This is a genomic window from Actinomadura madurae (assembly GCF_047130825.1).
GTDB lineage: Bacteria > Actinomycetota > Actinomycetes > Streptosporangiales > Streptosporangiaceae > Spirillospora > Spirillospora madurae.
The window spans coordinates 6691101-6744780 of the sequence record NZ_CP083237.1 but is presented as its reverse complement, the minus strand read 5'-3'; the positions used below and the strand labels follow the sequence as shown (position 1 = coordinate 6744780).

General features: G+C 71.8%; 60 protein-coding genes, 2 tRNA genes, 1 other RNA gene and 1 pseudogene (2 of these 64 only partly in view). 32 read left to right on the top strand and 32 right to left on the bottom strand.

The genetic code is table 11. The features are described 5' to 3' along the window. Positions 1 to 1186: the 3' portion of a tetratricopeptide repeat protein gene (locus tag K8Z49_RS30945; RefSeq protein ID WP_412515867.1), read on the top strand. 674 nt of this gene lie to the left of the window's left edge; the window shows 1186 of its 1860 coding nt (coding positions 675-1860); its start codon lies beyond the left edge, outside the window; its stop codon occupies positions 1184 to 1186. A gap of 21 nt (positions 1187 to 1207) precedes the next feature. Here the strand turns inward: K8Z49_RS30945 and lanL are convergent, their stop codons facing one another. Together lanL and K8Z49_RS30935 are read right to left on the bottom strand one after the other, a co-directional pair. Then, positions 1208 to 3781, bottom strand: coding sequence for a class IV lanthionine synthetase LanL (gene lanL, locus K8Z49_RS30940; protein WP_412515866.1), 2574 nt, complete (start codon positions 3779 to 3781; stop codon positions 1208 to 1210). A 140-nt stretch (positions 3782 to 3921) separates the two neighbouring features. Further along, positions 3922 to 4092, bottom strand: a complete 171-nt coding sequence (locus tag K8Z49_RS30935) for an SflA family class IV lanthipeptide (protein ID WP_021591459.1) — start codon at positions 4090 to 4092, stop codon at positions 3922 to 3924. A gap of 288 nt (positions 4093 to 4380) precedes the next feature. Here K8Z49_RS30935 and K8Z49_RS30930 point away from each other — a divergent pair, with 288 nt between their 5' ends. Both K8Z49_RS30930 and K8Z49_RS30925 read left to right on the top strand, forming a co-directional pair. Beyond that, positions 4381 to 6318 carry an ABC transporter ATP-binding protein gene (locus K8Z49_RS30930; protein ID WP_412515865.1) on the top strand — a complete coding sequence of 646 codons (1938 nt, stop codon included), beginning with the start codon at positions 4381 to 4383 and terminating at the stop codon, positions 6316 to 6318. Next, complete coding sequence (locus K8Z49_RS30925) at positions 6315 to 7181, top strand: MauE/DoxX family redox-associated membrane protein (RefSeq protein ID WP_412515864.1); 867 nt, start codon at positions 6315 to 6317, stop codon at positions 7179 to 7181. Before K8Z49_RS30930 ends, K8Z49_RS30925 begins: the two co-directional genes overlap by 4 nt. Here K8Z49_RS30925 and K8Z49_RS30920 read toward each other — a convergent pair. Further along, positions 7171 to 7578 (bottom strand): hypothetical protein, encoded by a 408-nt coding sequence (locus K8Z49_RS30920; RefSeq protein WP_412515863.1) that lies wholly within the window; start codon positions 7576 to 7578, stop codon positions 7171 to 7173. The genes K8Z49_RS30925 and K8Z49_RS30920 overlap by 11 nt on opposite strands. Then, complete coding sequence (locus K8Z49_RS30915; RefSeq protein ID WP_412515862.1) at positions 7575 to 8165, bottom strand: TetR/AcrR family transcriptional regulator; 591 nt, start codon at positions 8163 to 8165, stop codon at positions 7575 to 7577. The genes K8Z49_RS30920 and K8Z49_RS30915 overlap by 4 nt, the downstream gene beginning before the upstream one ends. A gap of 265 nt (positions 8166 to 8430) precedes the next feature. Between K8Z49_RS30915 and K8Z49_RS30910 the strand changes: the two genes are divergently transcribed. From K8Z49_RS30910 to K8Z49_RS30895, 4 genes are all read left to right on the top strand, one after another. Beyond that, positions 8431 to 8925, top strand: coding sequence for a hypothetical protein (locus K8Z49_RS30910; RefSeq protein WP_021591453.1), 495 nt, complete (start codon positions 8431 to 8433; stop codon positions 8923 to 8925). Between the two features lie 97 nt (positions 8926 to 9022). After that, the gene (locus tag K8Z49_RS30905; RefSeq protein ID WP_412515861.1) at positions 9023 to 9694 is read left to right on the top strand and encodes an esterase/lipase family protein; all 672 of its coding nucleotides are present in this window, start codon (positions 9023 to 9025) and stop codon (positions 9692 to 9694) included. A gap of 170 nt (positions 9695 to 9864) precedes the next feature. Next, positions 9865 to 10641, top strand: coding sequence for an N-acetylmuramoyl-L-alanine amidase (locus K8Z49_RS30900; protein ID WP_412515860.1), 777 nt, complete (start codon positions 9865 to 9867; stop codon positions 10639 to 10641). Between the two features lie 15 nt (positions 10642 to 10656). Then, entirely contained in the window at positions 10657 to 10848 is a 192-nt protein-coding gene (locus tag K8Z49_RS30895; RefSeq protein WP_143118788.1) for a hypothetical protein, read from the top strand. A gap of 31 nt (positions 10849 to 10879) precedes the next feature. Here the strand turns inward: K8Z49_RS30895 and K8Z49_RS30890 are convergent, their stop codons facing one another. Then, complete coding sequence (locus tag K8Z49_RS30890; RefSeq protein WP_075024271.1) at positions 10880 to 11743, bottom strand: alpha/beta fold hydrolase; 864 nt, start codon at positions 11741 to 11743, stop codon at positions 10880 to 10882. A 56-nt stretch (positions 11744 to 11799) separates the two neighbouring features. On the opposite strand from K8Z49_RS30890, the gene K8Z49_RS30885 reads away from it, so the two are divergent. Next, on the top strand, positions 11800 to 13752 hold the full coding sequence (locus K8Z49_RS30885) for a BTAD domain-containing putative transcriptional regulator (protein WP_412515859.1): 1953 nt from the start codon (positions 11800 to 11802) through the stop codon (positions 13750 to 13752). Here K8Z49_RS30885 and K8Z49_RS30880 read toward each other — a convergent pair. Next, a complete protein-coding gene (locus tag K8Z49_RS30880; protein ID WP_250372813.1) occupies positions 13749 to 14033 on the bottom strand; it encodes a hypothetical protein in 285 nt (94 codons plus the stop codon). The genes K8Z49_RS30885 and K8Z49_RS30880 overlap by 4 nt on opposite strands. Before the next feature lie 206 nt (positions 14034 to 14239). Between K8Z49_RS30880 and K8Z49_RS30875 the strand changes: the two genes are divergently transcribed. Then, a complete protein-coding gene (locus tag K8Z49_RS30875; protein ID WP_412515858.1) occupies positions 14240 to 15733 on the top strand; it encodes a methionine--tRNA ligase in 1494 nt (497 codons plus the stop codon). Here K8Z49_RS30875 and K8Z49_RS30870 read toward each other — a convergent pair. After that, a complete protein-coding gene (locus K8Z49_RS30870) occupies positions 15720 to 16172 on the bottom strand; it encodes a hypothetical protein (RefSeq protein ID WP_412515857.1) in 453 nt (150 codons plus the stop codon). The genes K8Z49_RS30875 and K8Z49_RS30870 overlap by 14 nt on opposite strands. A gap of 434 nt (positions 16173 to 16606) precedes the next feature. Here K8Z49_RS30870 and K8Z49_RS30865 point away from each other — a divergent pair, with 434 nt between their 5' ends. From K8Z49_RS30865 to K8Z49_RS30855, 3 genes are all read left to right on the top strand, one after another. Then, positions 16607 to 16879: a hypothetical protein gene (locus tag K8Z49_RS30865; RefSeq protein WP_250359439.1), complete on the top strand. Its 273-nt coding sequence runs from the start codon at positions 16607 to 16609 to the stop codon at positions 16877 to 16879. A gap of 16 nt (positions 16880 to 16895) precedes the next feature. Beyond that, on the top strand, positions 16896 to 17039 hold the full coding sequence (locus tag K8Z49_RS30860; RefSeq protein WP_021597083.1) for a hypothetical protein: 144 nt from the start codon (positions 16896 to 16898) through the stop codon (positions 17037 to 17039). A 135-nt stretch (positions 17040 to 17174) separates the two neighbouring features. Continuing rightward, complete coding sequence (locus tag K8Z49_RS30855; protein WP_412515856.1) at positions 17175 to 17951, top strand: MerR family transcriptional regulator; 777 nt, start codon at positions 17175 to 17177, stop codon at positions 17949 to 17951. Positions 17952 to 18073: 122 nt separating this feature from the next. Here K8Z49_RS30855 and K8Z49_RS30850 read toward each other — a convergent pair whose 3' ends face one another. After that, the gene (locus tag K8Z49_RS30850) at positions 18074 to 18547 is read right to left on the bottom strand and encodes a MarR family winged helix-turn-helix transcriptional regulator (RefSeq protein ID WP_021597085.1); all 474 of its coding nucleotides are present in this window, start codon (positions 18545 to 18547) and stop codon (positions 18074 to 18076) included. A gap of 63 nt (positions 18548 to 18610) precedes the next feature. Between K8Z49_RS30850 and K8Z49_RS30845 the strand changes: the two genes are divergently transcribed. Together K8Z49_RS30845 and K8Z49_RS30840 are read left to right on the top strand one after the other, a co-directional pair. Continuing rightward, positions 18611 to 18991 (top strand): tautomerase family protein, encoded by a 381-nt coding sequence (locus K8Z49_RS30845; RefSeq protein WP_111832700.1) that lies wholly within the window; start codon positions 18611 to 18613, stop codon positions 18989 to 18991. Positions 18992 to 19060: 69 nt separating this feature from the next. Then, on the top strand, positions 19061 to 20824 hold the full coding sequence (locus K8Z49_RS30840; protein WP_412515855.1) for a prolyl oligopeptidase family serine peptidase: 1764 nt from the start codon (positions 19061 to 19063) through the stop codon (positions 20822 to 20824). Positions 20825 to 20861: 37 nt separating this feature from the next. Here K8Z49_RS30840 and K8Z49_RS30835 read toward each other — a convergent pair whose 3' ends face one another. The 5 genes from K8Z49_RS30835 to K8Z49_RS30815 all read right to left on the bottom strand — a co-directional run bounded on the left by K8Z49_RS30835 (position 20862) and on the right by K8Z49_RS30815 (position 25567). After that, positions 20862 to 21530 carry a TetR/AcrR family transcriptional regulator gene (locus tag K8Z49_RS30835; RefSeq protein WP_021597088.1) on the bottom strand — a complete coding sequence of 223 codons (669 nt, stop codon included), beginning with the start codon at positions 21528 to 21530 and terminating at the stop codon, positions 20862 to 20864. A 117-nt stretch (positions 21531 to 21647) separates the two neighbouring features. Beyond that, positions 21648 to 22712, bottom strand: a complete 1065-nt coding sequence (locus K8Z49_RS30830; protein ID WP_412515854.1) for an aspartate-semialdehyde dehydrogenase — start codon at positions 22710 to 22712, stop codon at positions 21648 to 21650. 141 nt (positions 22713 to 22853) lie between these two features. Beyond that, positions 22854 to 24128, bottom strand: coding sequence for an aspartate kinase (locus K8Z49_RS30825; RefSeq protein WP_024934438.1), 1275 nt, complete (start codon positions 24126 to 24128; stop codon positions 22854 to 22856). 106 nt (positions 24129 to 24234) lie between these two features. Continuing rightward, a complete protein-coding gene (locus tag K8Z49_RS30820; protein WP_024934437.1) occupies positions 24235 to 25125 on the bottom strand; it encodes a TIGR03620 family F420-dependent LLM class oxidoreductase in 891 nt (296 codons plus the stop codon). Between the two features lie 100 nt (positions 25126 to 25225). After that, positions 25226 to 25567 carry an ArsR/SmtB family transcription factor gene (locus tag K8Z49_RS30815; protein ID WP_021597092.1) on the bottom strand — a complete coding sequence of 114 codons (342 nt, stop codon included), beginning with the start codon at positions 25565 to 25567 and terminating at the stop codon, positions 25226 to 25228. A gap of 311 nt (positions 25568 to 25878) precedes the next feature. On the opposite strand from K8Z49_RS30815, the gene K8Z49_RS30810 reads away from it, so the two are divergent. From K8Z49_RS30810 to K8Z49_RS30780, 7 genes are all read left to right on the top strand, one after another. After that, entirely contained in the window at positions 25879 to 26544 is a 666-nt protein-coding gene (locus K8Z49_RS30810) for a response regulator transcription factor (RefSeq protein WP_021597093.1), read from the top strand. Positions 26545 to 26769: 225 nt separating this feature from the next. Then, entirely contained in the window at positions 26770 to 27618 is an 849-nt protein-coding gene (locus tag K8Z49_RS30805) for an ATP-grasp domain-containing protein (RefSeq protein WP_412515853.1), read from the top strand. Continuing rightward, on the top strand, positions 27615 to 28523 hold the full coding sequence (locus K8Z49_RS30800) for an ATP-grasp domain-containing protein (protein ID WP_024934435.1): 909 nt from the start codon (positions 27615 to 27617) through the stop codon (positions 28521 to 28523). The genes K8Z49_RS30805 and K8Z49_RS30800 overlap by 4 nt, the downstream gene beginning before the upstream one ends. Further along, positions 28420 to 29670 carry a hypothetical protein gene (locus K8Z49_RS30795; RefSeq protein WP_412515852.1) on the top strand — a complete coding sequence of 417 codons (1251 nt, stop codon included), beginning with the start codon at positions 28420 to 28422 and terminating at the stop codon, positions 29668 to 29670. Before K8Z49_RS30800 ends, K8Z49_RS30795 begins: the two co-directional genes overlap by 104 nt. Next, entirely contained in the window at positions 29667 to 30470 is an 804-nt protein-coding gene (locus K8Z49_RS30790) for an ATP-grasp domain-containing protein (protein WP_412515851.1), read from the top strand. Before K8Z49_RS30795 ends, K8Z49_RS30790 begins: the two co-directional genes overlap by 4 nt. Further along, positions 30467 to 31738: an MFS transporter gene (locus K8Z49_RS30785; RefSeq protein WP_412515850.1), complete on the top strand. Its 1272-nt coding sequence runs from the start codon at positions 30467 to 30469 to the stop codon at positions 31736 to 31738. Before K8Z49_RS30790 ends, K8Z49_RS30785 begins: the two co-directional genes overlap by 4 nt. Before the next feature lie 309 nt (positions 31739 to 32047). Continuing rightward, positions 32048 to 32335, top strand: coding sequence for a hypothetical protein (locus K8Z49_RS30780; RefSeq protein WP_021598840.1), 288 nt, complete (start codon positions 32048 to 32050; stop codon positions 32333 to 32335). 78 nt (positions 32336 to 32413) lie between these two features. Here K8Z49_RS30780 and K8Z49_RS30775 read toward each other — a convergent pair whose 3' ends face one another. From K8Z49_RS30775 to ffs, 5 genes are all read right to left on the bottom strand, one after another. Next, on the bottom strand, positions 32414 to 32959 hold the full coding sequence (locus K8Z49_RS30775; RefSeq protein WP_021598841.1) for a DUF5063 domain-containing protein: 546 nt from the start codon (positions 32957 to 32959) through the stop codon (positions 32414 to 32416). Then, complete coding sequence (gene recR, locus K8Z49_RS30770) at positions 32952 to 33551, bottom strand: recombination mediator RecR (protein ID WP_412515849.1); 600 nt, start codon at positions 33549 to 33551, stop codon at positions 32952 to 32954. Before recR ends, K8Z49_RS30775 begins: the two co-directional genes overlap by 8 nt. A 28-nt stretch (positions 33552 to 33579) precedes the next feature. After that, positions 33580 to 33987: a YbaB/EbfC family nucleoid-associated protein gene (locus K8Z49_RS30765; RefSeq protein WP_024934432.1), complete on the bottom strand. Its 408-nt coding sequence runs from the start codon at positions 33985 to 33987 to the stop codon at positions 33580 to 33582. Between the two features lie 148 nt (positions 33988 to 34135). Further along, positions 34136 to 36409: a DNA polymerase III subunit gamma and tau gene (locus K8Z49_RS30760; RefSeq protein WP_412515848.1), complete on the bottom strand. Its 2274-nt coding sequence runs from the start codon at positions 36407 to 36409 to the stop codon at positions 34136 to 34138. 71 nt (positions 36410 to 36480) lie between these two features. Beyond that, positions 36481 to 36576: signal recognition particle sRNA small type (gene ffs, locus K8Z49_RS30755), an RNA gene on the bottom strand. A gap of 59 nt (positions 36577 to 36635) precedes the next feature. Here ffs and K8Z49_RS30750 point away from each other — a divergent pair. Together K8Z49_RS30750 and K8Z49_RS30745 are read left to right on the top strand one after the other, a co-directional pair. Further along, positions 36636 to 36980 carry a DUF952 domain-containing protein gene (locus tag K8Z49_RS30750; RefSeq protein WP_024934430.1) on the top strand — a complete coding sequence of 115 codons (345 nt, stop codon included), beginning with the start codon at positions 36636 to 36638 and terminating at the stop codon, positions 36978 to 36980. Positions 36981 to 36990: 10 nt separating this feature from the next. Then, positions 36991 to 37078: transfer RNA gene (locus K8Z49_RS30745), tRNA-Ser, on the top strand. An 87-nt stretch (positions 37079 to 37165) separates the two neighbouring features. Here the strand turns inward: K8Z49_RS30745 and K8Z49_RS30740 are convergent. Both K8Z49_RS30740 and K8Z49_RS30735 read right to left on the bottom strand, forming a co-directional pair. Further along, on the bottom strand, positions 37166 to 37771 hold the full coding sequence (locus K8Z49_RS30740; protein WP_412515847.1) for an SMI1/KNR4 family protein: 606 nt from the start codon (positions 37769 to 37771) through the stop codon (positions 37166 to 37168). A 51-nt stretch (positions 37772 to 37822) separates the two neighbouring features. Then, the gene (locus tag K8Z49_RS30735; RefSeq protein ID WP_235206317.1) at positions 37823 to 38275 is read right to left on the bottom strand and encodes an Lrp/AsnC family transcriptional regulator; all 453 of its coding nucleotides are present in this window, start codon (positions 38273 to 38275) and stop codon (positions 37823 to 37825) included. A 112-nt stretch (positions 38276 to 38387) separates the two neighbouring features. Here K8Z49_RS30735 and K8Z49_RS30730 point away from each other — a divergent pair, with 112 nt between their 5' ends. Together K8Z49_RS30730 and K8Z49_RS30725 are read left to right on the top strand one after the other, a co-directional pair. Continuing rightward, positions 38388 to 38774 carry a hypothetical protein gene (locus tag K8Z49_RS30730; protein ID WP_021598850.1) on the top strand — a complete coding sequence of 129 codons (387 nt, stop codon included), beginning with the start codon at positions 38388 to 38390 and terminating at the stop codon, positions 38772 to 38774. Between the two features lie 158 nt (positions 38775 to 38932). Beyond that, positions 38933 to 39241 carry a type II toxin-antitoxin system VapB family antitoxin gene (locus K8Z49_RS30725; protein ID WP_021598851.1) on the top strand — a complete coding sequence of 103 codons (309 nt, stop codon included), beginning with the start codon at positions 38933 to 38935 and terminating at the stop codon, positions 39239 to 39241. Here the strand turns inward: K8Z49_RS30725 and K8Z49_RS30720 are convergent, their stop codons facing one another. The 7 genes and pseudogenes from K8Z49_RS30720 to upp all read right to left on the bottom strand — a co-directional run bounded on the left by K8Z49_RS30720 (position 39242) and on the right by upp (position 45309). Continuing rightward, positions 39242 to 40498 carry a CynX/NimT family MFS transporter gene (locus K8Z49_RS30720; RefSeq protein WP_412515846.1) on the bottom strand — a complete coding sequence of 419 codons (1257 nt, stop codon included), beginning with the start codon at positions 40496 to 40498 and terminating at the stop codon, positions 39242 to 39244. It lies immediately after the preceding gene. Between the two features lie 222 nt (positions 40499 to 40720). Then, complete coding sequence (locus K8Z49_RS30715; protein WP_021594666.1) at positions 40721 to 41437, bottom strand: FadR/GntR family transcriptional regulator; 717 nt, start codon at positions 41435 to 41437, stop codon at positions 40721 to 40723. Positions 41438 to 41526: 89 nt separating this feature from the next. After that, positions 41527 to 42972 (bottom strand): helix-turn-helix domain-containing protein, encoded by a 1446-nt coding sequence (locus tag K8Z49_RS30710; RefSeq protein ID WP_024934427.1) that lies wholly within the window; start codon positions 42970 to 42972, stop codon positions 41527 to 41529. Positions 42973 to 43402: 430 nt separating this feature from the next. Next, positions 43403 to 43912: pseudogene (locus K8Z49_RS30705) on the bottom strand (PH domain-containing protein); the annotation flags it as partial. Positions 43913 to 43919: 7 nt separating this feature from the next. Then, positions 43920 to 44078: a hypothetical protein gene (locus K8Z49_RS30700; RefSeq protein ID WP_162531663.1), complete on the bottom strand. Its 159-nt coding sequence runs from the start codon at positions 44076 to 44078 to the stop codon at positions 43920 to 43922. Positions 44079 to 44234: 156 nt separating this feature from the next. Next, complete coding sequence (locus tag K8Z49_RS30695) at positions 44235 to 44495, bottom strand: hypothetical protein (RefSeq protein WP_021594661.1); 261 nt, start codon at positions 44493 to 44495, stop codon at positions 44235 to 44237. A gap of 175 nt (positions 44496 to 44670) precedes the next feature. Beyond that, positions 44671 to 45309, bottom strand: coding sequence for a uracil phosphoribosyltransferase (gene upp, locus K8Z49_RS30690; protein WP_021594660.1), 639 nt, complete (start codon positions 45307 to 45309; stop codon positions 44671 to 44673). 77 nt (positions 45310 to 45386) lie between these two features. On the opposite strand from upp, the gene K8Z49_RS30685 reads away from it, so the two are divergent. Continuing rightward, positions 45387 to 45779: a hypothetical protein gene (locus K8Z49_RS30685; protein WP_143118792.1), complete on the top strand. Its 393-nt coding sequence runs from the start codon at positions 45387 to 45389 to the stop codon at positions 45777 to 45779. Positions 45780 to 45933: 154 nt separating this feature from the next. Further along, entirely contained in the window at positions 45934 to 46419 is a 486-nt protein-coding gene (locus tag K8Z49_RS30680) for a tRNA adenosine deaminase-associated protein (protein ID WP_021594658.1), read from the top strand. Positions 46420 to 46423: 4 nt separating this feature from the next. On the opposite strand, the gene K8Z49_RS30675 is transcribed toward K8Z49_RS30680, so the two are convergent. Further along, positions 46424 to 47743 carry an alkaline phosphatase family protein gene (locus K8Z49_RS30675; protein ID WP_412515845.1) on the bottom strand — a complete coding sequence of 440 codons (1320 nt, stop codon included), beginning with the start codon at positions 47741 to 47743 and terminating at the stop codon, positions 46424 to 46426. 184 nt (positions 47744 to 47927) lie between these two features. On the opposite strand from K8Z49_RS30675, the gene K8Z49_RS30670 reads away from it, so the two are divergent. From K8Z49_RS30670 to K8Z49_RS30660, 3 genes are all read left to right on the top strand, one after another. Next, positions 47928 to 48365 (top strand): hypothetical protein, encoded by a 438-nt coding sequence (locus K8Z49_RS30670; protein ID WP_021594656.1) that lies wholly within the window; start codon positions 47928 to 47930, stop codon positions 48363 to 48365. A 43-nt stretch (positions 48366 to 48408) separates the two neighbouring features. After that, complete coding sequence (gene tadA / locus K8Z49_RS30665; RefSeq protein WP_177287900.1) at positions 48409 to 48846, top strand: tRNA adenosine(34) deaminase TadA; 438 nt, start codon at positions 48409 to 48411, stop codon at positions 48844 to 48846. Positions 48847 to 48856: 10 nt separating this feature from the next. Next, positions 48857 to 48944: transfer RNA gene (locus K8Z49_RS30660), tRNA-Ser, on the top strand. 98 nt (positions 48945 to 49042) lie between these two features. Here the strand turns inward: K8Z49_RS30660 and K8Z49_RS30655 are convergent. The 3 genes from K8Z49_RS30655 to K8Z49_RS30645 form a co-directional block, all read right to left on the bottom strand. Beyond that, positions 49043 to 50302, bottom strand: a complete 1260-nt coding sequence (locus K8Z49_RS30655; RefSeq protein ID WP_412515844.1) for a tyrosine-type recombinase/integrase — start codon at positions 50300 to 50302, stop codon at positions 49043 to 49045. 19 nt (positions 50303 to 50321) lie between these two features. Further along, positions 50322 to 50516 (bottom strand): helix-turn-helix domain-containing protein, encoded by a 195-nt coding sequence (locus K8Z49_RS30650; RefSeq protein WP_412515843.1) that lies wholly within the window; start codon positions 50514 to 50516, stop codon positions 50322 to 50324. A gap of 199 nt (positions 50517 to 50715) precedes the next feature. Next, positions 50716 to 52422, bottom strand: coding sequence for a DUF3987 domain-containing protein (locus K8Z49_RS30645; RefSeq protein ID WP_412515842.1), 1707 nt, complete (start codon positions 52420 to 52422; stop codon positions 50716 to 50718). Here K8Z49_RS30645 and K8Z49_RS30640 point away from each other — a divergent pair. Both K8Z49_RS30640 and K8Z49_RS30635 read left to right on the top strand, forming a co-directional pair. Further along, positions 52348 to 52644: an HAD family hydrolase gene (locus K8Z49_RS30640; protein ID WP_412515841.1), complete on the top strand. Its 297-nt coding sequence runs from the start codon at positions 52348 to 52350 to the stop codon at positions 52642 to 52644. The two genes, K8Z49_RS30645 and K8Z49_RS30640, sit on opposite strands and share 75 nt — an antisense overlap. Before the next feature lie 164 nt (positions 52645 to 52808). Further along, the gene (locus tag K8Z49_RS30635) at positions 52809 to 53456 is read left to right on the top strand and encodes a phosphotransferase (RefSeq protein ID WP_412515840.1); all 648 of its coding nucleotides are present in this window, start codon (positions 52809 to 52811) and stop codon (positions 53454 to 53456) included. 66 nt (positions 53457 to 53522) lie between these two features. On the opposite strand, the gene K8Z49_RS30630 is transcribed toward K8Z49_RS30635, so the two are convergent. Beyond that, positions 53523 to 53680 carry the final stretch of an AIPR family protein gene (locus K8Z49_RS30630; protein WP_412515839.1) on the bottom strand. 1588 nt of this gene lie beyond the right edge of the window, so 158 of the gene's 1746 nt are visible here — the last part of the coding sequence; its start codon lies off the right edge, out of view; it ends in the stop codon at positions 53523 to 53525.

Here is a 53680-nt window from a genome sequence, read left to right as displayed (position 1 = left end):
CGACAGTGACTACCATGCGGCGCTGAACGCTTACGGCATGGCGTTCCTCCAGACCGAGCAGCCGTACGCGGCACTCTCCGCCTTTGATTCCGCTCTCAAGGAGCGCAGCGATCCCGCCCTGCATGTGACCGGTCATTACGTCAGGGCCATGGTCTACACGAGATACGCGCCGCCTGAAGAGCGGAGTCTCACCAAAGTCTCTGCTGCGCTGGATCAGGCTGAGGCGGCCGCCGTCGACATCGAAGACCCGCGTTTGCGATGCCATTGTGAGGCTTTCCTGTTGAATGCGCGGGCACTGGTCTCGATGCATCGCGGTGATCTCGCTGGTGGTATCGCTCTGCTTGACCGGGATCTTGAGCTCCTCCGCACTCAGTTCGGCACGCTTGATGAGTTGCAGCATGACGTTGTCGTCCACGACAACCGGTCGACACTGCATATGAAGGTCGGGCAGGTCGACCGTGCGATCGAGGATCTCAGTTACGTCGTTGAGAAGGACTCACATACCGCGGAGTACCGTGTTGACAGAGCGATCGCACTGCATGCGGCAGGGCGGGTGTCTGAATCGCTCGACGACTTGAATGTCGCGATCGAGCATTGCATCACCGGTCCCGAGGCCTACCAGAACAGAGCGCTCCTGCGCCGGGAGGAGGGGGATCTCGACGGCGCGATCGACGATCTCCGGATCGCCTGTGACATGGACTCGGCGGACGAAGAGGCTCTCGCGCTGTTGAGTGAGGTCCTGATCGACTCCGGCATGCTCGACGAGGCCGAGCGCGTCCTCGATCAGAGCGATGCGGAGCTGGCGTCGGACGAGCGATTCATCGTTTTCCGGGCACGCATCGCCGCGAGTCGTGATGACATCTCCGAAGCTCTGCGAATCCTCGATCGCGGTCTCGATCAGGACTCCGATTCCGTGCCCTTGCGCATGGAGCGCTCGGCCGTTTTGCATATGGCTCATCGGCTGGACGACGCCTTGGACGACATCGAGCACGTCGCAGCCGGCGGGGAGAGCAGTCCGATCCTGGACCTTAACCGGGTGATGTTGCTGGTCGAGCTCGGCCGAATCGATGAAGCGCGCCAGAGGTTGACCCCCTTGCTTGGCGAGGATCTCCCGCCGGAGTTGCGTGACCACGCTCAAGGGCTTCAGAGCGCCATCGGTGGCGCGCACAGCTCCGTACCCACCTAGACCCGCTCGTCCCCGGGAGGGTCAGGTGGCTGATCCGGGGTGCCATAGGCGGGAGGGCGTGCGGGTTGTCAGGCGGCGTAGGAAGGTTAGGACGCCGGCTGTGCCTGTTGCCCAGGTGAAGGCTTGGGTATCTAGGTCGTTGCCTGGGAAGGTGGGGGCCTCGTGGGGGCCGCCGGATCGGATGAGCATTAGTTCGGCTATTTGTTCTGCGTGGGCCCAGTAGGTGTTGTCGTCGGTTGCTTGGGCCACGTCGATCAGGGCTTCGCCTATGCCTGCTAGGCCGCAGCACTGGGACGTCACCCAGGCGCGAGGGGCTACCTGGGTGCAGGCGTCGGCTATTCGGGTGGCCAGCGACAGGTAGGTGTCGTCGTTGTAGGCGGCAGCGGCGTGGAGGAGGGCCGTTGCCACGCCTGACATGCCCTGGCACCAGGATGCGCCCATGGGACGTCCGGACGGGGAGGCCAGTTCGTCGGTCAGGGCTTCGGCTGACTTGGCCAGGGCGGTGAAGCGTTCGCGGGCGCCTTCGCCGGAGGCGGTGTCGCCGGTGGCGAGGTGGTGGGCCAGGAGGAAGTCGGCTACGCCTGCGGCGCCGTGGGCGTAGGCGGTGTCGACGTCCAGGCCCGCGCCGGACGGTTCGAATGCAAGGAGTTGTTCGGGGAGGGCGTCCGGCTCGGTGAAGTCGCCGGCCAGCAGGCGGCGGGCGCATTCGGTGGCCGTTGCGAGGTGGTCGCCGTCTGGGGTGAGGGACGCCAGGAGGAGGTGCCCGGTGCCTATGCCTGCCAGACCGTGGGCCTGGTCCGCGCGTTCCTCGCCGGTCAACTGCACTTGCCCGGGTGAGGGGACTCCGGCGGTGGTTAGGAAGATGGCCGTTCCTGTTAGGCCGAAGTACAGGGACGGGGGGAGGTTCGCCGGGGGTAGGTTTGCGGCCGTCCAGTGCGCCAAGTCGAGGCCCATCGTTCGGGCTTCGGGGTGTTGGAGTAGCTCCATGCCCACTCCGGCGGAGCCTGCGTAGACGTTGGTTACCGGGGGTGCGGAGCGGCGGGCGTCGGCGGGGCCCTCCATCAGGCGTTCCGCGTAGCCCATGACCTCGCGGGTGGTGTGTGCGAGGACCGCGGATAGGAGGTCGTCGGTCAGGTGGATTGGGGGTGCGTACGGACGCGGGGTCGGCGCCTCGCCGCCGGTTCGGATTGACTCCGCGGCGGACGTTCGTTCGGTGGGGTCCAGGCTGAGCAGGTGGGGTAGGAGGGCGACGGTGCCCATGGGGTCCGGGAAGATCCGGGACAGGCACTGGAGGGTGCGTTCCACCCCCCGGACGGGGTCGGGGTCGATGATGACGGGGTTCAGTCCGGTCGCCGCGTAGAAGAGGGTCGCGCCCAGGGAGAAGTAGTCGTCGGCAGGGGTGGACGGACGTCCGGTGCGCTGGTCGGGGACGCTGAAACCGCGGCTCCAGCCGGGCATCTGCAGGTCCTCGTAGCCGCTGGTGCCGAAGTCGATGAGCGTGCAGTGGCCGTCCTCGACAACGATGTTCTTCGGGGAGAGGTCGCGGACGACCACGCCGCGCTCGTGCACCGCGTCCAAAACCTCCAGGACCCGGGACGCCAGGGCGGTCAGGTCGCCGTCCCTGTACACGCCGGACTCGGCGACGTGGCGGTTGAGGTCGGTGGTGCCGGCGTCGGTCATGACGAGGTACTCGTCCTCGCCGTGCCGGAAGTGGTCGAGGGCCTCGGGGACGCCCGGGACGCCGGTCAGGGCGCGGAGGATGCGTAGTTCGTTGCGGAGGTACATGCGCAGGTCGAAGCCTTCGGGGCGTTCGCCGACGTAGGCGCGGGTCTCCTTGACGACGACCGGGCGGCCGTCCGGGGCCTCGGCTCGGTAGACGCTGCCGCGCGGGCCTCGCATCACGCCGGACGTCACCCGGTAGCGTCCGCCGATCAGGCGGCCCGGTTTCGTGGCCGCCGTCGCCGACGCGGCCGCGGCCGGCGCGGCCGCCTCGGAAGGGGCGCTCCGGAAGGGGTCGGTTGCCCAGGGTGGGCAGGTGAACTCGGCTCCCGCGGCGCCGGGGAGGGTGTCGCCGGACGGGCCGACGACGATCAGCGAGAACTCGCCGTTCTCGTCGACCTTGTACTGCGGGAGGAACGGGGCGTACCGGTAGTAGACGGGCGCGTCGGGGCGGACGCGGCGGTCGCTGACGATGCGCGGGCCCGCCATGCCGGCCAGGGCCTCGGCGAGGGCGTGGCCGAGGGCGGTGACCTCGTCCTGCGCCGGGTAGACGGTGACGGCCTTGCCGACCGCGCCGGCGTCTCCGTCGCCCGAGTTCAGGTCGCTGAGGACGGCCGCGGAGCGGGCGGCCTTGAAGTCGCAGGCGGTGTCGAGCAGCACGGGGAGGACCCGGTCGAGGGTCGCGGCCAGGGTGCCGGGACGGGCCGAGACGTGCAGCTTCCAGCCCTGGGCGGGAATGTCGAACCGGGGGTCGTGCACGCTGACCCACGTATCGTCCGCGACTATTTCCCTACCATTCCCATGGGCAATGCCCGCCAGGTACTCCAGCACATCGAAAACCGGCGTGTCCGCACTGTCGGGACGTGACGTCGCCATTCGTCTCCCCCGTGGTGTCGTTGAATTGTGTATGACCGGAGAAAGACCACTGGACGGGCCGGTGGCCTTTCTCCGGCGCATGGGCGCGGGCCACCGCGGCCGCCGCGGGTCGCGGGGGCCGGCGCCGCTTCAGGGGTGGGTCAGACGATCGACGGACAGCAGGGGAAGGTGGAGCACACCGTGCGCTTGCAGGTGTTCACGCAGGCCTGCGGCCCGTGGAGCAGCTCCATCAGCTCCATCTCGAAATCGACGTCGAGGTCCTCGATGTCGAGGACGCCGGCGTCGCGGGGCTCGATCGCGAGCACGGACATGGGGGGCTCCTTCCTTGGCCGCTCGTGGCGGCCGGCGAGGGGACGTGAGCCGGGGAACGGCGCTTTGTGGGCGCCATTTCCCGCACCGGACCATCCGGTGGAGTCGCCTTCACGACCACCGGATGATCTTGACGGACGCATTATGAGCAGACGTTGTCCAAACTGTCCAGCCACGAAACTCTTCCCTGTTCCAGGCATTTACATCCGTTCCGTGATGATCTACCTTGGCCCGGTGATCATGAAACGCGGGCCGTCCCGGCGCAGGCCATCGGGGCAGGGATCGACCGGATGCGGCTGAGGCTGCCGCGCCGGCCGCGCCGTCCCGCCAAGGACGACGAGAGCGACGAGGCTGGGCTGGAGACCCGTTACTGGGAGGCCCACGACGCCGAGCTGATGTCCGCCGGCCTCGGGACGATGGTCCGGCAGCTGCCCGCGCTCGTGGCCGCCGCGCTGCGGCTGGCGTGGCGGGCGAACCGCCGGGACAGCGCGGTGGCGCTGGGCGGCAACGTGCTGGCCGGGGTGTTCACGGCGTTCGGGCTGCTCGCCACGTCCGAGGTGCTCGCCTCGCTGTTCGCCGGCGGACCGACGCCGGACAAGGTGCGGGCGGCGCTGCCGTCGCTGGCGCTGGTCGCGGCGGCGGCGGGGCTGCGCGGCGCGCTGACGACCGCGGCGGGCTGGGCGCAGGCCCGGCTGAAACCGCAGGTCGAGCGGGCGGCGGAGACGCGGCTGTTCGAGCTGACGACCCGGGTCGAGCTGACCGCGTTCGACGACCACGAGTTCCACAACGCGATGCGGCGGGCGCGTGACAGCGGCGTCCCCGACTCGGCGACCGTGGTGGAGATGACGGTCACCGCGACGACCGGCGCGGTCGGGGTGGCGGCGCCCGCGGTGGCGCTCGGGCTGCTGCATCCCGCGCTGGCGCCGCTGCTGCTGGTCACGGCGGTCCCGGCGGGCTGGGCGGCGCTGCGCGTGGCGCGGCTGCGGTACGCGGCGTTCCACCGGCTGTCGACGGCGCGTCGGCGCAAGTTCATGCTGTCGGACCTGATGGCCGAGCGGCTGCCCGCCGCCGAGGTGCGGGCGTTCACGCTGCGCGGGTTCCTGCTGGGCCAGTACGACCGGGTCGCCGATCTCGAACAGCGCGTCCAGCTGGACGTCGCCCGCGACCAGACCCGCACCAAGGCGGCCGGGGACCTGATGACCGGTGTCGCGAACGTCGGCGCGTACTGCGCGCTGGGCGTCATGCTGTCGGGCGGCGTGATCCCGCTGTCGGTCGCGGGCGCGGCCGTCCTCGCGATCAGGGCGGGGCAGACGTCGCTGACGGCGCTCGTCCAGAGCGTCAACCGGCTGTACGAGGCCGGCCTGTACTTCGGCGACTACCTGGAGTTCTGCGAGCTGGCCGAGCACCGGGTCCCGCCGCCGTCCGCCGGGGTACCGCCCGACGGGTTCCACCGGCTGACCGCCGACCGCGTCTCGTTCACCTACCCGGAGGCGGACGCGCCGGCGCTGTCGGAGGTCAGCGTCACGGTCGCGCGGGGCGAGGTGATCGCGCTCGTCGGCGAGAACGGGTCGGGCAAGACGACCCTGGCCAAGCTGCTCGCGGGCCTGTACCGCCCGAACGCCGGGACGATCCGCTGGGACGAGACCGACCTCGCGGGCATCGACGGCGAGGCGCTGCGGCAGCGGGTCTCGGTGATCGCCCAGGACCACACCCGGTGGCCGCTGACCGTCCGAGAGAACGTCATGATGGGCCGTCCCGCCGACGCGGACCGGCTCGCGGAGGCGGTCGCGGCGGCGGGCGCGGACGCGGTGGTCGGCGAGTTGCCCGCCGGGTACGACGCGCTGCTCGACCGCCGTTTCCGGGGCGGTCACGACCTGTCGGGCGGGCAGTGGCAGCGCATCGCCGCCGCCCGCGGCTTCTACCGGGACGCCGACCTGGTCATCTTCGACGAGCCGACGTCCGCGCTGGACGCCCGCGCCGAGCACGCGCTGTTCGAGCGGATCCGGCACCACGCGGCGGGACGCACTGTCGTGCTCATCACCCATCGGCTCGCCAGCGTCCGCTTCGCCGACCGGATCTACGTGCTCGACCACGGGCGCGTCGTCGAGCACGGAAGCCATCCCGAATTGCTGCGGCTCGGCGGGCTGTACGCCGATCTGTACCGGTTGCAGGCCTCCGCGTACCAGCTCGGCGACGACCTGGTCCCCGCGGAGCCGGGGGCGCCATGACCGTGCTCGCGGCGGCCTGGCCGGTACTGATCGTCGTCCTGGCGGCGGCGGTGGCGGGCAAGGTCCGTGATGTCGGCGGCTTCGGGCGGGTGATCGCCGGCTACCGGATCCTGCCGGATCGCCTCGGCGTCCCGGCCGCGATCCTGGTCCTCGCCGCCGAGACAGGCGCGGCGCTGCTTCTCGCGCTCCCCATCACGCGGCGCTGGGGTGCTCTCCTCGCGGCCTTGCTGTTCGCCGCGTTCCTGGGCGCGATGGTCTCCGTCCTTCGGCGGGGGATGAGCGTCGAATGCGGGTGTTTCGGCGCGAACCGTCCGACGCCGGTGGGCCCGGCGAGCCTGGCGCGGACGGGTCTGCTGCTGCTCCTGTCCATCGCGGCCGTGGTCGCGGGACCGGCCGGCTTCTCCGCCGTCCAACCTCCCCTTTCGGTACTCGCCCTCGCCCTGGTCGCGGCCGTGCCGCGCCTGTTCCCGCCCGTCGCGACGCCCCCCGCCCCGCGCGAGGGCACACGCTTCAAGCTGGCGGCCGGACCGGAGACGGTGACCGACGGCCCGACGCTGTTCGCGCTCATCTCACCGTCATGCGGCCTCTGCACCGCCATGCTCCCCGAGTTCACCGAGGTCGCGGGACGGATGCGGGTCGTCCTGGTGAGCGCGGGGCCGCCGGACGAGATCCGCGCCCATCTCGCCGCGCATGACGTCCGGCTCCCGCTCGTGATCGATCCCGACGTCTTCGACGCCAACGGCATCCCGTGGCCGCCGTACGCCGTCGTCACCGATCCGGACGGGACGATCCTCGCCGCGGACGGCACCGACACCCTCGCCCGCCTCGCGGCCCTCCTCGACCAGGCCGCGATCAACCGCTGAAGGCGTCCCGCAGCGGCCTGCGGTTGGCGATGACGACCACGCCGCAGAGGAGCACGCCGCAGAAGACGCCTTCGGACTTCATCCAGAGGGGGAAATCACCCGGGATGGCGGTGATGACGACGATCGCGGCGAGCATGACCGACGAGGCGATGCGGAGGCGGCGGTAGGCCGACGCGCTGCCCTTGGCGGCCTGGACGGAGGAGGCCATCATCAGCGTCGCGGTGACGGCCACGATGACGGCGTGGGCCCAGGCCTCCCGCGGCGCGACCGACGGGTGGCCGTGGAGGACGCCGAGGACGGCGATCGCCCCGAGGCTGACCGCGACGTAGCAGCCGACCAGCAGCTTGATGGCGCGGAACGCCGTCCTGGCCGCCGGCCGGTCCGAGGCCCCGGTCATCGCCGCGTCGCCTTCTCGAACAGCCGGGTGATCTCGCCGATGTAGTGGTCGAAGTCGAGGTCGGCATGGGCCGTGAAGTAGAAGGAGGCGTTGTCGATGACGGCACGGATCGACAGGGCCACGACATGCGGGTCGAACGCGCCGAACTCTCCAGCCTCTTGACCGTCGGCGAGGAATCGGGCCAGCCAGGCGACCGGATCGTCCCCTGGTGGCCGGAGGTCGGTGTTCTCCAGGATCCGGTGCACCGCGGTGATGTGGGCCGCGTGGTCGGCGATGTAGCGGAGGTTGGACGTCAGATAGGCGCGCAGCTTCTCCGGGTGCGTCCCGGCCCCGGCGATGTGCGGCGCCATGGCGGACGCGCCGTCCTCGAACAGCGAGCCGACCAGGGCCTCGTTGATCGCCTCCTTCGTCTTGAAGTGGTACAGGACGGTGCTCTTGGACGTCGCCGCCTCCCGCGCGATCTTGTCGATCGAGGCGGCCGCGTAGCCGTCGCGGTTGATGATCGCGATGGCCGCGCAGACGATGTCGTCGCGGCGGGCCCTCTGGGTGCGGGTGAGGGGCGGGCCCGCGTCGATATTAGACCGCATGGTCAGATTTTAGATCGTTCGGTCAGTCCTGTCGAACGTGTGCTCGGCGGCAGGTCACGGGTGGTGCATTGATCGTCTCCGACCATCGGCAGGCGGTCGACCAGGCCATCGGTGCGGCTCGTCCTCGTCGCCGCCCTGATGGTCCTGATGGGCGAGGCCAACTGGTGGCCTCCCCGCCGCCTGGACCGCCACCTCCCCCACCTCCAGGCCTGACGTCCTCGACACCGCGGACCGAGGGGCCGGACGACCGGTACGCTGGCGCGCCATGCGCGAGATCGCACGGATGGCCGGGTTCTACGCCGCTCACGGCGTCTGGAGCGTCGCCGACGGGGAGACGCTGATCCCCATGCTCGGGTACGTGGACGCGGACGGCGGCCAGGGAATGGACCGGCTCGTCTTCGACGACGTCGGCGACGCCGCACGAGCCGGCCAGGCCGCTCTGGAAGAGGGACGGGACGGCAGGGTCCGCGCGGCACTCGTCGTCGACGCCTACCTCCACCTCGACAGGGGAAGGGTCGACGCGCTGATCGTCGACGCCGTCGAGTACGGCCCCGAGCGGCATGCGATCAAGATGGCCGTTCCGTACCGGCCGCGGACATCGCCGCAGGGGTTCGCGGTCTACCGGCCCAAGTTCATCGACGTCACGGGCGTCGAAGAGCCGGACTACGCCGCGCTGGCCGACGCCTTCTTCGCCGGAGTCGACTCCCATGAGCGGGCGGCGGCCGTATGGAACGAGCACCTTCTCGACGAATCCGCGTGAGCCTTCCTCCCGCGGAGGCTGGTGATTTTGCCGATGTCGGGGGGTTTGGTGCCGGTTGACACTCCGGGGGTTGGTTCGTCCCACCCCTGGAGGGTTCATGAGAAGGCTCCTCGGATCGCTCATCGCGCTGTGCGCGGCGCTGGCGGCGTTCGGGTCCGGCCTGGCGCCGGCTCACGCGGCGGGGCCGCGGCCCGTGGTGTTCGTGCACGGGTACACGGGCAGCGCGTCCAACTGGGTGACCGCCATGGCGGTGTTCCGCTCCGCCGGCTACAGCGGTGACCAACTGTTCGCGTACGAGTACAACTCCTACGGCGACAACACGCAGAACGCGGCAGGGCTCGCGTCGTACGTGAACCAGGTCAAGTCGCGGACGGGCGCGTCCCAGGTCGACATCGTCAACCACTCCATGGGCGGCCTGGTCAGCCAGTACTACCTGAAGGTGCTGAACGGCAGCTCCAACGTCGCGCACCTGGCGTCCATCGCGGGCGCCAACCACGGGACGACCTTCGCCGCCGCCTGCACCATCTACGCGACGTGCCGCCAGATGCTGCCCGGCTCGTCGTTCATCCAGCAGATCACCGCCGGTGACGAGACGCCCGGGAGCACGCGGTACGCGACCTGGTACTCGCCCTGCGACGGCATCATCATCCCCTACACCAGCACCCGCCTGGACGGCGCGAACAACCACTACGTGGCCTGCCAGACCCACATCGGCTTCCTCGCCGACTCCCTGGTGCTCGGAGCCATCGCCCAGTTCACCAAGAGCTGACCGGCGACGGAGGCGGGCGGGGCATGCCCGCCCGCCTCCGGGCTGGCGTCCCCGACGACTTGTCGGACCACGTCGCGTTTGGCCTGGTCCTGGCGGGTGCAGACTGTGAGGGTCGGCGACAAGGCTCTTTCTGGGGGGACGGGCCTGTGCGGAGATTCGCGTGCGCTTCCGTGATCGCGGGGCTGGCCCTGAGCCTGCTGGCCGCCTGCACCGACTCGTCCGACGACGGCCCGCCGGCCGGCAGCGCACCGCCGCCGACCGCCACCGGAGGCGGCACTCCCACCACCGGGTCGGCGCTGAGCGGCAAGGTGATCGTGCTCGATCCCGGGCACAACGGGGGCAACGCCGAACACCCCGAGGAGATCAACAGGAAGGTCTTCGTCGGGAACGGCTACAAGCCCTGCAACACGACCGGGACGAGGACCACCGGCGGGTACCCCGAGCACGCCTTCACCTGGGATCTGGCGAACCGGCTGGCGAAGGTGCTGCGGGACGGGGGCGCCAAGGTGACGCTGACGCGCAAGAACGACACGGGCGTCGGGCCCTGCATCACCGAGCGGGCGGCGATCGCCAACAGGCTGGACGCCGACGCGACCCTGTCGATCCACGCGGACGGCTCGGCGCCGTCCGGGCACGGCTTCCACGTCATCACGCCGCTGCCCGTGGGGAAGAACGCGCCGATCGTCGCCCCGTCCGGCAGGCTGGGCGTGGCGATCCGGGACGCCTTCCGGTCCGGGACGGGCATCCCCTTCTCCACCTACCTCGGCAAGGACGGCCTGGACCGGCGCGATGACCTCGGCGGGCTGAACATGTCCACGGTGCCGGCCGCGTTCATCGAGTGCGGCAACATGATGAACCCGGGCGACGCGGCGAAGATGTCCAGCGGCCCGTTCAGGCAGCGCATGGCCGACGCGCTGGCGAAGGGCTTCCAGACGTTCCTGCGTTGACGCTGTTTGCCGTCCATGGAGATTAAGGGGGAGAACGTCCGGCTACGTCCCGGGATGACGCCGGACGATCGGGGGGACGGTATGGCCCGCAGGGCAGGACGGCACGCGGCGCTCAACTGGGAGATGCTGCTCGGGCTCGCGGTGACCGGTTTCCTCCTCTACCTGTGGGTGTGGGCGGCGACGCAGGGCGGTCCGCCCTGGTGGTAGACCGCCCCGGCGCGGCGGTCCGGCGCCGCCCCTAGCGGGACAGCAGGTCCCGGAGCGCCTTCGCGATGTCGGCCGGCGCCTCCTCCGCCATGAAGTGGCCGCAGGTCACGGTGGCGTGCCGGAGGTCGGCCGCCCAGGCGCTCCACAGCGCGGCGGCGTCGTAGCCGAGGACGGCGCCCCAGTCCTGCTGCAGGACGGTGACGGGCATCCGCAGCCGGTTGCCCGCGTCGCGGTCGGCGGTGTCGTGCTCGACGTCGACGCCCGCGGACGCCCGGTAGTCGGCGACGATCGACGGGATCGCGGCGCGGCAGGCGTCCAGGTAGGCGGCGCGGACGTCGGGCGGGATCGCGGACGGGTCGTTCGCCCACAGGTCGAGGAAGTGCCCGAAGAACGCGTCCGGCGCCCCGGCGATCAGCCGTTCGGGCAGGCCGGGCGGCTGCGCCATCAGGTAGAGGTGGAAGCCTGCGGCGGCGGTGGTGCCGTGCAGGACGTCCCACATGTCCAGCGTCGGCAGGACGTCCAGGCAGGCCAGATGCGTGATCGTGGCGGGGTGGTCGAGGCCCGCGCGGAAGGCGACGAGGGCGCCGCGGTCGTGTCCGGCGAGGGCGAACCGGTCATGGCCGAGCGCGCGGGCGAGTGCGACGACGTCGGCGGCCATGGTGCGCTTGGAATATCCGTCGGACGGCTTGTCGCTGTCGCCGTATCCGCGCAGGTCGGGCGCGATGACGGTGTGGTCGGCGGCGAGGTCCGCGGCGACGTGCCGCCACATCAGGTGGGTCTGCGGGAAGCCGTGCAGCAGGACGATCGGGGAGCCCGAGCCGCCGACGGCCGCGTTCAGGGAGACGCCCTCGGCGACGGGAACGCGCGTGTGGTCGAATCCAGGGATCGTTGGCATGTCCCCAGCGTGCCGGGGACGGATGAGCATCCGATGAGCGCTATACCGTGGTCGGCGTGGAGGTCCTGTTCGGGGTGCTGGGGCCGGTGACCGCCTGGGACGGGTCCGGGAGCGCGATCGCACTGAAGGGGCCGCGGCACCGCGCCGTCCTGGCCCGGCTGATCGTCGCGCGGGGACGCGTCGTGCCGGTGTCCCGGATCGTGGACGATCTGTGGGCGGATCCCCCGTCGGACGCGGTCGGGGCCGTGCGCACCTTCGTGGCGGCGCTGCGGCGCGTGCTGGAGCCCGATCGTCCACCGAGAACGCCGTCCGGGCTCCTCGTGACCGAAGGACCGGGGTACGCGCTGCACCCCGCCCCGGACGGGGTGGACGCCTGGCGTTTCGAGCAGGCCGCCACCGCGACGCGCCCGCCCGCCGAGCAGGTCGAGGAGCTGGACGAGGCGCTGGGCTGGTGGCGCGGCCCCGCCTACGCCGAGTTCGCCGGCGAGCCGTGGGCGCATGCCGAACGCTCCCGGCTCGCCGAGCTGCGGCTGCACGCCGTCGAGCGGAGGGCCGACGCGCTCATGGCCCTGGGGCAGGAGGCCGCGGCGATCCCGGACCTCGATGCCCATGTCGCCGAGCATCCCTGGCGCGAGGAAGCGTGGCGTCTCCTGGCGCTCGCCCTGTACCGCACCGGCCGCCAGGGTGATGCGCTGGCGGTCCTCCGCCGAGCACGGAACCTCCTGGTGGAGCAACTAGGCCTCGACCCCAGCCCGATGTTGCGTCGCCTAGAGGAAGACATCCTCCGCCAGGCCGACCATCTGGAACCGGGGCACGACGCCGTCTCGCGCGTGTGGGCGCAGGCGGCGGAGGCGTACGACCGGAGCGTCTCGTCCGGCGCGCGGGCCCGGCTGGAATCGACGGTCGGCATCCTCCGGAACCTGGCGGTGACCGGCGCCGGGGGCTTGGTGGCGGCCCGCGAGCACCGCATGGCGGCGATCACGGCGGCCGAGGAGCTGGGCGACGCCGAGCTGACCGCCCGGGTGATCGGCGCCTACGACGTCCCGGCGATCTGGACCCGGTCGGACGACCCGCGCCAGGCGGCCGAGGTCGTCGCGGCGGCCGAGCGGTGCCTCGCAGGGTTGCCGCACGGGCACGAGGCCGCGCGGGCGCGGCTGCTGGCCACGATCGCGCTAGAGTCGCGCGGCGCGCGCTCCGACCGCGGCCGGGAGGCGGCCCGGGAGGCCGAACGCCTCGCCCGCGGCCTGGACGATCCGGTCCTGCTGGCGTTCGCGCTCAACGGCGCGTTCATGCAGGCGTTCGACCGGGCGGGACGGGCCGCGCGGCGGGACGGGATCGGCGCCGAGCTGGTGGACCTGTCGGCACGCGGCGACCTGGTGAACTACGAGGTCCTCGGACGGCTCGTCCGGCTCCAGGCCCGCTGCGCGCTCGGCGACTTCGCCGGGGCGGACGCGCACGCGGACGCGGCCGACCGGCTGGCCGAGCGGCACGAGCGCCCGCTGGTCGGCGTGTTCACCACGTGGTACCGGGCGCTGCGGCTCGCCGCGTCCGGCGCCCCGATGGCCGAGGCGGAGGCCGCCTACCGGAACGCGGCCGAGCGCATGCGGGGCTGCGGGATGCCCGGCCTGGAGGACGGCCTGCCGTCGCTCGCGCTGCTCTGCCTGCGCGTCCAGCACCGGCGGCCCGCCCAGACCGGCCCGGCCGATTGGGGGCCGTACGAGCCGTGGGCCCGTCCCCTGGTCCTGCTGGCGCGGGACCGGCCGGACGAGGCGGCCGGGGCCGTGCGGGACGTCCCCGAACCGCCGCGCGACCTGCTCTTCGAGGCCCTGTGGTGCCTGACCGCGCACGCCGCGATCGCCGTCGGCGACCGCGCGGTGATGCGGCGCGCGCGTGCCGAGCTGGCGCCGGCCGCCGGTGAGCTAGCGGGGGCGGGCAGCGGCGTCCTCACCGCCGGCCCGGTCGCCCGGCACCTGGACGATCTCACCGCCGCCCTCTCCAGCACCGGTTAGAACCAGCAGGGCCCCGTGCCCCAGGCCCATCCCCATTCCTCGGGGACGAAGAGGTGGATGCGGCAGGCCATGTTGCCCCAGACGATGTAGGGGCCCTTGTCGTCCCAGCCGATGCTGCCGGGCGACTCGGCGGCCGCCCGGAGCGGTGCGGGCAGCCGCTCGATGACGTCCTGCGGGATCTGGCGGGCGTCCGGCTCCGGCGCCGCCTGCGCGGGAGCCGCGCCGAAGACCAGCGCACCGGACAGGACGGCGCCGCCGAGGGCCATGCTCAGTTTCCTCATGCGCCGATTCTCATCTCGCCAACGAACACTGGCAAGGTTCGGCCGGAACCGGTCGGCGCGGGGCGGCTAGACTCGGACCATGACGCCGTTCACAAGTCAGGCCATGATGCCCCGCTCGCGGGGCCGCTGACGCTGGACGTTGTTCGAGGCCCTGTTCGCGGGGCCTCTTCTCGTTTCGGGGCTCCGGTCTCACATGGAGGAGCCCCATGGGTGTCTACATCACCACGACCATTCCGTACGTCAACGCCCGTCCCCATCTCGGATTCGCGCTGGAACTCGTGCAGGCGGACGTCCTCGCGCGGCATCTCCGCCGCTGCGGCGACGTGCGGTTCCAGGCCGGGACGGACGACAACTCGCTGAAGAACGTCCTCGCCGCCGAGGCCGCCGGCACCGGCGTCCAGGAGTTCGTGGACGCGCTGGCCGAGGAGTTCGTCGGGCTGGCCGGCCCGCTCTCACTGTCGGTCGACGACGTGATCCGCACCAGCCGGGACCCCCGGCACCGGGCCGGGGTCGAGCGGCTGTGGCGGGCGTGCGCCGAGTCCGGAGACCTCTACCGGCGGCACTACGAAGGCCTGTACTGCGTCGGCTGTGAGCAGTTCTACGGCGAAGCCGAGCTGGTGGACGGGCGCTGCCCCGAACACGGGACGGTCCCGCAGCGGGTCTCGGAGGAGAACTGGTTCTTCCGGCTGTCGCGCTACACCGGAAGGCTGCACGACCTGATCAGCAGCGGCAGGCTCCGCATCGAGCCCGCCGAGCGGCGCAACGAGGTGCTCGCGCTCATCGCGGGCGGGCTGGAGGACTTCTCCGTCTCGCGCTCCACCGAGCGCGCCCGCGGCTGGGGCATTCCGGTGCCCGACGATCCGTCGCAGGTCATCTACGTGTGGTGGGACGCGCTCGGCAACTACATCACGGCACTCGACTACGGGCGCGGCGGCGCGGACTTCCGGCGCTGGTGGACGGGGGACGCGCGCCGCGTCCACCTGGTCGGCAAGGGCGTCCTGCGGTTCCACGCCGTGTACTGGCCGGCGATGCTGCTGTCCGCCGGACTCCCCGTGCCGGACGAGGTCCTGGTGCACGGGTACCTCACGGCCGGGGGACGGAAGATCAGCAAGTCGGGGGACGTCACGGTCGACCCGGTCGGCCTCGTCCGCGAGTTCGGCGTGGACGCCGTGCGCTGGTGGCTGCTGCGCGAGGTGCCGAGGGCGGGCGACGCCGACTTCACCGCCGAGCGGCTGATCGCGCGGGCGGACGACGAGCTCGCCAACGGCCTCGGCAACCTCGTGCACCGGGTCGTCTCGATGGTCCACCGGTACCGGGGCGGGGAGGTCCCCGCCGCCGAGGCGGACGAGCTGGAGGCCGTCTGCCGGGAGGCGCCCGGCGAGATCGGCGCGGCGCTGGACGACGCCGACTTCCGCCGGGCCACCGCCGCGGTGTGGCGGATCGTCGACGAGGCCAACCGCCACATCAACCGGGTGCGGCCCTGGGAGCTGGCGAAGGCCGGCGACCCGCGGCTGGACGCCGTCCTGGCCGGGCTGGTGAGCGCCTGCCGGACGGTCGGCGACCTGCTGGAGCCGTTCCTGCCCGACGCGGCGGAACGCGTCCGGCGGCAGTGCGCGGGGCGGCGGCTGCCCCGTCCCGAGCCGGTGTTCCGCCGCCTCGACCGGCCGCGCCCGGTGCCCGAGGGCGTCAGTTCTCGCTGAGGAGGCTGTAGAGGCGGCGCGCCACGAGCGGCCGCCGCGCCCGGTGGTGGCCGTCGACGGCGGCGCCGACCAGCTCGTCCTCGGCGGTGAAGGCGGTCTCCATGACCGCGATGAACTCCGCCGTGGGCGGGTAGAGGCGGGCGGCGGCGCCCGCCGTCCGGCGGACGAGGACGCGCGCGCCCGTGCGCAGGGCGGACTCGAAGTGGCGGACGTCCTGCCCCGCGCGGGCCTCGCTCGCACCGAGGTCGCGGAACACCTCGACCACCGTGCAGGGCTCCCGGGCGCCGCTGTAGACGGCGAGGGCGTCCCGGACGAGCGTCCGGATCCCGCCCGGCCGCAGGTGCCCGTACGCGGGGACGCGCGCGGTGATCTCGCCGGCGACCTCGGCGGTGATCTCGTGGAGGCGGTCGGCGAGAAACGTGTCCAGGTCGGGCTGCATGGCGCGTCCCCTTCGCGATCCGCGTGGATGCGGTAGGGGCATGTTACCGGCGCGTAGGGGGATTCGTCGCTTACTCCCGAAACGTCCCTAGTGCGGACGGCCCGGATTTGCACACCGCACCTAGGCTCGTCATGTGGCGACCGCCGCGCTCGACCAGGGGTCGACTCAGGGGCGCCCACCCTTGGCACCCTGAGCGAAAAAATCAAGGAACCCACAGTTCAGAGCGACGCAGAAGGTTCTCTCAGCTATGGAACATAGTATTCCGTTCTGCTACCATGGACGGAGCGAAGGCGGCCCGGCCCCCGAGGCGCCGGGGGGATTACTCCACCCCGGTTAGGGGTTTTCCCGTATGGCGATGAGTTCGCCCGGCGGGCAGAGTCGTATTCAGCAGAAGGGACGACGAGGAATCCCTCCCGCAGGAAGAAGGCACTCCGATGTCGAACACGCCGAACTTCACCTCGATGACCGCAGCCGACCTCGCCGAGATCCTCTTCACCTCCCGGCTGCAGGAGTCCGACCACCCCTCCGCCGAGCAGGTCCGGATCGCCATCCACGACCGGTTCGGCGCCTGCGGCGAGGACCGCACCGCCTGCGTGGCCGCCGTCGCCCAAGAGGCCGGCGACCACCCCGAGACCTACGTGGCCCGGATGCGCTGGGCCCTCACCACCGTCTCCGCGGCCTACCCCGAGCTGGCCACGGCGGCCTGACCTCACCGGAGGAACCATGCGTTCACCGTTCACCGACCGCCGCGAGGACATCGTCCCGCGCACGCTCCGCGACCTGATCGCCGCCGACGCGTCCCAGGCCGACAAGGAAGCGCCCCGGCGCCGACAACGCCGGACCATGACCATCCGCCGCGTCACCTAGCGACCGCGCCACCGGCACCGCCCGGTGGCGCGCGTCGTCCTCACCACACCCCCGGCCTGCGGCGTCGCGCCCGCGTTCCGCGGCCCTGCCGGACGGGACGTGGCCGCCTCCGGCCGCGAACTATGCTTGGCGACCGTGAGCCAAGAGCCGACGGACGAACAGGGCGGCCATCCCCGCGCCGACGGCCGCGAGTACCGGATCGGCGAACTCGCGAAGGCCGCCGGCGTCCCGGTACGGACGCTCCGCTACTACCAGGAGCGCAAGCTGCTCCCGCCGCCCCGCCGCGAGGGGCGCATCGGGCTCTACTCCGAGGACCATCTCGCCCGCCTCCGCATGATCGGGAACCTGCTGGAGCGCGGGCACACCCTGGAGGGCATCCGGGAACTGCTGTCGGCGTGGGAGCAGGGCCGCGACATCGGCACCGTCCTCGGCGTCGAGAAGGCCGTCACGACCCCGTGGTCCACCGAGGTCCCGGTCACGATGACGCTGGACGAGCTGGCAGCGCTGTTCCCCGGCGAGGTCGGCGCGGACGCCGTCGAGCGGGCCGTCGCGCTCGGCCACATCGAGGTGGACGGCGACCGCGTCACCCACTGGAGCCGCCGCCAGCTCGACGCGACGGTGACGCTCGTCCGGGCCGGGGTGCCGCTGGACGCCGTCCTGTCGGCCGGGCTGGAGCTGCAGCGCAGCATGGACGACCTCGCCGCGATGTTCGTCCGGCTGATCGCCACGCACGTCGTCGGGCGCCTCGACGACCGCGAGATCGACGACCGGCATCTCGGCGACCTCACCGAGACCCTCGCGCGGCTGCGCCCCGGCGCCCAGGTCACGGTCGAGGCCGGCTTCGCGCGCGCCATGGACCGCCAGGTCCGCGCCGCGATCGACCAGCTCCTCGCCCGCCTCGCCACCCCCTGAGCCCCGGCTCCTTCGAGCGGGGTGCGCGGTCCGGCCCCCTCGGAGACCTCGAACGGCATGCCCGCCTCCAGGCCCTTCACCGGCGGTGGCTTCGCCTGACCCGCGCCTGACGCGGGAGGCCGCTAACGGCGATCGGTGGGGCCCTGTTCCAGGGCGGCCTCGTAGGCGCGCAGCGCGCCGATGACCGTGGCGCGCTCGGCCGGGGCCAGGTCGCGCATGACGCGCTCCCAGGCGGACGCGCTGCCGGAGAGCCATTCGGCGATCGGCCCGGCGAAGGCGGGGGCGATGGCGACGATCCGGCGCCGTCGGTCGGCGGGGTCGGCGGCGCGCTCCAGGACGCCGAGCTTCGACAGGTCGCTCACCATGAGGCTGATGGTGGTCGGGGCGACCTCCAGCCGGGCGGCGAGGTCGCCGACGCTTGCCGGGCCGTCGTACTCCAGGTGCGCCAGCAGCGCGAGATGGCGCGGCGCCAGGTCGAGGCCCTGGAGCGCCGGCGGGATGGGCAGGCGCTTGGCGCGGCCGACGATCCGCGGCATGAGCAGCAGCAGCGTCCGGACGGCCTCGTCGACGGCCGGACCGCCCGATCCGGTGGACATCGGCACCCTCCACAAGTATCTTTGATGTCAAAGCCTTTGAGGACAAAGAGAACGGGGACCACTGTGCCGCATCTGACCGCCCACCTTCCAGAAGACAGGCTGGCGGGCCGCGAGCCCGAGCTCATCGCCGCGCTGACCGAGGCGATCGTCGGCGCCTACGGCGAGTGGGCCCGCGAGCTGGCGAGCGTCCACCTGTCCGGCGTCCCCGCCGGCCGCCTCGCCCAGGGCGGCAAGGCCGTGGACACGACCGTCTCGCTGGTCATGGGCGTCCGCGCCGCCGCCTTCGACCGCCCCGAGGCCGCCGAGTTCAGCGCGAGGCTGGCCACCGGCCTCACCGACGCGATCACCGCCGTCCTCGGCGAGGAGCTCCGCCCCGGCACCACGGTGGAACTCGTCGCTTCCCCCCAGGAACGCACCTTCGTGGCCGGCGTCCCCGCGCCCTGACCGGCGGTGGCCGCGAGCCCTCCCGCCGATCGGCCGAGCCGGGCCCGGCGGCTCGGCGATACTGGGGGGATGGTCGACGACGAGCGCTGGAAGGCGCGTTTCCGGGCCGCGCGGATGAGCCTGCCCCGATGGGCGCGGGACGCCCCGAGCCGCAGCATCTACCGGTCGAACGCGACCGGGACCTGGGAGATCTACACCTGGGACCGCGACACGGGCGAGCAACGCCAGGTGACCGATCGTCCCAACGGCACCTGGAGCGGGACCGTCGACCCGTCCGGCGAGTCGGTGTGGTGGTTCGCCGACACGGACGGCGACGAGTTCGGCGTGTGGCGGCGCGTCCCGTTCGGTGAGACGGAGAGCGTTCCGGCGGTTCCCGGGCTCGAACCGTCGTACCCGTCCGGGCTGGCCCTCGGCCGCGGCGGGCTCGCCGTCATCGGGCGGACGACCGACCAGGGCAACACCGTCCACTTCTGCCGGCCCGGTTCGGCGCCGGAGGTGCTCTACCACCACGCGGAGGACGCGCACGTCGCCGACCTGTCCCGGGACGAGTCCCTGATCGCGATCGGGCACAGCGAGCACGGCGACAGCCGCCACATGGCGCTGCGCGTGCTGCGTCCCGACGGCTCGACGGTCGCCGACCTCTGGGACGGCCCCGGCAATGGCGTCTACGGCGCCGGGTTCGCCCCGGTCGAGGGCGACACGCGGCTCCTGGTCAACCACGAGCGGCGCGGCCGGGACGAGATGCTCGTCTGGGACCCCGTCGCCGGCACCGAGCGGGAGATCGTCCTCGACCTGCCCGGCGAGATCGGCGCCGGCTGGTACCCGGACGGGACGGCGCTGCTGGTCTCCCACTCGCACGAGGCGCGCGACGAGCTGTACCGCTACGACCTGGCGGACGGGACGCTGACCAGGATCGACACGCCGCGCGGCGTGATCGGCGGGGCGACCGTGCGGCCGGACGGGACCGTCGAGTTCGTCTGGTCGTCGGCCGCCGAGCCGCCGGTGATCCGCTCCACGTCCGGCGCGGTCGTCCGCACGCCCCCCGGGCCGCCGGCGCCGCCGTCCGTCCCGGTCGAGGACGTGTGGGTGGACGGGCCCGGCGGCCGCGTCCACGCGCTGGTCAGCAAGCCGGAGGGCGACCGCCCTTACCCGACCGTCTTCGACATCCACGGCGGGCCGACCGCGCAGGACGACGACTCGTTCGTCCCGACGGCCGCCGCCTGGGTCGACCACGGGTTCGCGGTCGTGCGCGTCAACTACCGGGGCTCGACCGGCTACGGGTCCGAGTGGCGCGACGCCATCGAGGGACGCGTCGGCCTCACCGAGCTGGAGGACGTCAAGGCCGTCCGCGACTGGGCGGTCGGGTCGGGGCTCGCCGACCCGGGGCGGCTCGTCCTGACCGGCGGGTCATGGGGCGGGTTCCTCACCCTGCTCGGCATCGGCACCCAGCCGGACGACTGGACCGTCGCCGTCGCCGCCGTCCCCGTCGCCGACTACGTCGCCGCGTACGAGGACGAGATGGAGGGCCTCCAGGCGTTCGACCGGTCGCTGTTCGGCGGGTCGCCGGAGGAGGTGCCGGAGCGGTACCGCGAGTCGTCCCCCATCACCTACGTCGAGCGGGTCAAGGCGCCGGTGCTGGTCCTCGCCGGGGAGAACGACCCGCGCTGCCCCATCCGGCAGATCGACAACTACCTGGCGCGGCTCGCCGAGCTGGGCCGCCCGCACGAGGTGTACCGGTACGACGCGGGCCACGGCTCCCTCGTCGTCGAGGAGCGCATCACGCAGATGGCCGCCGAGATCGGCTTCGCCCGGAAGCACCTCGGCATGTCGTGAGCCAGCAGGGGCGGGCGGTCGCGCCGCCCGCCCCGGTTCAGGCGCGGACTTCGCGGATGATGCCCACCAGCTCGCGGGTCACGGACTTGAACCCGGGCATGCGCGACATCGAGACCATGCGGTTGACCAGCGGGACCGTCCGCTCGACGAGCAGGTAGGTCTTGCGGCAGCCGGGCGAGCTGTCGTGCACCCAGTACAGGACGATGCCCATCGAGTAGATCCACAGCAGCTCGGGCAGCTCGGCCCGGAACTCCTTGTCGATCTTCAGGTCGGAGCCCTCGACGACCTCGCGGTAGATCGCCACCGCGGAGTCGCGGGCCGGGCCGGACTCGGCGCTGAACGGGTTGAGCGGGCTGGTCGGCTCGGCGGCGAACTTGAAGAACTTCCCGGCGAACTCGTGGTACGGCACCATCGTGTCGACCCGCGCCTTCAGCACGCCGAGCAGCCGGGACGCGAACGCGGTCTCGGCGTCCAGGACGGCCCGGCAGGCCGCGACATGATCGTCCTGCAGCTCGTCGTAGTAGGCCTGGATCAGCTCCTCTTTGGAGCCGAAGTAGTAGTAGGCGTTGCCGACCGAGACGCCCGCCTCCTTGGCGATCGCCCGCATCGTCGTCGCCTCGTAGCCGCGCTCCCGGAACAGGCGCAGCGCCGTCTCGACGATCAGGGCGCGCGTCTGCTCGGACTTCACGGCCTTCGTCTCGGTCACGCATGCCACCCTAAAGCCCGAGTGCGACGTCCCGCTCATGCCACGAACCGCCGCACGGCGCAACCCCGCGTCCGGGAACGGTATACCCAGACGGGACCGGCATCGCGCCACCCCCGCTCAGCCGGCGAGTTCGGCGGCGATCAGCTCGGCGGTCTGGGCGGTGTTGAGCGCGGCGCCCTTGCGCAGGTTGTCGCCGCTGAGGAACAGGTCGAGCGCGTACGGGTCGTCCAGGGAACGGCGGACGCGCCCGGCCCAGGTCGGGTCGGTGCCCGCGACGTCGGACGGGGTCGGGAACTCGCGCGTGTCCGGGTTGTCGCACAGCACGACCCCGGCCGAGCGGGCGAGGACGTCCTGCGCCTCCCGGCGGCCGGTCCGCTCCTCGAACACCGCGTGGACGGCCATCGAGTGACCGGTGATCACCGGCACGCGCACGCAGGTCGCCGCGACCCGCAGCCCCGGCAGGCCGAGGATCTTGCGGGTCTCGTCGCGCAGGCCGACCTCGTCGGACGTCCAGCCGCCGTCGGCCTGCGTCCCCGTCCACGGCACGACGTTCATCGCGAGCGGCGCGGGGAACGGGCCGAGCTCGCCGACGACACCGCGGATGTCGCCCGCCCGGTTGCCGAGCGCCCGGTCGCCGCCGACCTTCTCCAGCTGCCCGTACAGGGTGTCGGTGCCGGCCCGGCCCGCCCCGGACGCCGCCTGGTAGGACGCGATGACCAGCTCCTTCAGCCCGTACCGGCGGTGCAGCGCGCCGATCGCCACGATCATCGACAGCGTGGCGCAGCCGGGGCCGGCGACGATGCCGCGCGGGCGGTCCCGCACCCGCTCCGGGTTCACCTCGGGGACGACGAGCGGCACGTCCGGTCTCGTCCGGAACGCGCGGGAGCCGTCGACCGCGACGGCGCCGCGGGCCGCAGCGACCGGCGCCCACTCGGCGGCGACCGCGTCCGGCACGGCGAACATCGCCACGTCGACGCCGTCGAAGACCTCGGGGGTCAGCGGGGCCACCGGCACGTCCTCGCCGCGCACCTGGAGCGTCCGTCCGGTAGAACGTTCCGACGCCACGAGCCGGATCTCCCCGTACACGTCCCGGCGGGTGGACAGCAGGTGGCGCGTCACCGAGCCGACCGCCCCGGTCGCGCCCACGACCGCGAGGGCCGGACGTCCGGAATCCGAGTCCATCGTCGCACTCACATCCTCAGAACTACCGCGATCCTCGACCGGTTCCCGGACGGGATGCTCCCACCGGCGGCGACGCGGGTCTGAGTCGGGCGACGCAAAAGGCCGCGCGGGACGGGATCGCCCGCGCGGCCCCGCGGAACGTCAGCGGCCGGTGCCGCCGTAGACGACGGCCTCGACCTGGTCGGAGTCCAGGTCGAAGGCGTGGTGCGCGGCGGCGACCGCGGTGTCGATGTCGTCCTGCGCGACGACGACGGAGATCCGGATCTCCGAGGTGGAGATCATCTCGATGTTCACCCCGGCCTCGGCGATCGCGCCGAACAGCGTCGCGGTGACGCCCGGGTGCGAGCGCATCCCGGCGCCGATCAGCGACACCTTGCCGATCCGGTCGTCGTAGCGGAGCGACTCGAACCCGATCCGCTCCTTGACCTTGTTCAGCGCGGTCAGCGCGCTCTGCCCGTCGGTGGACGGCAGCGTGAACGAGATGTCGGTCCGCCCGGTGGACGCCGCCGACACGTTCTGCACGATCATGTCGATGTTGATCTCCGCGTCGGACAGCACCGTGAAGATCGTGGCGGCCTCGCCGACCTTGTCCGGCACCCCGACCACGGTGATCTTGGCTTCGCTCCGGTCGTGCGCGACGCCGGAGATGATCGCCTGCTCCATGTCCTGTCCCTCGATCTCACTGCTGTCGACGACCCACGTGCCCTCCTTCTGACTGAAGGAGGAGCGCACATGGATCGGGATGTTGTACCGGCGCGCGTACTCCACGCAGCGCAGATGCAGGATCTTCGCGCCGCTCGCCGCCATCTCCAGCATCTCCTCGTAGGAGATCTTCGGGATCTTGCGGGCGGCGGGCACGATGCGCGGGTCGGCGGTGAAGACCCCGTCGACGTCGGAGTAGATCTCGCAGACGTCGGCGTCCAGCGCCGCGGCGAGCGCCACCGCGGTGGTGTCGGACCCGCCGCGGCCGAGCGTGGTGATGTCCTTGGTGCCCTGGGAGACGCCCTGGAAACCGGCCACGATGCAGATCGAGCCCTCGTCCAGCGCGGTCCGGATCCGTCCCGGCGTCACGTCGATGATCTTGGCTTTGCCGTGCGAGCCGTCGGTGATGACGCCCGCCTGGGAGCCGGTGAACGAGCGGGCCTCGTGGCCCAGGTTCGCGATGGCCATGGCGAGCAGGGCCATCGAGATGCGCTCGCCCGCGGTGAGCAGCATGTCCAGCTCGCGGCCCGGCGGCAGCGGGCTGACCTGCTTGGCCATATCGATGAGATCATCCGTCGTGTCGCCCATGGCGGAGACCACGACGACCACGTCGTTGCCCGCCTTCTTCGTTGCGACGATGCGCTGGGCGACCCGCTTGACGCCATCGGCGTCGGCGACGGAGGAGCCACCGTACTTCTGCACGACAAGAGCCACGAGCGGGCGCTCCTCGGATCGGGGTCAGGCGTTCCGGACGACGAGTCTACAGAGCCCGCACCGATGGATCACGACCAGGTAACTCCGCGTCGCCGGGCCGGGGCCGCTACACGGCCGCCCGCGCGGGCACGAGCGCCTCGGCCAGCCGCCGCCACTGGGGCATGGCCGTCCGGCCGGGCTCGACCCCGATGACCTGGACGCCGACATGGTCGGCGCCGGCGTCGAGGTGATCGTTCAGCCTGCGGACGATCGCGTCGAGGTCGCCCCAGACCACCAGGTCGTCGACGAGCCGGTCACTGCCCTCGCGGACGTCGTCCTCGGTGTACCCGAGGCGGAGGAACTTCGCGACGTTGTACTTCTCCTTCAGGTATCCGCTGAGGTGCTCCCTTGCGATCTCCCGCGCCCTGCCCGGGTCGCTCTCGAAGAGCACCGCCTGCTCGACGCCGAGGAACGGCCTCTTGCCGAGCACCTCGCGCGCCCGCGCCGTGTGCTCCACGGTCACGTGGTACGTGTGGGCGCCCGCGGACCGGTCGCGCGCCATCGCCAGCATCTTCGGCCCGTAGGCCGCCAGCACCCGGCGGACGGGCGCCGCCGGCTCGGGGTTGGCGTTCGCCGTCGCGTCCATCTCGTCCAGGTACGCGCTCATCGCCCGCAGCGGGGTCGTCTCGGCGTGCGGCTCGCCCCCGAACCCGAGGCCGAGCAGGTGCCGTCCGGGGTAGGCGTCGGCCAGGAGCCAGGCCGCTCCCCGCGTCCAGAGGGCTCCGCGCGACCAGATCCGCGCGATGCCGTTGACGACGGCGATGCGCTCGGTGGAGGCGAGCAGGAAGCCGGCGTGCGTCATCGCCTCCCGCCCGTCCCGTTCCGGGATCCAGACCGCCGGCCAGCCGGCCTCCTCCAACTCCTGGACGGACTCCCGGATCAGGCTCGCGGGCTGCTCCTCGAAGTCGAACGTCCAGATCCCGTAGCGCCCCAGGTCCATTCCCTCGATCGCGCCCATGATCACCCTCCTGATCGTCGTCCCGGCTTACGAATCGAAGTATCGCATAATTTCGATATGTATGGTCCGGCGGGGCTTTGATCGCAGGTTCGCCTCGCGGCTAGAGGGAGCGTCCGAGCGCTTCGACGAGACGGGCGATGCGCTCTTCGTCCCGCCTGTAGTGCGTCCACTTGCCGACGCGCGTCGAGATGACCAGCCCCGCCCGCTCCAGCGCCGCCATGTAGGACGAGACGGTCGACTGCGCCAGCCCGGTCTTGGCCTGGATGTGACTCACGCACACGCCCACCTCGTCGGGGTCGGCGATCCCGGTCTCCACCGGGAAGTGCTCCCGCGGGTCCCGCAGCCACTGGAGCATCCGCAGCCGGACGGGGTTGGCCAGCGCCTTGAACGCCTCAAGCAACTCGGCGGAGGCGTCCGTTGACGGTGGCGTGTGCGTGCTCATGGTCCGAAGCACGAGTATAGGCGGTCACCACGACGTTTCGCGGTTCCTCGATCCGACCTGGACGGCCTGGAGCGCGGGCGGACCTGCTCGATGCGGCGCCGCCACCGTCCGCGGATCCGCGAAGTCCCCGAAAAGGGCAACCCCTTTACCCGGCCAGGCCATCCTCGGGCAATATCCGTCCATCAACGGCACAAAAGGCGTAGCCAAATGAAATCGACGGTGCCGAGGGAATTGATTTCGGCGGCCGGGGGTAAACCATGGTCGCTCTCCTTGGCGAGGAGTGACGACCGGACCGAGACGGGGAGACGGCCATGAACAGAATCCTGATCTCTGAGAACGATGAACGCATCGCCCGGTTCATCCACAAGGGACTGCGCACCCATGGCTTTCACCCGACCGTCGTCGCCGACGGCGACACGGCGCTCAGGCACGCCCTGTCCGGCGAATACGACCTTCTCGTGCTCACCATCGGGCTTCCGGGCCGCGACGGCTTCGACGTGCTCCGGCGGATCCGCGCGGCGCGAGCCACCCTCCCCGTGATCATCCTGACGTCGCGCACCACGGTCGGCGACACCGTCGCGGGCCTGGACGGCGGGGCGGACGACTACATGACCAAGCCGTTCCGGTTCGATGAACTGCTGGCGCGGATCCGGCTCCGGCTCCGCACCGCGCACGGCGCGGTGGCGGCGCCCACCGCCCTCAGCGTCGACGGGCTGACGCTCGACCTGCGCACCCGCCGGGCGCGGACGCCCGCCGGGCACACGGTGGATCTCAGTGCGAGGGAGTTCGCCCTGCTCGACCTGCTGCTGCGGCACCCGCGACAGGTGGTCTCCCAGGAACAGATTCTCGACCATGTCTGGGGCCCCGACGTGGGCCCCTGTTCGAACGTCGTGGCGGTCTACATCGGACGGTTGCGGCGCAAACTCGGGCCCGGCGTGATCGAAACGCTCCGCGGCATGGGGTACCGGTGCGGCTGAGCGGCACGTCCCGATCCCCCTTCTCGCTATCTTCCCTCATTTTGGTCAGAGCCCTGATCAGTCGAGCGTGAGAGAACGCTCACGCCCCTTTCACGCTGGCTTCACGTGGGCGGCACAGGCTGACTGTTGGACTTTCCTCTTTGCCTGGCGTTCGGACGGAGGACATGTCCCGGACGGTCCGCCTTCAGCCCGCCTTCACGTGAGCCGCTGAGAGAGGGGTGGTCGATGAAACGCGTGCTCGTGCTCACCGACTCGCGCTATCTGGGTCAGCTCATGCCGCGCGCCCTCGTGGCCGCGCTGCGCGGTCGCGGGGTGCCGGTCGTGGCGGCCCCGGTTGATCGGCTCGTCACCGAGGTGCGGGCCGACGGCGGCGCGGTGCGGGGCGTGCGGCGGGGCCCGCCGGCGCCGCGGCCGGGTGATCTCGTCGTGCCGCGCACCCGGGACCCGTTCGCGCTGTCGCTGCTGTGCCGCGCGCAGCTCGACGGTGTCCGCACGGTCAACCGCTGGGAGGCGATCCAGGCGGTGCGCGACAAGCCGCACGCCGCGCTGCTGCTCGCCCGCGCCGGGGTGCCCGCCCCTCGGACGTTCCTCACCGACCGGCCGGCCTCGCTGGCCGGCCTTCCCGCCGCGGCGTGGCCGCTGCTGCTGAAGCCGCCCTACGGCGACAACGGCGCCGGGATCGTCCGGGTGGACTCCCCGCGCGATCTGGAGCGGCTGCCCTGGCCCGACGGCATGGTCCTCGCACAGCACTACGTCGACGTGGCAGGGGTCGACGTCAAGCTGTACGGGGCGGGCACGGAGGTGTGGGCGGTGCGGCGGCCCTCGCCGCTGCTCGCGCCGGGACCGTGGGACGAGCCCGAGCCCGTGCCGGTCACCGAAGAGCTGCGGGGGCTCGCTCTCGCCTGCCGAGACGCCTTCGGGCTGGAGCTGTACGGCGTGGACGTGCTGCCGTCCCCCGGCGGACCGCTGGTCGTCGACGTCAACGACTTTCCGAACTACACGGGGATCGCGGAGGCTCCCGACGCCGTCGCCGACCTCGTCGAGTCCCGTCTGGCGGAGGTGGTTCCGTCTTGACCACGATCAGAACCGGGGTGCGGGTCGTCCTGGTCCACGGCAAGAAGCCGACGCCCCACTCCATCGTCTGGAAGGTGCTCGCGGAGTTCCGCGCGCTGGGCGCTCACATCGAGACCTGGCAGGACGCGCCGGACCTGCCGGGGGCCGTCTTCGCCCGGGCCGACCTGGTCATCCTGCGGTCGGTCCATCCCGCCACGGCGGCGTCGGCGCGCGCGAGCGCCCCGGCGGAGGCCGCCTGGTGCAACGCGCCGGCGGCCACGGCGACGGTCGCCGACCGGGTGGAGACCTGGCGGCGGCTCGCCGCGGCCGGCCTCCCGGTGCCGCCGGCGCGGGTCGTCGACGATCCGCGGGCGGTGGCGGCCATCGCCGCCGGCCGGCCGGTGGTGGTGAAGACGCCGCTGGGCAGCCGCGGTGAGGGGGTGACGCTCCTCGATCAGGGGGACGCCTTCCCGGCCCGCGGCCCTGGGCCCTGGCTCGTCCAGGACCGGATCCCGGGCGACGGGTGGGACCGCAAGCTGTTCGTGGTCGGGCCGCACGTCCACGGGACCCTGCGCCGCTGGCCGGCCCGGTCTCTCGCCGAGAAGCTGGGCCGCCCGCTGCCTCCGGACGCCGAGATGGCGGACCTGGCGCTCGGCGCCGGGCGCGTGTTCGGGCTGTGCGCCTACGGCGTCGACATGATCGGCGGGACGGACGGGCCGGTGATCGTCGATGTCAACGCCTTCCCGGGGTTCAAGGGCGTCCCCGGCGCCGCCGGCCTCGTCTTCGACCACCTGCTCGGCCACCTTGAAGGGGGGCGCAGCCATGCGCGTAGTGATCGTCGGTTCCGGGAAGCTGGGCTGCGGGTACCTGGTCCCCCTGTTCCTGGAGGCGGGGCACGAGGTGCTGCTCGGCTGCCGGACCCGTGACACCGCCGGCCGCATCCGATCGGCCGGCGGCTGGCGGGTGCGGGTGACCGGGGAGCCGCCGGAGGAAATCCGCGGTGTCGCCGCCGCGGCGGTGGGCACGGCGGAAATGGATCGGGCGGTCACGAGCGCGGACCTGGTCGTGCTCAGCGTGGGCGAGGGGAAGGTCGCGGAGGTGGCGCGGCATCTGGTCCCCGGGCTCGCCGCCCGCCGGGGCCGGCCGCTGGACGTGTGGGTGGTGGGGAACGCCGACTGCGCCCGCCGGGTGCGCGGAGCGCTCGCCGGCACCGCGGAGGCCGGCGGGACGCCGCTGCCCCCGCTCGGGATCGCCGGGGCGGTCGCCCGGGTGGCCGTCAGCCGCGGCAGCTGGCACGAACCGGGGGTGCCGGAGTTCGTCGGGGACGCCGCCCGGCGGCTGGACGTCGACGCCCTCCCGCTGCACCTGGCGCCGCCCGCGCTGCCGGGCGTGCACGCCACCTGCGAGTTCGGCGCGCGGCTGCGCGAGAAGCTGTTCGTCTTCAACACGGGCCACGCGTTCACCGCCTACCTCGGCTGGCTGCGCGGCCACCGCACCATCGACACGGCGATCCGCGACCCGTTCGTCCGGCCGGTCGTGACCGGCGCGCTGCTCGCGGCCCGGCGCGCCGTCCTCGCCGCCCACCCGTGCCTGTGCCCGGGACACGCGCCGGACCTCGTCGCCGACGTGCACGCTCCCGTCGCCGACGTGCTCGCCCGCTACGGCAACACCGAACTCGCCGACCCCGTCGTCCGGGTGGCCCGCGACCCGATCCGCAAGCTCGCGCCCGGCGACCGGCTGCTCGGGCCGGTCGCCCTCCTCGGCCGGACCGCCCCGCGCGGCCTGGCCCCCTTCGTGCTCGGCGTCGCCGCCGTGCTTTTGTACGGGTACGGCGACGGGGCGGTGCTGGCGGCCGACACGTCGGCGCGCCGGCTGCGCCGGCTGCTGGACGCGCGAGGCGCGCCCGCGGTGCTGACCCGCGTGTGCGGCCTGGACGCCGATGACGGGTTCGCGACCGCGGTCGCCGACTGCTACCGCGGCTTCCGGTACGCCGACGGCGGCCCGTGGTTCCCGCCGTCCCTGCGCGGCGTGCCCGGCTTGAGCGACCCTCGCCCAGAGACGGTGCCCCGATGAGCGGGGTGCGGGTCTGCGTCCTGGTCGAGGCCGGGTCGGACGCGACCCGCAACCCGCTGCTGCGCCCGCTCGGCGCGGCCCTGACCGCACGCGGCGGGGGCCTCACGTCCTTCGACGCGACCGTCCCGTGGGAGCCCTCGGACCTGCCGGAGGCCGACGTGTACCTCATCAAGGGCGGCGACCCGGCGGTGCTGTGCGCGGCGGGGGCCGTGGCCGACGCGGGCGGCGCCTGCCTCAACGCCCTCCCCGCGACGTTGCGCGCCATCGACAAGATCCGGTCGCTGGCCCTGCTCGAACGGGCGGGGCTGCCGGTCCCCCCGACGACTGTGGCGGCCGACGCCGGCGCGGTGGCGGACCTGCTCCGGACGGCCGGAAGGCCCCGGTTCGTGAAACCGCTGCGCGGCCGCCTGGGCCGGGACGCCGGCACCCTCTACCCGGGAGAGCACCCGGCGGGCGGCGGACCCTGGCTCGTGCAGCACGTCATCGACGGGCCCGGCTTCGACTACAAGGTGTGCGGCGTGGACGACCGGGCCGCCGTCCTGCGGGTCCGCGTCGAGCCCGGATGCCCGGACGTGCCGCGCGTCCCCGTCCCCGACCCGGACCCGTCGCTGGTGCGGCTCGGCCTGCGGACGGCCGAGGCGTGCGGGCTGGTCTGCTGGGGCATCGACGTCGTGACCTGCGCGAACGGCCCCGTCATCGTCGACGTCAACACCTTCCCCGGCTTCCGCGGGGTGCCGGACGCCGCCGGCTGGGTCGCCGACGCCGCCCTCGCCGTCGCGGGCCGGGGACGCGCGCCATGAGCGTGCCGAGGGTCTTCCGGACGGGCGGCTCCCCGCCCGACCACGCGCTGCGGGCCGTCGTCGTGGAGGGTTTCACGACCCGGCTGGCCTTCGGCGTGGTGATCTTCGCGATGCCGCTCTACGCCCGGCAGCTGGGCATGTCGCTGGCCGAGATCGGCGTGCTCGTCGCGATGAAGCCGCTGGTCGAACTGATCGTCAAGCCCTTCATGGGATGGACGGTGGACCGGTGGGGCGCCCGGCGCGGCTACCTGACGGCGGTGACGGTGCGGCTCGTCGCGTCGATGCTGCTGTTCACCGCCGCCACGCCCGCCTCCCTCTACCTGGTGCGCCTGGTCCAGGGGGCGGCGTCGGCGGCGCGGGATCCGGCGTCCATCAGCGTGGTGGCCGGCTCCGGCACGCGGAAACTCGGCCGGGCCTTCTCGATCTCGTTCGGCGCGAAGGACCTGGGCGCCGTGTCGGCGGGAGCGCTCGGCGGGCTCCTCCTGGCCATGAGCGGCAATGACTTCCGGCTGCTGTGGGGCTTCGTCGTGGCCGTCTCCTTCGTCCCGGTCCTCGTGGTGTGGCGCTGGGTTCCGCGCCCGGAACCGCGACCGCCGGACACGGCGGCGGGCAAGGCGGCGGACACGGCGGCGGCCGGGGAGCCGGCCGCCGTCCGGCTGGTGAAGGACCCGCCGCGGGGGCGGGCCGACCCCGGATCCCGCGTGTTCCGCGACAGCCGCCTGCGGCTGCTGTGCGCGCTGGGCCTGCTCGCCGGGATGACCGCCCACATGACCCACGGGCTCTTCCCCCTGCTCGCCGCCGAGATCGCGGGCCTGAGCCCCGGGCAGATCGGGGGGATCTACTCCGCGTCCGTGCTCGTGCTGCTCGTCGTCGGCCCGCTCGCCGGCCTGGCCGCCGACCGGTTCGGCGCGATGCCGCTCACCGGGGCGCGCGCGGTCGCCAACACGCTGTCCTCCCTGCTGTACCTGGTCTTCCCGACCGCCGCCGGCCTGCTGACCGGCCGCCTCGTGGACGTCGCGGGCCGCGCCGCGTTCCGGCCGCCCTGGGGAAGCCTGCTGGCCCAGGCGGCGCGCCGCGCGGGGCCGCGGGCCGGCCGGGTCGTCGCGACCCTCGACACCGCGCTGTCGGTCGGGGAGGCCCTCGGGCCGATCATCGCCGCGCTGCTGTGGGACGTGTGGGGCCTCGCGGCGTTCCTGCTGGTCCGCGCCGGGCTCGGCATCGCCACCGAACTGATCGTCTCACGACGCCTTCGCCACACCGCGCTCTGAGACCCGTGCACTGCGCGCGCCGGCCAGCGGGCTGCCGCGGGGCCACGGCGGCCCGCGTTCGCGGGCCGGCGCTGCTGATCTTCGTCGGCCGCCCGTCCAGGCGCTCTGCGCGGGGGCGGCTCGACAGGCGGGCGGAGTGGGAGATGTCACCGCGTTTCCGGCCTTCTCGGCGGACCACCCGGAAGTAGGGCAAAGCGTCTACGTATCGACGGGGTGGGCGGTGCCGCGGGTCGTGCCGTCCGCCGGCGATCCGCCGCGCCCGTGCCCGCGGGCACGTGTGCCGGGATGTCCGAGCCGAGGGGAGAGCCGATGGGCGCGTTCGATGAGCTGCCGCGGGTGCGCAGAGGTCCGCTTCATTCGCTGTACGCGGCGTTACGGCGGCGTGCTCCGCAGGTGTCCGCGACGCGGCCGGACGACGGAGCGGTCCTGCACGTGGCGTACCGGGGGCAGGAGGCGACCGTCGCCTGGGACGACGACCTGCGCCTTTACGCGTGGACGTCCGAGCCGGGCGGGCAGATCGGCCCGGACCCTGAGAAGGCGGCCGAGCTCGTCGCCTGGACGCTGGGCGCGTCGGTGAACGCGGACGCGTCCGGCTAGGACGGTCGGCCAGGACGGTCCGGCTATGCGGTCCGGCTATGCGGTCCGGCTGGGGCGGGGTGGCTGGGGCGGGGGTGGCTAGGCCGTCGCGACCTCTGGGGAGACGTCCAGGCGGGAGTTCGCCACGAAGGCGTGCAGGGCCCGCAGCGCGGCACCGGCGTGGTTGCCCCAGTGGTTGAAGTAGGAGTACTGCCACCACCAGAGGGCCTCCAGGGGACGGTCCTGGTTGTAGTGGCGGAGCCCGTGGACGAGGTCGCTGGCCACGTCGACCAGGTCGTCCGACAGGCGGTACGCGGTGGGCTCGGTGTCCTTGTACGGGTCGAAGACCTCGACGTACTCGTCCAGGGCCTGGAGGCGCTCGCGGAGACCCTGCCGGACGGCGTCGAGATCCGGGTCGTCGCCGACCTCGGGCTCCCAGTTGTCCGGGAGGATCACGTCGGCGCTGGCGCCGAGCTGCGCGCCGGCCAGGATGACCTGCGACACCTCCAGGAGCAGCAGCGGGATGGTGTGCTTCCCGCCGTCGCCGCGGGCGACCGCCTCCAGGCCGTTGAGGTAGTTGTCGACGTGGCACGCCACGCGTTCGGCGAGAGCGTTCCAGTCCTGCGGGCTGTTGGTGTCAGACATCGAGCAGCCTCCGTCCTTCGAATGCGCGGCCCAGCGTCACCTCGTCGGCGTACTCGAGGTCGCCACCCACCGGCAGGCCGCTGGCCAGACGGGTGACGGTGATGCCCATGGGCTTGACGAGCCGGGCGAGGTACGTCGCCGTCGCCTCGCCCTCCAGGTTGGGGTCGGTGGCGAGGATCAACTCGGTCACCGTCCCGTCCGCGAGCCGCTGCATCAGCTCGCGGATGCGCAGGTCGTCGGGGCCGACGCCCTCGATCGGGCTGATCGCGCCGCCGAGCACGTGGTAGGTGCCGCGGAACTCGCGGGTCTTCTCGATCGCGACGACGTCCTTGGACTCCTCCACCACGCAGACGATGTGGGGATCGCGGCGGGCGTCACGGCAGATCCGGCATTCCTCTTCTTCCGCGACGTTTCCGCACGTCTTGCAGAAGCGGACCTTGTCCTTGACCTCCTTGAGCGCCTTGCCGAGGCGCTCGACGTCGGCGGGATCGGCGGCGAGGAGGTGGAAGGCGATCCGCTGCGCGCTCTTGGGGCCGACGCCGGGCAGCCTGCCCAGCTCGTCGATGAGGTTCTGAACCACCCCTTCGTACAACGGACCCCTCCTTTCCTGGTCGCTGCGCTCAGGCGCCCTGGCCGCCGCCGAGGCCCGGGAAACCGCCGGGCAGGCCGCCGCCCCCACCGGGGAGGCCGCCTCCGCCGGGCAGGCCGCCGAGGCCCTGGGCGAGCGGTCCCATCTTCTCCTGCTGGAGTTCCTGCGCCTCGCGGCCGGCGTCGCGGATCGCGGCCAGCACCAGGTCGGCGATGGTCTCCGCCGTGTCGGCCGGGTCGCCGGGGTCGATGGCCTTCGGGTCGATCGACAGGCCCGTGACCTCGCCCTGCCCGTTGACCGTCGCGGTGACGAGCCCGCCGCCGGCGGTCCCCGTCACCTCGGCCTCCGCAAGCTCGCGCTGCGCGTTGAAGAGCTGCTCCTGCATGGCCTGCGCCTGCTGGAGCAGTTCCTGCATGTTCAGCTGACCACCGGGTTCCACGGTGCACTCCCTCTTCCGGCCCCCGAGGGCCTGCTCACTGGCGCTCCGCCAGCCACCGGACGTCCGTCCCACGAGACTACGGGTTCGGCGCACGATGCGATACGCGGGACCGACGGTCCCCGGTCCCCTTTCCTAGGAGTTGTCGATCTCAGGAGTTGTCGATCTCACGGATGATCCGGCCGCCGAGCTCGCGCTCGATGAGCGCCATCCCGTTCATCTCGGCCTCGATCCCGTCGGCGTCGGCGTCCCCCTCCGGGTCGACTTCGTCGCTCTCGTCCAGGGGACCGGGGTCGGGGGGCGGCGGCGGCTCGTCCGGCGGCGGGGGCGGCGGCTCGGGCGCGCGCTCTGCTCTCTCGGGCCTCTCGAACCTTTCGGGCCCCGGCCCGGACGGCTGCGCGGCCGGCCGGGCCGGGGACCGCGGCTGCGGTGCCGGGTTCGGTGTCGCCGCTCCACCGAACCCGCTGCTAGGGCCCGGCCTCCCCGATGGGGGACCGGCCGGTGCCCCGCCGACGACGGTCTCGATCCGCCAGTCGACGCCCATCCGCTCCTTGAAGACCTCGCGGAGGACGGCGTCGCGCCCGCCGTTGACGAATCCCAGCCGGCGCCCCTCCGCGTCGAACCCGAGCGTGAGGACCTTCCCGTCCAGCGACACCGGCTGCACCCCGGACATGATGACCATCCAGGTGGCGCGGCTCTTCTGCTTGACGGCCTCGACGACGTCCGGCCACAGCCGCTGAACAGCCCCGAAATCCACCCCACCGCCGGACGCGGAAGCCGAGGCCCCCGGCGCCGAAGCAGCCGGCGGGGCCTGGGCCTGTCCCGGACGAGCGGGCGTCCCCGCACCGGACGTCCCCGCGTGGGCCGTCCCCACATGGGGCGCACCCGCACCGGGTGCACCGGCGTGGGGCGCCGCACCACGGTTATCCACAGAGTCTTGTTCGGCGGGCGCCGGGGTGGAGCGGGGGTTGACACTGGAAGTGGGGTCGCCCCCCTGGGAGGGCGGGGAGTATTCTCCCCCCGTTTGTCCCGGGCCATCGTCGCGCGTTTGCGCCGAACCGCCTTGCCCCGGGCCGCCTTGCCCCGGGCCGCCTTGCCCCGGGCCGCCTTGCCCCGGGCCGCCTTGCCCCGGGCCGCCTTGCCCCGAACCACCCTGTGCGGGGCCACCCTGTGCGGGGCCACCCGGCCCCGACCATGCCGCCGCGCTGGGACGAGGGCCGACGCCAGAATCGGGACCGCCCCCCGGCCCGGCACCGAATCCGCCCTGGGAGGCCTGGCGTTCGAGGCGGTCCAGGCGGGCGAGCAGGGACGCCTCGTCCTCGTAGGCCGCCGGCAGCAGGATCCGCGCGCAGATCAGTTCGAGCAGCAGGCGCGGGGACGTCGCACCGCGCATCTCCGTGAGGCCGGTGTGCAGCAGGTCGGCCGCGCGCGTCAGCTCCCCCGGCCCCATCGAGGACGCCTGCCGCCGCATCTGCTCCAGCTCGTCCGGCGGGACGTTCAGCAGCCCCGAACCGCCCGCCTCCGGGACGTTCGACAGGATCACCAGGTCGCGGACGCGTTCGAGCAGGTCGGCGGCGAAGCGGCGCGGGTCCTGCCCGCTCTCGATCACACGGTCGATCGCGGCGAACACGGCCGCGCCGTCGCCGGCCGCGAAGGCCGCGATGACCTCGTCCAGCAGCGCCGAGTCGGTGTAGCCGAGCAGCGAGACGGCCCGCGCGTACGTGATGCCCTTATCGTCGGACCCGGCGAGAAGCTGGTCCAGGATCGACAGCGTGTCGCGCGCGGATCCGGCGCCCGCCCGCACGGCCAGGGGCAGCGCGGAGGGCTCGTACGGGACGTCCTCGCTCCGCAGGATCTCCTCGACGAGCTCCTGCAGCACGCCGGGCGGGATCAGCCGGAACGGATAGTGGTGCGTCCGGGACCGGATCGTCCCGATGACCTTCTCCGGCTCGGTCGTCGCGAACACGAACTTCAGGTGCGGCGGCGGCTCCTCCACGAGCTTCAGCAGCGCGTTGAAGCCCTCGCGGGTGACCATATGCGCCTCGTCGATGATGTACACCTTGAAGCGCGCCGACACCGGGGCGAAGAAGGCCCGCTCCCGCAGGTCGCGGGCGTCGTCGACGCCGCCGTGGGACGCGGCGTCGATCTCGATCACGTCGATGTGCCCCGTCCCGGACGGCCCGAGCGCGACGCACGAGTCGCACTTGCCGCACGGGTCGGGGGTGGGGCCCTGCTCGCAGTTCAGCGAGCGGGCGAGGATGCGGGCGCTGGACGTCTTGCCGCAGCCGCGCGGACCGCTGAACAGGTACGCGTGGTTGATCCGGCCGTTGCGCAGCGCCTGCCGCAGGGGCTCGGCGACGTGCTCCTGCCCCTTCAGCTCGGCGAACGTCGCTGGCCGGTACTTGCGGTACAGAGCCAGACTCATCGGGGGTCCGCCCTCCCTCGAGAAGCAGAGCGTCGGATGCGCAGGGTCGCCGTGAACCGGTCGCCGTCAAACCAAGGGACCCCCCGCACACCCGCCAGAGCCTGCTTATCCTTGCTGCCTTCCGGCCCTGGGGAGGTTCACAGGGTGACGCCATGCGAGGGGTCCTCTCACAGTCTATGGCATCCCCCACCCTGGATTGCCATGCTTCCCGCGTAGTCTCCGTCCCATGGCCGCCTCACCCCGGGACACGCTCCTGCACATCGCCGAACGAACCCACTGGGAATCCGCCCGCGCCGCCGGTGTGTCGTACTCGATGTCGACACTGGGCCGGACGCTGGACGAGGAGGGCTTCATCCACTGCTCGTCCGACATGGCGCAGGTGAACGGCGTCCTGGGCCGCTTCTACGGCGGCATCCCCCGGGAAGACCTGGTCCTGCTGGCCGTCGACGTGTCCCGCCTGGAGGCCCCTGTACGGTACGAGCCCGCCGGGGACGAACTCTTCCCGCACGTGTACGGCCCGATCCCGGTCTCCGCTGTAATTGAGGTCAGGTCACTACCCGAGAACCGGTAGGCTTTCCCGTGGAGGATTCGCCTAGTGGCCTAGGGCGCACGCTTGGAAAGCGTGTTGCGTGCAAGCGCTCGCGAGTTCGAATCTCGCATCCTCCGCCAAGCCTCACCAGGCAGACCTTCCGGGGGCGGCTCCCAATGGGCGCCGCCCTCAGCGCTTTTAGCGTCAGCCCTGGTCTCGATGGGGTTTCACTCCCAGATCAGGACTCCGTGCTCGTCCGCCCAAGCGTCGAATCCGTCGATCGGGCTGTGGTTCTCAAGTGCGTCGGCGAGCATGGCGGTCACGCTGTCCCATCGCGGTTCGCCGTCGGTGGAGACCTTGTCGAACTCCCGCACACACCCGTGCCGGGGGCCAGACCGGAGATCGACGAACAGGTCCTCGCCGCCGCCGCTGCCGGCGATGGGCAAGAAGGCGAGGAGCCACGTCCCCGCCTCTGTGCCCGCAGGGTCGGCCTGCGCTTTGGCGAAGTGCTCCTCCGTGACCCGTCCTTGTTCAAGCAGTTGGTCATGCCAGACCTGCCACCACACCTTCCGCGAGGCGAGTGCGTGCTCGATGCGGCAGGGAGCGTACCCCGGGAGCAATTCGAAAGGCTCGTGGGACCAGATGGACGCGCTACCGTTCGCGCGCCGCCACCAGGCCGCCAGATCAGCGGGCAGCTCCACGCCCACGGCCTCCTCGGCCGCGGCGATGTCCGCGTCGGCGGCGGGTGGGCTTATGCGGTCCAAGGTGGCCGGGGCGTGTTGGGCCAGCCAGTCCAGGATGCGGTCCCACGACTCGTCAACGGTCGGAGTCATCGGCACATGATCGACCGAGGGACCGGGGGACCGGGGGCCTCGACCTTCACGTCACGGGCTGTTGGGGGAGACCGGGCGTTCGAAGAAGGTCTCCAGGACGACCGTCGCGTGGGTGCCGTTGACTCCCTGGATGTCGTAGAGGCGCCGTAGGACGTCCTGCAGCCTGCTCGTCGTGGACGTGCGCACCTTGACCAGGACGGACGCCTTTCCCGCGACGACGTGGGCCTCCTGCACCTCCGGTATGGCGGCGAAGTCGGCGGCGCGCTCGCCCATCCAGACCGACGAGTCGATCATGACGAAGGCCAGCACGCCCTGCCCGAGGGCGGCGGGCTCGACGTCCACGCTCGTCCTGCGGATGATCCCCCGCTCGCGCATCTTGCGTACCCGTTGGTGGACGGCGCCCGCCGACAGGCCGACGGCCGTGCCGAGGGCGGCGTAGGACCGGGTGGCGTCCTGCTGAAGAAGTTCGAGCAACCGACGATCGATGCCATCCACGTTCTTCACGAGATGACTGTATCTCGTATGGCTGGAGCGGGATATGGCTGAATGGCAACGAAAAAACGACGAATCGACCGGCCGTCCCGGCGGTGACGCGCCGTACGCTGCGATGATGCCGATGATCGTTGATCATGAACTCGTGGAGGCGGCGGCGCGTGTCGCGGCCGGGCACGCCCGGGGCGACCGGCACACGGTGGCCGCCGCGGCCCGCGCCCGGGACGGGCGGATCGTCACCGCGATGAACGTGTACCACTTCACCGGTGGCCCGTGCGCGGAACTCGCCGTCATCGGCACCGCCGCCGGCCAGGGCGCTCACCACCTCGACACGATCGTCGCGGTGGGCGACGGCGACCGCGGCGTGATGCCGCCCTGCGGGCGCTGCCGGCAGGTCCTCCTCGACTACTTCCCGTCCATCGGGGTCATCGTCGCCGCCGGTGACGCACTGAGCGCCGTTCCGATCGCGGAGCTGCTCCCCGCCGCCTACGTCTGGACGGACCAGCGCTGACGATTCGCCCCGCGGCCATGACCCGCGGGTCAAGTCCGGTACTTAGTCACCGGCTGGTTGAGCTGCCGCGTAACTGGTTTACCAACTCTGGCAAGCCGAGTGACGCGTGTTGTTGCGTTGCCTTCTCGGGCTGGAGGGCGACGCCGTAGACTCGTAGGGTGATCTTCAAGGCGGTGGGTGATGGAAGGCCCTATCCGGACCACGGTCTCTCGTCCCGGGACTGGGCCAAGATCCCGCCGCGCCAGGTCCGCCTCGACCAGCTCGTCAGCACGAAGCGGGAGATGGACCTCCAGTCGCTGCTCTCCAAGGACTCGACGTTCTACGGCGACCTGTTCCCGCACGTGGTCCAGTGGCAGGGCGAGCTCTACCTGGAGGACGGCCTGCACCGGGCGCTCCGGGCGGCGCTGCACCAGCGCCTGGTCCTGCACGCGCGCGTCCTCGACCTGGACGCCGTCGACCTGACCTGATCAGCGCGCGCGGGCGGGCTCGGCCGCGGTGAGCTCCTTCGGCTCGACCAGCGGAGCACGCGGACCGGACGTGCGGGCGAACCCGGGGCGCGCCGCCAGCAGTCCGACGGCCAGCTCCGGCACGACCAGGACCAGCAGCAGGACGAGCGGAACGTTCCACCCTCCCGTGGCCTCGTGCAGGACGCCGACCGCGAGCGGTCCGGTGGCGGCGAGGAGGTAGCCGCCCGTCTGCGCCATCCCGGACAGCCGCGCGGCGGCGGACGGGCTCGGCGACCGGAGGCTGAGCAGCGTGTAGGCCAGCGGGAACGCGCTGCCGGTGCCGACGCCGAGGACGGCCACCCACACCCAGCCGGCGGAGGGGACGAGCAGCAGGCCGCCGAGGCCCGCCACCATGACGGCGACGACCGCGACGACGAGGGGACGCTGGTCGCCCAGGCGCGCGGCGAACACCGGGACCAGGAAGCCGAGCGGGATCCCGACGATCATCATCGTGGAGACCATCATCCCGGCGGCCGCGGGCGGATACCCGGCGTCCCGCATGATCTCCGGCAGCCACGACATCAGCACGTAGAACATCAGCGACACCAGCCCCATGAACGCGGCGACGTACCAGGCCACCGCGGAGCGGAGCAGGGACCCTCCCGCGTGCGGGGCCGTGACCGGGGCGGCCGGGGCGCGGCGCCGCTTGACCGCGAGCGGTCCCCACACCAGGGCCGCGACCAGGGACGGGACGGCCCAGACGGCGAGGGCGAGCCGCCAGCCCCCCGCCTCGTCCAGCGGCACCGCGAGCCCGGCCGCGACCGCGCCGCTGGCCGCCATCAGCATCATCGCGAGCCCGGTCAGCGACCCCACCCGGGACGGGAACGCCCGCTTGATCACGGCGGGCAGGAGCACGTTGCCCATGGCGATCCCCGCGCCGGCCAGGACCGTTCCCACGAACAGCGACACCGGCGACTCCACCACCCGCAGCACGATGCCCGCGGTGATCATCACGAGGGATCCGGCGATGGCGGTCTCGGTGCCGGCCAGCCGCGCCGCCGCCGGTGCCACGGCCGCGAACACCCCGAGGCACAGCACCGGCAGCGTGGTGAGGATCCCGACCTCGGCGCCGGACAGCCCGAACTGCTCCCGCAGCTCGCCGAGCACCGGGGAGATGCCGGTGATCGCGGCGCGCAGGTTGACCGTGAGCAGTACCAGGCCGACGAGCGACCACACGGCCACGGCGCGGGGAACGGGGGTCGTCTGAGAGCTGTTCATTTCACCTGTTCGTCAACGCTCGGCGGACGGTGAGCCCCTTGAGGGAACCCCGCCCGATCTCTGTCGTCATCGGGTCTTCGTCTCGCGCCGGCCTGAATCGGAGCCGGCTGGGCAGCCCCCGGCCACGCCCCCTCAACCGGCCCGTGGCTCCGCATCGCCCTGGGAGTGGCGAGGGACGTGGCGGTTGGTGCGTGTATGGGGGACTGGCGCGTCGTCAGCCCATCAATGCTCCTGCGCGGCCACAGGACGGCTTCCAGGCGCTGAGGCGGCCGAGGCCGTGGAGGCGAGGATCTGGTCCAGGCAGGCGTGGGTGGCCCGGGTCGCGGCGTCGGCGTCGCCCGCTTCGATGGCGGCGGCGATGGGGCCGTGCGGGACGTCGGCGTGCTCCAGGAGGATGCCGGCCGCGCCGATGCTGGCCCGGAGCGCGGCGCTGAAGTCGTGGTAGAGGTCGGTCAGGACGCGGTTGTGGGTGGCTTCGACGACCGCGGTGTGGAAGGCGAGGTCCGCCTCGACGAAGGTCGCGTGCTCGCCCGCCGCCCAGGCCGCGTCGCGGCGCGCGAGGGCGACCGCGATGGCGGCGATGTCGGCGTCCGTGCGGCGGGTGGCGGCGAGCCTGGCGGCCTCCACCTCCAGCCCGCGCCGGACCTCCAGGGTCTCGACGAGTTCCGCCGTTTCCAGGCGTCGCCGGACGGCCCCGGACAGCTCGCTCGTCGCGCGCACGTACGTGCCGTCGCCCTGGCGGCTTTCGAGGAGACCGGCGTGGGTGAGGGCCCGCACCGCCTCGCGGACGGTGTTGCGGCCGACCCCGAGCGTCTCCGACAGCACCGGCTCCGGCGGGATCTTGGCGCCCACCGGCCAGCCGCCCCCGGCGATCTCGTCCCTCAGCTGGTCGATCACCTGGTCGACCAGCGACGACCGGCGTGCCGTGCGCAGCGTCACCTCAAAACCTCCAGTCAGCCAGTCATCCCATGTTTCGATGATAGGACACCTGACGGACCGGTTTTATTCCGCCCGGACGCGTGGGACGGTCAGACGTGCGCCTTCGCGTCGGAGGCCGAGGGGAAGGTCGACAGGCCGGCGGCTTCGAGGGCGTGCCGGTAGGCGGTGGCGGCCTGCTCGGCGTCCTGGACGAGTTCGTGCAGCTCGCCCAGCTCGCGGTAGAGGTGCGCGACGGGACGGCCCGCGGGCATGGCGGCCAGCTGCTCCGAGGCGGCCCGCAGGACGACCCGGGCGGCCGGGCGGTCGCCCTGCGCGACACGCGCGCGAGCCAGGACGAGCCTGGCCAGGACGGTCTTCTGGGACCGCACGGTCAGGTCGGTGCCGGGTTGCGGGGCCGCGGTGTGGCTGCTCGTCGGGGCGGCCAGGGCCAGGCCCGTGTCGAGGAACTGTTCGAGCGTGGCGATGGCGTCGCCCAGGTCGCCGGTCAGGACCAGCGCGCGGGCCTGGGCGATGGTCCGCTCGGTCGCCTCGGCGCCCTCAAGGCTTTCGGTCTCCCGCAGCAGTTCGAGCGCCTCCCGCGCCGCCTCCCGCGTGCCCTCCGTGCGGGGGCGTTCGAAGCCGAACTCACCGGGCGGCACGACGTCGGCGGGCGCGTCGGCGGAGAACGGCATGACGCCCCGCAGCAGCGCCTTGGCCCCGGCCAGGGCGAGGCGCGCGCGGGCCTGCGTGGGGGTGGTGTCGGTGCGTGCCGACAGGGCCTGGTCCGCGAGGTACAGGGAGTCGCCGACCGTCCCCTCGTCCAGGGCGCGCATGCTCGCCCGCTGGTAGTGGACGCTCACCGGCTCCGTGTCGGTGGAGCCGCGCGGGCCGAGGAGGCGCCGTCCCAGCTCGTGGGCGCGCACGGGGTCGGAGCGATCCACGTACGCGAGCAGCAGGATGCGCCCGGCCTCGGTGTATTCGTGTCCCGCGTGGAGGCCGAGCTGGTCCAGCCGTTCGAGGGCGCGCTCACCGAGCGCGATCGCCTGCCCCAGGTCGCCGACGGTGTGGTAGCTCCGGGCGAGCGCGATCACGGGGGGCAGCCAGCTCGCCCGGCCCGGGTCGCGTTCGGCCTGCTCGCGCAGCTCCTCGAAGAGCGCGATGGCCCGGTCGGTCCGGCCCATCTCCTCCAGGGCGCGGGCGCGGCCCCAGCGGGCGCGGGCGGTCAGGTCGGGGTCGTCGCTGCGGGCGATCACCTCGTCGAACCCGGCCTCGGCCGTCGCGGGGTCGCCGCGCAGCAGCGCGAGGTGCGCGTGCCGCTCCCGGACCTCCAGGTGGGCGCGCTGCTCCGGCTCGACGCCCTCGGCGAGGTACTCCGGGGTGCAGCCGAGGCGCTCGGCCAGCATCCGCAGGACGGTCGGAGTCGGCGTGCGCTTTCCCGACTCGATCAAGGAGATATAGCTGTCGGAAAGGTCGTGACCGGCGAGCTGCGCCTGCGACAAGCGTCTGGTCAGCCGCAGGTTGCGGACGCGTTCTCCGACGTTGCCTGGACCCGGCATGTGGACTCACTTAGCGGAAGTAAACAGGCGGCTGGGGTGCCGACATGATTGCACATCGCGGGTAAACGCACATCGAGGGCAATGATGCGGCGGAAGTGGGGACCGGCCGGGCGGCCGGCCCAGGTCGCCGCGCGCGCACCGGGGGAAGGCCGGGGTGCGCCGGTTTCGGCCGGCCGATCGTCCCGCCGTCGCGACGACTGTCATTCGCCGACGGTATCCCGACCGGCCGTACGGAACCCCCGGCACCGCCGATATTGACCAGTCCACCGCGTTTTCCGGACATTACCGCCGAGTAAGTTTCGAGTCAGGCCTCGGGACCGGGGCCGTCCTTCGGCAGCGGGGCGGTCGGGACGTCCTCGGGCTCCTTGGGCTCCTTGGGACGGCGCGGCGGCGGGGGCGGGGGCAGCGTCTTCTCCTCCGGCGCCGGGTTCTTGTTCGGGAAGATCATCTCGCAGACTTCGAGGTAGAGCTGCTCGGGGTAGGGCAGGAAGTCGACGTTGGTGAGGGCCTGGTCCTGGCCGGCGGACTCCAGGATGAACTCGCCGTAGCCGAGCATGCGGCCCGCGATCGTCCGCTTGAAGCTCATGTCGGTGACCTTGGCCAGCGGCATCATCGCGACCTTGCGCGTGATCAGGCCGGTGGTGAGCAGCATCCGCTGGTTGGTGATGACGAAGTAGTCGACGGACCACTCCGCCACGCGCCAGACGAACCAGGCGAGCAGGATCAGCCAGCCCCACCAGATCCAGCTGATGGCGGTGCCCGCGTCGCTGGCGACCGTGTTGGTCAGCACGCCCGCGATGATCAGCCCGCCGAGCAGGAGCCCGACCGGGACCATCAGGATGGCCGGGTGCCGCCGGACCGTGATGACCTGGTTCTCGTGGGGGAGCAGGTACTTGTTGACCGATGCCGGCGCGGAGTCGCCGGGAGTGACGAGCCTCATGCCGGCCTCAGGCGAGCGCGTTGACGAAGGTGGCCAGCGAACCGGCGGCGGACGCGAGGCCGTTGGCCGCGTTCTCCACCGACTGGGCCGCGCCGTCCGGCTGCTTGATGACGTAGAAAGCGACGAAGGCCACCGCGGCCCACGTCATGTACTTCTTTGCGGGCACGGCTGCCTCCCGGAGCGTTGACCCACGGACCCCGGTTCAGTTTCGCACAGCGGCCACGACCGGCAAAGCACGCGCCGCAGCGCGTTGGACACGGCGCGCGGCGGGCCGCGCACGGCGCGGAGCACGCCCCCGGCCAGGGCGCGAAGAGCGTCCCGGCTAGGACGTGTTGCCGTGCGACGTGCGGCTCGTCCTGCGCCGCTTCTCGGCCGCGACGGTCGCGAGCACCTCCAGGTGCCGGCGCGCGATCCGTTCCACGAGCTCGGGCGGCGCGGAGCCGATGACCTCCTCGGCGCCGTACCGCGCGGCGTCGACGTACCGGTCCACCGTGTCGGCGCCGTGCACCCCGTCGAACTCCTCGGCGAGCCGCTCGCCGATCGCGGCGTAGCGCGGCAGGTTGCCGTCCTCGTGGTGAGCCATCTCGTGTCCTTGAGGTCGCTCGCACCGCCCGGTCCCCCGTGCCGGGACGGCGGAGGGGAACGCGCGAGGCGTCCCGTAGGAGGTTGCTACCCCCTGCCGTCCGGAACGAACATCGCAGGTCGCGCGGGGTTTGGGCGCGATCGGCCCGGGGACGGGGCGCCCCGGGCGGGGCGGGTCAGACGACGCCGTAGAGCCGGTCCCCCGCGTCGCCGAGGCCCGGCATGATGAAGCCCTGGTCGTTGAGGTGGGAGTCGATCGCGGCGGTCACCACCTTGATCGGCGCCGAGATGTCGGCGAACGCCTGCTCCAGGTACTTCAGGCCCTCGGGGGCGGCGAGCAGGCAGATCGCCGTGACGTCGTCCGCGCCGCGGTCGAAGAGCAGCCGGATGGCGGCGGCGAGCGTCCCGCCGGTCGCGAGCATCGGGTCGAGGACGTAGCACTGCCGCCCGGACAGGTCGTCCGGCAGCCGGGTCGCATACGTCTGGGCCTGCAGGGTGCCCTCGTCCCGGATCATGCCGAGGAACCCGACCTCGGCGGTCGGCAGCAGCCGCGTCATCCCGTCCAGCATCCCGAGGCCGGCGCGCAGGATCGGCACGACGAGCGGCTTCGGGCTCGCGAGCTGGACGCCGTGGGCCGACACGAGCGGGGTCCGCACGGTGGCGTCGGCGACCCGGACGTCGCGGGTGGCCTCGTAGGCGAGCAGGGTGACCAGCTCGTCGGCGAGGCGGCGGAAGGTGGGGGAGTCCGTGCGGACGTCCCGCAACGTGGTGAGCTTGTGCGCGACGAGCGGGTGGTCGACGGCGAGGGTCTGCATGGGCTCACCGTAGCCCACCCCGCACCGGCGACTCCCGCGGCTGGATAGGACACCGTTGAGCTGGGCAATATGGCGGTATGAACAGCGAGAGGGATCACCAGCCGGACGGCCCGGAGGGTGCCCGGGGGTCCGCTCCCGATCCGCCCGCACCCGCGGTGCCGCCTCCCGAGGCCGCCGACGACACCTCGCAGGCCTCCCCGTCTCCCGAGTCCGCGCCACCTCCCGAACCCGCCTCTCCGTCCCGCCGGTCCCCGGTGACCGATGTCACAGGGGAGGAGAACGCCGCGGAGCGTCCCGGCCCGCAGGGCGACATCTCCCCCGAGCAGGTGCGCGAGCGGCTCCGCCGCAGGGCCGTCTTCCTGCGCGAGCTGGCCGAGGCCCGTGAGCTGCGCCGCCGGGTGACACCGCACCGGTCCCGCCGGGCCCGGATCCACGCGGCGCTGCGCCGCCGTACCTTCCGCCTGCACTGACGCAGTCGAGTAGGTTCGTCCCGCCGGGTACGGGTTTGCAGCGCTGACTTCCGGTTTCACAGCCGGGTGCGGCGGCGAGTTTGGTGGTGGGGCGCGCGAGCGCGCCTCGCATCTGCGACCATGCCCTGGCAGGAGACGCGCCGGTGGGGTGGAAATGACGGATGTGGACGCGACGGACTTCGCCGTCGTGGTGTACCGGGAAGACGAGAGCTGGGAGGCCGACGTCCTCCCGGTGGCGCTGACCGAGGACCTCGCGGGGCTGATCCATGCCCTGCGGCAGCAGCCGAGCCTCGGCGGCACGGTCGGGCTGGTCTCGGTCGGCGACGACTTCTTCGTCGCGATCCGCCTGCTCGGGGACGACGTGATGGTGTTCCTGTCGGACGTCACGGCGTCGGTCGACTGGCCGCTGGCCCGCCAGGTCCTCGACTATCTGGACATCCCGGTCCCCGACGACGAGGAGCTCGACCAGGTCCTCCCGGTCGGCGACATGTCGATCTTCGCCGACCTGGGGCTGGACGAGATGGAGCTCGGCGCGATCTCCGGCGACCTGGAGCTCTACCCCGACGAGATGCTGCTCAGCATCGCCGGGCGCATCGGTTTCGCGCACGCCTTCGAGCGCGCCCTGGACACCGTCTCCTGAAAGGTCAGCCGGGGAACCCGTTGCGGCGGGCGTAATTAGCCAGGTCCGCCCAGTCGTCCCCCGTGTGGCCGTGCCCGGGGTCGAGGCAGCCCAGGCTGATCGGCCGCTTGGCGTCGTAGCGGGGCGCGCGCGGGTCGGGCGGGTTCTCGAAGTCCAGCACCTCGGCGATGTTGCGGGCGGCGGCGTCCCGCACCGTCAGCGGTTCCAGGCCCCAGCGCCATTCGATCGCCTTCAGGACGGACGTGTGGTCGTACACCTCGTGCGCGACCGCGCCGCGCCGCGCCCGCGGTGAGATCAGCAGGCAGGGGACGCGGAAGCCGCGCAGCGCGGTGCCGAGGTCGGGCCGCGGGTCGGGCCCGGACGGCGGCGGGACGTGGTCGAAGAACCCGCCCCACTCGTCGTAGTTGATCACCAGCAGCGTGCGGGGCCAGTTCGGCGAGGTGACGAGCGCCGTGTACACCTCGTTCAGGAACGCCTGGCCGAAGCGGATGTCGGCGAGCGGGTGCTCGTCCTCCGACATGCCGGGCAGGAAGATCTCGCCGAGGAAGGCCGGCTCCACGAAGCTGACCGCGGGCAGCCGGCCGCGCCGGGCGTCCTCGCGGAACTCGGCGATGTTCCGGCTGATGTCGAGGTGCCGGAGCCCCCACAGCGCGGTGAACGGGACGTCGCTGAAGTAGTACCGGCACGGGACGTCCTTCGCCTTCAGCCGGTCCCAGACGGTGGCGATCTCCGAGATCGTCAGCGAGTTCGAGATCCGGTCGGTCTGCCCGGCGTGCTGGAAGATCCGGTTGGGGAACGTGGACGACATGATGGCGGGGAAGTAGCGGTCGCAGACCGTCCAGTCGAGGGCGGCGTGGCCGTGGAAGCCGAGGTCGGGGCCCTCGAAGTAGCCGATGGAGAACACGTCGTTGTCGCCGGCGCGCAGCCAGCCGTCGCACGCGCCGCCGTTGTACTCGACGCGTCCGCCCTCGTAAGAATGGTCGGGGTCCTGGAAGCCGCATCCCCACGGCACCTTCAGATGGTGAGTGCCGTGCTCGTTGCCGTCGGCGTCGGTGTAGGTGAGGCCCGCCTGGCGCCCGTCCGCGCCGGGCACCCAGCCCATGTAGTGGTCGAACGACCTGTTCTCCATCATCACGACGACGATGTGGTCGATGCCGGACTCGTCCGGATCGGGAAGCTCGGCGACGGGCGCCCGCTTCGCCGCCGCCAGGGCCGCCGCGTGGGCCTGCGTGGACGACCCGCCGGCGGCGCCGGTCGCGATGACCGCCGCGGTGCCCGCCGTGCCCGCCAGAAACCCGCGCCTGGTCAGTTCGTCCGCGCCCATGGCATTCCTCCGAGGAAGGTGACCGCTGAGCAGTATGCGAACTCCTGTGGCGCGCGGGAAGGACGCGGACCGTCCGCCAGCGGACAAAACCCGAAGTTTATTCACAAGCGCATCCGGGCACCCGATGCCGGATTCCTTGGCACGGGGGTGTGTCGGGGCCAACCCCGTGGGTCACAATGAGCACGTGTCATACTTCGCCGCCGTCTTCGCACAGACACCGCAGGGCTGGGTCGGCACGGAGGCCGTGCTCGCCGAGGCGGAGCACGTCGACGACGTCGCCGACCTGATGCGGGAGGCCGCCGTCGAGTCCTACGGCGACCCGGTTCTGCTGCTCATCGAGCAGGACGACGACTGGTTCGCCGTCGTCCGGCTCGACCGGGAGGACGAGCCCCGCGCCTTCGTCTCCACCGTCCGCGAGGACGGCCTCGGCGCGCTGTTCCAGCAGCTCGTCGGCGAGGTGCCCGACGGCGACGCCGCCGGTGACGCCGCCCTCCTCGAAGACCTCGGCCTCGCCCCGGAGCGCCTCAGCGACCTCGGCGAGCGCGCCCTCCCCGGCGACGCCCTCCTCGCCGTCGCCGAGCAGGCCGGCTTCGGCGAGGAGTTCGACCGCCTCCGTGACTGACCCGGCCGGCGTGGACCCCGTCGTCGAGGCCTACCACCCGGCGATGCGGCGGGCGCTGGACGAGGCCCGTCACGCCGCCGCGGAAGGCGAGATCCCCGTCGGCGCCGTCGTCCTGGACGCCTCCGGCGAGATCATCGGGACGGGACGCAACGAGCGCGAGCGCACCGCCGACCCCACCGGCCACGCCGAGATCGTCGCGATGCGGCGCGCGGCCGCGTCCCTCGGCGGCTGGCGGCTGGCGGGATGCACGCTGGTGGTGACGCTGGAACCGTGCACGATGTGCGCGGGCGCGTCCGTCCAGGCCCGGCTCGACCGCATCGTCTACGGGGCCGTCGACCCGAAGGCGGGCGCGGTGGGCTCCCTGTGGGACGTCGTCCGGGACCGGCGCCTCAACCACCGCCCCGAAGTGATCGCCGAGGTGATGTCCGCCGAGTGCGCCGCCCTGCTGATCGAGTTCTTCACGCACCGCAGAGTCGGGTAGGCTCTCCCGCGGTGGTGTCGCCTAGTGGACGAGGGCGCACGCCTCGAAAGCGTGTGAAGTGCAAGCTTCCGTGGGTTCGAATCCCACCACCACCGCCACCCAAACGGCCGTCAACCTGGCCGAACGCTATGAGGGCGGAACCCATGGTCCCGCCCTCAGCGCTTTCTAGTCTCAGTTCTAGTCTCGTTTGCCGCCGCTAGGCCGCTCCCTGGCTCCCCTCAGGGTCGTCGTCGTGAACCTCGGCTGGCTCCCAGAGGAGCCCCGCCACACGTTCGGCGACGTCGCTTCGGATCACGTCGCTCATGTGCTGGTACCGCTTCGCCATGGCGGCGCTGGACCACCCCATGATGGCCATTGCCGTGGGCGTCGGAACCCCGAGGATCAGAAGCACCGTCGCGGCCGTGTGCCGAGCGTCGTGCAGCCGAGCTTCGCGAAGTCCGGCCGTCACGAGAAGGTCTTTCCACTCGTGGTAGTCGGTGAAGGGGTTGAGCGGCTCCCCATCGGGCTTGGTGAAGACGTATCCCTTGTCAGCCCAGAGTTGCCGCGCCTGCTCACGCTCGGCGTCCTGTTGGGCCTTGTGCTCCTTGAGAAGCTCCAGGAGCGGCGCGGGGAGCCCAATCACGCGGCGTCCGGCCTTGGACTTGGTCCGGCCGGTCTCCGCGCGAATCTGTTGCCGCTGCAGGCAGTAACCCGCCTTGACGCGGCCGCAGGACTCGCCGTCACAGCCATGGACGTACTTCGGACGCAGGCGGCCACGCCGAATCCGGATCATGCTGGTGTCTAGGTCAACGTCTTCCCATTTGAGGCCGAGCGCCTCGCCCTGGCGGAGCCCGAGGGCGAGCGCGAACACCCAGCGCACGCCGTTACGTTGCTGCTCCCCCGCGACCTTGAGCAGCTTCTTGATTTCGCCGATCTCGTAAGGCTCGAACTCCTCCTCTTCCACCCTCGGCGCGGTGGCGAGAAGAACGGGGTTGGCGCCAAGGTGGCCACGCTTGACAGCGACGTTGAGGGCGTTTCGGAGCGTGCGGTGTACGTGATGCGCCGTGCCCGCCGAGAGTCCCTGTTTCTCTTGCATCCTGGCGTACAGCGCTTCGCAGTGTTCAGGCGTGAGCTTGTCCAGGCGGTGAGCGCCGAGGCCAGGAACGAGGTGCTTCTCGACGTCCACGCGGTACCCAGAGTGCGCGTTCTCCGAGATCCTCGGCGGCGTCGCGATGTTGTCGATCCAGTGCCGTAGCCACTTCTCGACGGTCCAGCGCTGTCCGGCCTTGGGCATCCTCCCCTTGTCTCGAAGCTCCTCAAGCTTCTTGACCTTTGAAGTGACCTCGGCCTTGGTCTTAGCCATGACGTGACGGCGGTCGGGCTTACCGTCATCCTTGGTGCCGACCGTCACCCGACCGTGCCAGTAACCATCCTTGCCCTGGTAGATGCTGGACCGCCCATTGGCGTTGCGCCCCATAGTGGCTGTTCTCCTCCTGTTAGTTGGACTGGACGGCGGCCAGAAGGCCGGAGACATAGGCGGCAAGGCATTCGGCCGGAACTCGGCGTAGGCGGCCGATGGTCACGCTCTGGATCTCGCCAGACGTGATGAGGGTGTACATCTGGGTCCGGCCGATCTTGAGGCGCTTAGCGGCCTCCTCGACGGTGAGCAGAAGGTCCGAGTCATTGGCCATGACGGTCACTGCAACCTCCGGGGCATGCTGAAACGGCAGGGAAGGGATCGCGGAGCGTTACGGACGGGCGGAGGTCGGGCAATGGCTGGGGACGCGGTGACGTGGTGACAGAAGTCGACAGAAGTAGTTCTGTCGACTTCTGTCACCGTGTCCCCCGGTCCTTGACCGCCGTGACGGCCTGCCGGGTGGTCACGATGAGTCACGCCGAGCCGGAAGAGACATCGGTCAGATCGGGGTGTGCTTCGTAGGCCGGGGCGGAGGGTCGGTTACGGGTGTTGGGCGGGCTTGGGAGGCGTCGAATCCAGCCGTGAGTTTCCAGTACGCGCAACGCGGGCTCGGTGTCGGCGGCCTTTTTGAAGCGGTTCTTGAGGCCGCTGCGCATGAGGTCCCGCGCGGTGAATCGCGCCGTGCCGGTCCGTTCGATCCACTCAAGGACGGCACGAGCGTCGTTAACGGCAGGGTCGGCGCCGATGGCGTCATAGGCCGCTTGGGCATGAAGGGTGAAGTACTCGCCTATGAGCCGGGCATTGGTGAACGTGGCGAGCGTGATGGGTTGATCCCATCCGTCGCGGACGTGCTCGGCCAGGTGCAGCAAAGCGGCAATGCGCACCACGGCACCGACGTACTTACCCGCCCAGTCGGTCATGTGGGCCAGGTCGCCCGTACCTGGGCGTAGCCGGATCTCGTGCTCGCGGGCGAGATCGAGAATGGCGGCCTGGGCGTCCGGCGCGAAGTGCAGCGTGGCGGCCTCGGGCAGCGCAGCGAGAGACAACACCAGCGCTTGCACGTTGGCGTTGTAGGCGTCCCGGATGTGGTCGGGAACGGGCTCAGGCCGCTCGTTGCGGAAGCCCAGCAGCGACGTAGGAACCGAGTACAGCAGGCGCCCCAAGAGCCCCTGTTCGCCGAACTGCGGCGTCTCGCCGAGGCGGGCCAGGACGCCGGGTTGAGTGCAGATCCCGAGGGTGATGGTCGCGGCCGTGATGCGCTCGCTCGGACGTCCCATGCGGTCGATGCGCATCTCTTCGCCCGCATGGCCTGACTTCAGGATGGCCAGGTTGGGCGCACCGCCGTAGCGTCCGGCGGCGATAGAGAAGATCTCGCCTTCTGGGGAGAGGACCGCGAACCGGCCACCCTGCTCGGCTACGTGGCTGGTGAGCCGTTCCACGGTGGCGTCATCGGAGAACAGACAGGGTTCAGCCGGAATCGGCGTGTTCTCCAGATCCAGCCGCGCGGACGCGGCCTCGTCGCGGGCAAGGGCCTGCTGAGTGGGGTCCTGCGCGGAGGTCGCGGCCTTCTCGGTCTTCTCTACGGCCGCCTCGGCGACCTTCCGCGCCACGACCGCATCGGCGATGAGCGGGCGGGCCTGCTCGACCAAAGCGGCCTCGGCGGCCTTGATCGGGGCGGTCATGTGCTTGTAGACCTCGGACTTGCGGTTGCCCGGGGGCAACACGACGAGGGTGAACAGGTTGGTGGGCTCAGTCCACGAGGTGGCGCGGACCCACACCTTCCCTCCACCAGCGACGCCGAGCACGGCCAAGGCGAGGCATCCAGCGAGGTCGGGCGGGGTTTGGGTGACCTCGGCGAGACCAGCGGCATACTCGCCGAGCCAGTCCGGGAACGTCCACACGGGGAACACGGGCAGATCGGCGGTAGCCGCCAGCGGTGTCGGGTCGGTCCAGCCCTGGCCCTGGGCGGCGGTGACGGCGGCCAGCTCGGCGACGACGGCGCCGCGTAGATCGTCCTGGGCGTCGCCGGTTGAGGCGTAACCGAGCTGCATCAACCGCGTCCCCGAGGCGACCACACGGCGGGCGTACGCGAGATCGCGAACAAGGTGGGCGTAGTACGTGGCGTTGGTGGCCGTGGGAACTCGGCTGGTCAAGGTGTGCAGGTAGGGAGCGCCGCCCATCGAGCTGCTCAGGAGGCAAGTGGGCCACCCGATCCATGCCTAGTAATCGGCGATGCACCGACCGACATCGAAGCTGCCAAGAAGGTGGGCGCCCCGAGCGTCGGCTATGCCAAGCGAAAAAGCCGCGTACGGGAACTTGGCGCCGCTGGCGCCGACATTGTCGTCGAGAGCATGGCTCTCCCCGCCGAGGCCGCCGGAGCCCTCCAACTGGACGCGCAGTGACAGGCGCCTCTGTCAGCGTTCCAACCTCCGTGGCACAGGGCATCTCCGCACGATGGCCCGACCGGGCGCCACTCTGGCTCAGCCAAGTTACGACCGAGTTGGCAGAACTCTGCCGACGCTACAGAGCGATCCCACTGTCGACATTCGACTCTCGGTATGGCCTAGTGGTCGAGGTCGAAACCGACACTGAGCGTCTCGTGATGCGTTCCTCCCCGGACCCCGATGCACTCTCTCAGGCGAAGGTCTCCCAGAGGTTCGCCGCTCTCGGCGTCGGCCCGGAGATCCGAGAGGTCGAAGCCACTGAGTCGGGGGTATGGACCGTGGCGGCCCGAGTGTTTCCGGGATACACCCTCAAGAACCGCTTCGTACCAATCGAGCAACTGGCCGCCGCGCTCCATCCGCTACAAGGGCGGCGAGCACCAGCACACTTGCCAACCCTAACCGTTTGGCTATCCAAGCGCCTCCAGGATGACAAAGCCATAGACCTGCCATCCGGAGCCACGGCGGCACCAAGAGCCGAACGGCAGCAAGCCGCCCAATTGCTAACTCAACTCACCAGCCAGACAACCCGGTTGCTCTGCCATGGAGATACATCATCTAAGAACATCCTCACGGGGCCCGCTGGGAAGCTCTACTTGATTGACCCGCGCGGCCTCTCCGGAGACGTCGCCTATGACGTCGCCGTAGCAGCGTGGAAGACCGCAGGCAATGAGTTGATCCGTACTAGGGCTGTCAGGCTAGCAAAATTAATGGGTATCGACCGCGAACGCGTGGAGGCCTGGCTAACGGTTGCCGAAACCGCCAGAGTTTAAACGGCCAGGCACTTGACCTATCGAGGGCTACCTCATTTCGGCCACCAGTTTCCTAGTGCTCCCGAACTAACGAGCCACCATGTTGGCGAAATTAGAGTAAGTAGAGGCGCTGAACTTCCGGGCAGAGACCGCAAGGGCCCGAAAGTTTGCAATTGCACTAGAGACGGCCTCGCGGTTACGTAGTGCACTTGGGGCAACTAGTGGTGCACTGAGGTGGTCGGGCG

Excerpts from the sequence above, each read along its gene's own strand:
- lanL (WP_412515866.1), bottom strand. The coding sequence starts at position 3,781 with ATGGCGACGTCACGTCCCGACAGTGCGGACACGCCGGTTTTCGATGTG.
- K8Z49_RS30935 (WP_021591459.1), bottom strand. The coding sequence starts at position 4,092 with ATGTCCGTGCTCGCGATCGAGCCCCGCGACGCCGGCGTCCTCGACATC.
- K8Z49_RS30930 (WP_412515865.1), top strand. The coding sequence starts at position 4,381 with ATGCGGCTGAGGCTGCCGCGCCGGCCGCGCCGTCCCGCCAAGGACGAC.
- K8Z49_RS30925 (WP_412515864.1), top strand. The coding sequence starts at position 6,315 with ATGACCGTGCTCGCGGCGGCCTGGCCGGTACTGATCGTCGTCCTGGCG.
- K8Z49_RS30920 (WP_412515863.1), bottom strand. The coding sequence starts at position 7,578 with ATGACCGGGGCCTCGGACCGGCCGGCGGCCAGGACGGCGTTCCGCGCC.
- K8Z49_RS30915 (WP_412515862.1), bottom strand. The coding sequence starts at position 8,165 with ATGCGGTCTAATATCGACGCGGGCCCGCCCCTCACCCGCACCCAGAGG.
- K8Z49_RS30910 (WP_021591453.1), top strand. The coding sequence starts at position 8,431 with ATGCGCGAGATCGCACGGATGGCCGGGTTCTACGCCGCTCACGGCGTC.
- K8Z49_RS30905 (WP_412515861.1), top strand. The coding sequence starts at position 9,023 with ATGAGAAGGCTCCTCGGATCGCTCATCGCGCTGTGCGCGGCGCTGGCG.
- K8Z49_RS30895 (WP_143118788.1), top strand. The coding sequence starts at position 10,657 with ATGGAGATTAAGGGGGAGAACGTCCGGCTACGTCCCGGGATGACGCCG.
- K8Z49_RS30890 (WP_075024271.1), bottom strand. The coding sequence starts at position 11,743 with ATGCCAACGATCCCTGGATTCGACCACACGCGCGTTCCCGTCGCCGAG.
- K8Z49_RS30880 (WP_250372813.1), bottom strand. The coding sequence starts at position 14,033 with ATGAGGAAACTGAGCATGGCCCTCGGCGGCGCCGTCCTGTCCGGTGCG.
- K8Z49_RS30875 (WP_412515858.1), top strand. The coding sequence starts at position 14,240 with ATGGGTGTCTACATCACCACGACCATTCCGTACGTCAACGCCCGTCCC.
- K8Z49_RS30870 (WP_412515857.1), bottom strand. The coding sequence starts at position 16,172 with ATGCAGCCCGACCTGGACACGTTTCTCGCCGACCGCCTCCACGAGATC.
- K8Z49_RS30865 (WP_250359439.1), top strand. The coding sequence starts at position 16,607 with ATGTCGAACACGCCGAACTTCACCTCGATGACCGCAGCCGACCTCGCC.
- K8Z49_RS30860 (WP_021597083.1), top strand. The coding sequence starts at position 16,896 with ATGCGTTCACCGTTCACCGACCGCCGCGAGGACATCGTCCCGCGCACG.
- K8Z49_RS30850 (WP_021597085.1), bottom strand. The coding sequence starts at position 18,547 with ATGTCCACCGGATCGGGCGGTCCGGCCGTCGACGAGGCCGTCCGGACG.
- K8Z49_RS30840 (WP_412515855.1), top strand. The coding sequence starts at position 19,061 with ATGGTCGACGACGAGCGCTGGAAGGCGCGTTTCCGGGCCGCGCGGATG.
- K8Z49_RS30830 (WP_412515854.1), bottom strand. The coding sequence starts at position 22,712 with ATGGACTCGGATTCCGGACGTCCGGCCCTCGCGGTCGTGGGCGCGACC.
- K8Z49_RS30820 (WP_024934437.1), bottom strand. The coding sequence starts at position 25,125 with ATGGGCGCGATCGAGGGAATGGACCTGGGGCGCTACGGGATCTGGACG.
- K8Z49_RS30815 (WP_021597092.1), bottom strand. The coding sequence starts at position 25,567 with ATGAGCACGCACACGCCACCGTCAACGGACGCCTCCGCCGAGTTGCTT.
- K8Z49_RS30810 (WP_021597093.1), top strand. The coding sequence starts at position 25,879 with ATGAACAGAATCCTGATCTCTGAGAACGATGAACGCATCGCCCGGTTC.
- K8Z49_RS30805 (WP_412515853.1), top strand. The coding sequence starts at position 26,770 with ATGAAACGCGTGCTCGTGCTCACCGACTCGCGCTATCTGGGTCAGCTC.
- K8Z49_RS30795 (WP_412515852.1), top strand. The coding sequence starts at position 28,420 with ATGCGCGTAGTGATCGTCGGTTCCGGGAAGCTGGGCTGCGGGTACCTG.
- K8Z49_RS30790 (WP_412515851.1), top strand. The coding sequence starts at position 29,667 with ATGAGCGGGGTGCGGGTCTGCGTCCTGGTCGAGGCCGGGTCGGACGCG.
- K8Z49_RS30785 (WP_412515850.1), top strand. The coding sequence starts at position 30,467 with ATGAGCGTGCCGAGGGTCTTCCGGACGGGCGGCTCCCCGCCCGACCAC.
- K8Z49_RS30780 (WP_021598840.1), top strand. The coding sequence starts at position 32,048 with ATGGGCGCGTTCGATGAGCTGCCGCGGGTGCGCAGAGGTCCGCTTCAT.
- K8Z49_RS30775 (WP_021598841.1), bottom strand. The coding sequence starts at position 32,959 with ATGTCTGACACCAACAGCCCGCAGGACTGGAACGCTCTCGCCGAACGC.
- K8Z49_RS30760 (WP_412515848.1), bottom strand. The coding sequence starts at position 36,409 with ATGAGTCTGGCTCTGTACCGCAAGTACCGGCCAGCGACGTTCGCCGAG.
- K8Z49_RS30750 (WP_024934430.1), top strand. The coding sequence starts at position 36,636 with ATGGCCGCCTCACCCCGGGACACGCTCCTGCACATCGCCGAACGAACC.
- K8Z49_RS30740 (WP_412515847.1), bottom strand. The coding sequence starts at position 37,771 with ATGACTCCGACCGTTGACGAGTCGTGGGACCGCATCCTGGACTGGCTG.
- K8Z49_RS30730 (WP_021598850.1), top strand. The coding sequence starts at position 38,388 with ATGATCGTTGATCATGAACTCGTGGAGGCGGCGGCGCGTGTCGCGGCC.
- K8Z49_RS30720 (WP_412515846.1), bottom strand. The coding sequence starts at position 40,498 with ATGAACAGCTCTCAGACGACCCCCGTTCCCCGCGCCGTGGCCGTGTGG.
- K8Z49_RS30710 (WP_024934427.1), bottom strand. The coding sequence starts at position 42,972 with ATGCCGGGTCCAGGCAACGTCGGAGAACGCGTCCGCAACCTGCGGCTG.
- K8Z49_RS30695 (WP_021594661.1), bottom strand. The coding sequence starts at position 44,495 with ATGGCTCACCACGAGGACGGCAACCTGCCGCGCTACGCCGCGATCGGC.
- upp (WP_021594660.1), bottom strand. The coding sequence starts at position 45,309 with ATGCAGACCCTCGCCGTCGACCACCCGCTCGTCGCGCACAAGCTCACC.
- K8Z49_RS30685 (WP_143118792.1), top strand. The coding sequence starts at position 45,387 with ATGAACAGCGAGAGGGATCACCAGCCGGACGGCCCGGAGGGTGCCCGG.
- K8Z49_RS30680 (WP_021594658.1), top strand. The coding sequence starts at position 45,934 with ATGACGGATGTGGACGCGACGGACTTCGCCGTCGTGGTGTACCGGGAA.
- K8Z49_RS30675 (WP_412515845.1), bottom strand. The coding sequence starts at position 47,743 with ATGGGCGCGGACGAACTGACCAGGCGCGGGTTTCTGGCGGGCACGGCG.
- tadA (WP_177287900.1), top strand. The coding sequence starts at position 48,409 with ATGCGGCGGGCGCTGGACGAGGCCCGTCACGCCGCCGCGGAAGGCGAG.
- K8Z49_RS30655 (WP_412515844.1), bottom strand. The coding sequence starts at position 50,302 with ATGGGGCGCAACGCCAATGGGCGGTCCAGCATCTACCAGGGCAAGGAT.
- K8Z49_RS30650 (WP_412515843.1), bottom strand. The coding sequence starts at position 50,516 with ATGGCCAATGACTCGGACCTTCTGCTCACCGTCGAGGAGGCCGCTAAG.
- K8Z49_RS30645 (WP_412515842.1), bottom strand. The coding sequence starts at position 52,422 with ATGGGCGGCGCTCCCTACCTGCACACCTTGACCAGCCGAGTTCCCACG.